This window comes from Sphingobium sp. TA15, from assembly GCF_037101235.1.
GTDB classification, from domain to species: domain Bacteria; phylum Pseudomonadota; class Alphaproteobacteria; order Sphingomonadales; family Sphingomonadaceae; genus Sphingobium; species Sphingobium indicum.
In genome coordinates, this window is sequence record NZ_AP025355.1 from 2300973 (window position 1) to 2355973 (window position 55001).

58 protein-coding genes and 6 pseudogenes (2 of these 64 cut by a window edge) are annotated in these 55001 nt (G+C 62.7%); 22 read left to right on the forward strand and 42 right to left on the reverse strand.

What is annotated here, in order from left to right; genetic code table 11:
• The 5 genes from Sj15T_RS11465 to Sj15T_RS11485 form a co-directional block, all read left to right on the forward strand.
• On the forward strand, positions 1–1294 hold the 3' portion of the coding sequence (locus Sj15T_RS11465) for a glycosyltransferase family 4 protein (RefSeq protein WP_013041147.1). Its footprint begins 8 nt before the window's first position; 1294 of the gene's 1302 nt are visible here — the last part of the coding sequence; its start codon lies beyond the left edge, outside the window; it ends in the stop codon at positions 1292–1294.
• Between the two features lie 4 nt (positions 1295–1298).
• Positions 1299–2444 carry a DegT/DnrJ/EryC1/StrS family aminotransferase gene (locus Sj15T_RS11470; RefSeq protein WP_013041148.1) on the forward strand — a complete coding sequence of 382 codons (1146 nt, stop codon included), beginning with the start codon at positions 1299–1301 and terminating at the stop codon, positions 2442–2444.
• 20 nt (positions 2445–2464) lie between these two features.
• Positions 2465–3499, forward strand: coding sequence for a GDP-mannose 4,6-dehydratase (gene gmd / locus Sj15T_RS11475; RefSeq protein ID WP_274053832.1), 1035 nt, complete (start codon positions 2465–2467; stop codon positions 3497–3499).
• A gap of 92 nt (positions 3500–3591) precedes the next feature.
• On the forward strand, positions 3592–4491 hold the full coding sequence (locus tag Sj15T_RS11480; protein WP_013041150.1) for a GDP-mannose 4,6-dehydratase: 900 nt from the start codon (positions 3592–3594) through the stop codon (positions 4489–4491).
• A 245-nt stretch (positions 4492–4736) separates the two neighbouring features.
• Positions 4737–5555 carry a sulfotransferase family 2 domain-containing protein gene (locus tag Sj15T_RS11485; RefSeq protein ID WP_081440669.1) on the forward strand — a complete coding sequence of 273 codons (819 nt, stop codon included), beginning with the start codon at positions 4737–4739 and terminating at the stop codon, positions 5553–5555.
• A 183-nt stretch (positions 5556–5738) separates the two neighbouring features.
• On the opposite strand, the pseudogene Sj15T_RS11490 reads toward Sj15T_RS11485, so the two are convergent.
• Positions 5739–5903 (reverse strand): annotated as a pseudogene (locus tag Sj15T_RS11490) (IS3 family transposase); the annotation flags it as partial.
• Between the two features lie 74 nt (positions 5904–5977).
• Between Sj15T_RS11490 and Sj15T_RS11495 the strand changes: the two are divergent.
• From Sj15T_RS11495 to Sj15T_RS11510, 4 genes and pseudogenes are all read left to right on the forward strand, one after another.
• Positions 5978–6109 (forward strand): annotated as a pseudogene (locus tag Sj15T_RS11495) (IS5/IS1182 family transposase); the annotation flags it as partial.
• A gap of 139 nt (positions 6110–6248) precedes the next feature.
• Entirely contained in the window at positions 6249–7511 is a 1263-nt protein-coding gene (gene istA, locus Sj15T_RS11500; RefSeq protein ID WP_013041153.1) for an IS21 family transposase, read from the forward strand.
• On the forward strand, positions 7508–8368 hold the full coding sequence (istB, locus tag Sj15T_RS11505; RefSeq protein ID WP_013041154.1) for an IS21-like element helper ATPase IstB: 861 nt from the start codon (positions 7508–7510) through the stop codon (positions 8366–8368). The genes istA and istB overlap by 4 nt, the downstream gene beginning before the upstream one ends.
• Positions 8369–8446: 78 nt before the next feature.
• Positions 8447–9412: pseudogene (locus Sj15T_RS11510) on the forward strand (IS5 family transposase); the annotation flags it as partial.
• Positions 9413–9591: 179 nt separating this feature from the next.
• Here Sj15T_RS11510 and Sj15T_RS11515 read toward each other — a convergent pair.
• The 6 genes and pseudogenes from Sj15T_RS11515 to Sj15T_RS11540 form a co-directional block, all read right to left on the reverse strand.
• On the reverse strand, positions 9592–11325 hold the full coding sequence (locus Sj15T_RS11515; protein ID WP_013041156.1) for a glycosyltransferase family 1 protein: 1734 nt from the start codon (positions 11323–11325) through the stop codon (positions 9592–9594).
• Positions 11322–12443 carry a glycosyltransferase gene (locus tag Sj15T_RS11520; protein WP_148225571.1) on the reverse strand — a complete coding sequence of 374 codons (1122 nt, stop codon included), beginning with the start codon at positions 12441–12443 and terminating at the stop codon, positions 11322–11324. The genes Sj15T_RS11515 and Sj15T_RS11520 overlap by 4 nt, the downstream gene beginning before the upstream one ends.
• A gap of 120 nt (positions 12444–12563) precedes the next feature.
• Positions 12564–12980 (reverse strand): DUF4214 domain-containing protein, encoded by a 417-nt coding sequence (locus Sj15T_RS11525; protein WP_081440671.1) that lies wholly within the window; start codon positions 12978–12980, stop codon positions 12564–12566.
• Positions 12981–13407: 427 nt separating this feature from the next.
• Positions 13408–13794, reverse strand: a pseudogene (locus Sj15T_RS11530) (transposase); the annotation flags it as partial.
• A 57-nt stretch (positions 13795–13851) separates the two neighbouring features.
• Positions 13852–14094: pseudogene (locus tag Sj15T_RS11535) on the reverse strand (transposase); the annotation flags it as partial.
• Between the two features lie 187 nt (positions 14095–14281).
• Positions 14282–14419, reverse strand: a pseudogene (locus tag Sj15T_RS11540) (IS5/IS1182 family transposase); the annotation flags it as partial.
• A gap of 75 nt (positions 14420–14494) precedes the next feature.
• On the opposite strand from Sj15T_RS11540, the gene Sj15T_RS11545 reads away from it, so the two are divergent.
• A complete protein-coding gene (locus Sj15T_RS11545) occupies positions 14495–14668 on the forward strand; it encodes a hypothetical protein (protein WP_013041162.1) in 174 nt (57 codons plus the stop codon).
• Positions 14669–14800: 132 nt separating this feature from the next.
• On the opposite strand, the gene Sj15T_RS11550 is transcribed toward Sj15T_RS11545, so the two are convergent.
• The 3 genes from Sj15T_RS11550 to Sj15T_RS11560 all read right to left on the reverse strand — a co-directional run bounded on the left by Sj15T_RS11550 (position 14801) and on the right by Sj15T_RS11560 (position 17919).
• The gene (locus Sj15T_RS11550; RefSeq protein WP_013041163.1) at positions 14801–14944 is read right to left on the reverse strand and encodes a hypothetical protein; all 144 of its coding nucleotides are present in this window, start codon (positions 14942–14944) and stop codon (positions 14801–14803) included.
• 300 nt (positions 14945–15244) lie between these two features.
• Positions 15245–15535, reverse strand: a complete 291-nt coding sequence (locus Sj15T_RS11555; RefSeq protein ID WP_148225572.1) for a hypothetical protein — start codon at positions 15533–15535, stop codon at positions 15245–15247.
• A 53-nt stretch (positions 15536–15588) separates the two neighbouring features.
• Entirely contained in the window at positions 15589–17919 is a 2331-nt protein-coding gene (locus Sj15T_RS11560) for a GH92 family glycosyl hydrolase (protein ID WP_041386079.1), read from the reverse strand.
• Positions 17920–18140: 221 nt separating this feature from the next.
• Here Sj15T_RS11560 and Sj15T_RS11565 point away from each other — a divergent pair, with 221 nt between their 5' ends.
• Complete coding sequence (locus tag Sj15T_RS11565) at positions 18141–19064, forward strand: ROK family protein (RefSeq protein ID WP_253720662.1); 924 nt, start codon at positions 18141–18143, stop codon at positions 19062–19064.
• Here the strand turns inward: Sj15T_RS11565 and Sj15T_RS11570 are convergent.
• Positions 19057–19275 (reverse strand): hypothetical protein, encoded by a 219-nt coding sequence (locus Sj15T_RS11570; RefSeq protein WP_013041167.1) that lies wholly within the window; start codon positions 19273–19275, stop codon positions 19057–19059. The two genes, Sj15T_RS11565 and Sj15T_RS11570, sit on opposite strands and share 8 nt — an antisense overlap.
• On the reverse strand, positions 19268–19486 hold the full coding sequence (locus Sj15T_RS11575) for a hypothetical protein (RefSeq protein ID WP_013041168.1): 219 nt from the start codon (positions 19484–19486) through the stop codon (positions 19268–19270). Before Sj15T_RS11575 ends, Sj15T_RS11570 begins: the two co-directional genes overlap by 8 nt.
• A gap of 21 nt (positions 19487–19507) precedes the next feature.
• On the opposite strand from Sj15T_RS11575, the gene Sj15T_RS11580 reads away from it, so the two are divergent.
• Complete coding sequence (locus Sj15T_RS11580; RefSeq protein WP_013041169.1) at positions 19508–20326, forward strand: class I mannose-6-phosphate isomerase; 819 nt, start codon at positions 19508–19510, stop codon at positions 20324–20326.
• A 43-nt stretch (positions 20327–20369) separates the two neighbouring features.
• Entirely contained in the window at positions 20370–20972 is a 603-nt protein-coding gene (locus Sj15T_RS11585; RefSeq protein ID WP_007682707.1) for a 5'-methylthioadenosine/S-adenosylhomocysteine nucleosidase, read from the forward strand.
• Between the two features lie 251 nt (positions 20973–21223).
• Here the strand turns inward: Sj15T_RS11585 and Sj15T_RS11590 are convergent, their stop codons facing one another.
• The 4 genes from Sj15T_RS11590 to petA form a co-directional block, all read right to left on the reverse strand.
• The gene (locus Sj15T_RS11590; protein ID WP_025160622.1) at positions 21224–21760 is read right to left on the reverse strand and encodes an adenine phosphoribosyltransferase; all 537 of its coding nucleotides are present in this window, start codon (positions 21758–21760) and stop codon (positions 21224–21226) included.
• Positions 21761–21828: 68 nt separating this feature from the next.
• A complete protein-coding gene (locus Sj15T_RS11595) occupies positions 21829–22677 on the reverse strand; it encodes a cytochrome c1 (protein WP_013041170.1) in 849 nt (282 codons plus the stop codon).
• A gap of 14 nt (positions 22678–22691) precedes the next feature.
• Positions 22692–24011 (reverse strand): cytochrome b/b6, encoded by a 1320-nt coding sequence (locus tag Sj15T_RS11600; protein WP_013041171.1) that lies wholly within the window; start codon positions 24009–24011, stop codon positions 22692–22694.
• Positions 24012–24022: 11 nt separating this feature from the next.
• Positions 24023–24604 (reverse strand): ubiquinol-cytochrome c reductase iron-sulfur subunit, encoded by a 582-nt coding sequence (gene petA / locus Sj15T_RS11605; RefSeq protein ID WP_013041172.1) that lies wholly within the window; start codon positions 24602–24604, stop codon positions 24023–24025.
• A gap of 193 nt (positions 24605–24797) precedes the next feature.
• Here petA and Sj15T_RS11610 point away from each other — a divergent pair, with 193 nt between their 5' ends.
• From Sj15T_RS11610 to Sj15T_RS11620, 3 genes are read left to right on the forward strand one after another with little or no spacing between them, the layout of a single operon-like run.
• Positions 24798–25268, forward strand: a complete 471-nt coding sequence (locus Sj15T_RS11610; RefSeq protein ID WP_013041173.1) for a tRNA (cytidine(34)-2'-O)-methyltransferase — start codon at positions 24798–24800, stop codon at positions 25266–25268.
• The gene (hemF, locus tag Sj15T_RS11615; protein WP_013041174.1) at positions 25265–26116 is read left to right on the forward strand and encodes an oxygen-dependent coproporphyrinogen oxidase; all 852 of its coding nucleotides are present in this window, start codon (positions 25265–25267) and stop codon (positions 26114–26116) included. Before Sj15T_RS11610 ends, hemF begins: the two co-directional genes overlap by 4 nt.
• 2 nt (positions 26117–26118) lie before the next feature.
• Positions 26119–26718, forward strand: coding sequence for a GNAT family N-acetyltransferase (locus Sj15T_RS11620; RefSeq protein WP_041386082.1), 600 nt, complete (start codon positions 26119–26121; stop codon positions 26716–26718).
• Here the strand turns inward: Sj15T_RS11620 and Sj15T_RS11625 are convergent.
• Positions 26700–27488, reverse strand: coding sequence for a hypothetical protein (locus Sj15T_RS11625; RefSeq protein ID WP_013041176.1), 789 nt, complete (start codon positions 27486–27488; stop codon positions 26700–26702). The two genes, Sj15T_RS11620 and Sj15T_RS11625, sit on opposite strands and share 19 nt — an antisense overlap.
• A gap of 84 nt (positions 27489–27572) precedes the next feature.
• Here Sj15T_RS11625 and lipB point away from each other — a divergent pair, with 84 nt between their 5' ends.
• From lipB to Sj15T_RS11640, 3 genes are all read left to right on the forward strand, one after another.
• Positions 27573–28295, forward strand: coding sequence for a lipoyl(octanoyl) transferase LipB (gene lipB, locus Sj15T_RS11630; protein WP_013041177.1), 723 nt, complete (start codon positions 27573–27575; stop codon positions 28293–28295).
• A gap of 61 nt (positions 28296–28356) precedes the next feature.
• Positions 28357–28644: a hypothetical protein gene (locus Sj15T_RS11635; RefSeq protein ID WP_013041178.1), complete on the forward strand. Its 288-nt coding sequence runs from the start codon at positions 28357–28359 to the stop codon at positions 28642–28644.
• Between the two features lie 75 nt (positions 28645–28719).
• Positions 28720–29424 (forward strand): hypothetical protein, encoded by a 705-nt coding sequence (locus Sj15T_RS11640; protein ID WP_013041179.1) that lies wholly within the window; start codon positions 28720–28722, stop codon positions 29422–29424.
• Between the two features lie 188 nt (positions 29425–29612).
• Here Sj15T_RS11640 and queE read toward each other — a convergent pair whose 3' ends face one another.
• From queE to Sj15T_RS11765, 25 genes are all read right to left on the reverse strand, one after another.
• Positions 29613–30260 carry a 7-carboxy-7-deazaguanine synthase gene (gene queE, locus Sj15T_RS11645; RefSeq protein WP_013041180.1) on the reverse strand — a complete coding sequence of 216 codons (648 nt, stop codon included), beginning with the start codon at positions 30258–30260 and terminating at the stop codon, positions 29613–29615.
• A 4-nt stretch (positions 30261–30264) separates the two neighbouring features.
• Entirely contained in the window at positions 30265–30957 is a 693-nt protein-coding gene (gene queC / locus Sj15T_RS11650; RefSeq protein ID WP_013041181.1) for a 7-cyano-7-deazaguanine synthase QueC, read from the reverse strand.
• A gap of 46 nt (positions 30958–31003) precedes the next feature.
• Complete coding sequence (locus Sj15T_RS11655; protein WP_013041182.1) at positions 31004–31396, reverse strand: hypothetical protein; 393 nt, start codon at positions 31394–31396, stop codon at positions 31004–31006.
• A gap of 95 nt (positions 31397–31491) precedes the next feature.
• Positions 31492–32400, reverse strand: a complete 909-nt coding sequence (locus tag Sj15T_RS11660; protein WP_013041183.1) for an Hsp33 family molecular chaperone HslO — start codon at positions 32398–32400, stop codon at positions 31492–31494.
• Positions 32401–32671: 271 nt separating this feature from the next.
• Positions 32672–33601: an ornithine carbamoyltransferase gene (gene argF, locus Sj15T_RS11665; protein ID WP_013041184.1), complete on the reverse strand. Its 930-nt coding sequence runs from the start codon at positions 33599–33601 to the stop codon at positions 32672–32674.
• Positions 33602–33774: 173 nt separating this feature from the next.
• Positions 33775–34965, reverse strand: coding sequence for an aspartate aminotransferase family protein (locus Sj15T_RS11670; RefSeq protein ID WP_013041185.1), 1191 nt, complete (start codon positions 34963–34965; stop codon positions 33775–33777).
• Between the two features lie 144 nt (positions 34966–35109).
• Complete coding sequence (locus tag Sj15T_RS11675; RefSeq protein ID WP_013041186.1) at positions 35110–35508, reverse strand: flagellar protein FliS; 399 nt, start codon at positions 35506–35508, stop codon at positions 35110–35112.
• A gap of 14 nt (positions 35509–35522) precedes the next feature.
• Positions 35523–36971, reverse strand: coding sequence for a flagellar filament capping protein FliD (gene fliD, locus Sj15T_RS11680; protein ID WP_013041187.1), 1449 nt, complete (start codon positions 36969–36971; stop codon positions 35523–35525).
• Positions 36972–37252: 281 nt separating this feature from the next.
• A complete protein-coding gene (locus Sj15T_RS11685) occupies positions 37253–37708 on the reverse strand; it encodes a hypothetical protein (RefSeq protein ID WP_020820140.1) in 456 nt (151 codons plus the stop codon).
• Positions 37709–37762: 54 nt separating this feature from the next.
• On the reverse strand, positions 37763–38941 hold the full coding sequence (locus tag Sj15T_RS11690; RefSeq protein WP_013041189.1) for a flagellar type III secretion system protein FlhB: 1179 nt from the start codon (positions 38939–38941) through the stop codon (positions 37763–37765).
• A gap of 3 nt (positions 38942–38944) precedes the next feature.
• A complete protein-coding gene (gene fliR, locus Sj15T_RS11695) occupies positions 38945–39727 on the reverse strand; it encodes a flagellar biosynthetic protein FliR (RefSeq protein ID WP_007682646.1) in 783 nt (260 codons plus the stop codon).
• Complete coding sequence (gene fliQ / locus Sj15T_RS11700; RefSeq protein ID WP_007682643.1) at positions 39724–39996, reverse strand: flagellar biosynthesis protein FliQ; 273 nt, start codon at positions 39994–39996, stop codon at positions 39724–39726. Before fliQ ends, fliR begins: the two co-directional genes overlap by 4 nt.
• 121 nt (positions 39997–40117) lie before the next feature.
• Positions 40118–40897 (reverse strand): flagellar type III secretion system pore protein FliP, encoded by a 780-nt coding sequence (fliP, locus tag Sj15T_RS11705; protein ID WP_041386093.1) that lies wholly within the window; start codon positions 40895–40897, stop codon positions 40118–40120.
• Between the two features lie 61 nt (positions 40898–40958).
• Positions 40959–41225, reverse strand: coding sequence for a flagellar biosynthetic protein FliO (locus tag Sj15T_RS11710; RefSeq protein ID WP_007682639.1), 267 nt, complete (start codon positions 41223–41225; stop codon positions 40959–40961).
• Between the two features lie 83 nt (positions 41226–41308).
• Complete coding sequence (gene fliN, locus Sj15T_RS11715; RefSeq protein WP_007682637.1) at positions 41309–41647, reverse strand: flagellar motor switch protein FliN; 339 nt, start codon at positions 41645–41647, stop codon at positions 41309–41311.
• Positions 41644–42528, reverse strand: a complete 885-nt coding sequence (locus Sj15T_RS11720) for a FliM/FliN family flagellar motor switch protein (RefSeq protein WP_013041191.1) — start codon at positions 42526–42528, stop codon at positions 41644–41646. The genes fliN and Sj15T_RS11720 overlap by 4 nt, the downstream gene beginning before the upstream one ends.
• Before the next feature lie 51 nt (positions 42529–42579).
• Entirely contained in the window at positions 42580–43230 is a 651-nt protein-coding gene (locus tag Sj15T_RS11725; RefSeq protein ID WP_007682633.1) for a flagellar basal body-associated FliL family protein, read from the reverse strand.
• Positions 43231–43258: 28 nt separating this feature from the next.
• A complete protein-coding gene (locus Sj15T_RS11730; protein ID WP_253720716.1) occupies positions 43259–45055 on the reverse strand; it encodes a flagellar hook-length control protein FliK in 1797 nt (598 codons plus the stop codon).
• Between the two features lie 7 nt (positions 45056–45062).
• The gene (locus Sj15T_RS11735; protein WP_007682629.1) at positions 45063–45488 is read right to left on the reverse strand and encodes a hypothetical protein; all 426 of its coding nucleotides are present in this window, start codon (positions 45486–45488) and stop codon (positions 45063–45065) included.
• A complete protein-coding gene (locus Sj15T_RS11740; protein ID WP_013041193.1) occupies positions 45485–46813 on the reverse strand; it encodes a FliI/YscN family ATPase in 1329 nt (442 codons plus the stop codon). Before Sj15T_RS11740 ends, Sj15T_RS11735 begins: the two co-directional genes overlap by 4 nt.
• Positions 46813–47445: a flagellar biosynthesis protein gene (locus tag Sj15T_RS11745; RefSeq protein WP_013041194.1), complete on the reverse strand. Its 633-nt coding sequence runs from the start codon at positions 47443–47445 to the stop codon at positions 46813–46815. The genes Sj15T_RS11740 and Sj15T_RS11745 overlap by 1 nt, the downstream gene beginning before the upstream one ends.
• A complete protein-coding gene (gene fliG, locus Sj15T_RS11750; protein WP_013041195.1) occupies positions 47432–48445 on the reverse strand; it encodes a flagellar motor switch protein FliG in 1014 nt (337 codons plus the stop codon). The genes Sj15T_RS11745 and fliG overlap by 14 nt, the downstream gene beginning before the upstream one ends.
• On the reverse strand, positions 48438–50189 hold the full coding sequence (gene fliF / locus Sj15T_RS11755; protein ID WP_013041196.1) for a flagellar basal-body MS-ring/collar protein FliF: 1752 nt from the start codon (positions 50187–50189) through the stop codon (positions 48438–48440). Before fliF ends, fliG begins: the two co-directional genes overlap by 8 nt.
• 1 nt (position 50190) lies before the next feature.
• Positions 50191–50550: a flagellar hook-basal body complex protein FliE gene (gene fliE, locus Sj15T_RS11760; RefSeq protein ID WP_007682619.1), complete on the reverse strand. Its 360-nt coding sequence runs from the start codon at positions 50548–50550 to the stop codon at positions 50191–50193.
• A gap of 15 nt (positions 50551–50565) precedes the next feature.
• Entirely contained in the window at positions 50566–51819 is a 1254-nt protein-coding gene (locus tag Sj15T_RS11765; protein ID WP_013041197.1) for a sigma-54 dependent transcriptional regulator, read from the reverse strand.
• A gap of 337 nt (positions 51820–52156) precedes the next feature.
• Here Sj15T_RS11765 and Sj15T_RS11770 point away from each other — a divergent pair, with 337 nt between their 5' ends.
• The 3 genes from Sj15T_RS11770 to mdoH form a co-directional block, all read left to right on the forward strand.
• Positions 52157–52990, forward strand: coding sequence for a flagellin (locus Sj15T_RS11770; protein WP_013041198.1), 834 nt, complete (start codon positions 52157–52159; stop codon positions 52988–52990).
• A gap of 378 nt (positions 52991–53368) precedes the next feature.
• Positions 53369–54853 (forward strand): glucan biosynthesis protein, encoded by a 1485-nt coding sequence (locus tag Sj15T_RS11775; protein WP_041386609.1) that lies wholly within the window; start codon positions 53369–53371, stop codon positions 54851–54853.
• A gap of 66 nt (positions 54854–54919) precedes the next feature.
• Positions 54920–55001, forward strand: the start of a protein-coding gene (mdoH, locus tag Sj15T_RS11780; protein ID WP_013041200.1) for a glucans biosynthesis glucosyltransferase MdoH. 1811 nt of this gene lie beyond the right edge of the window; 82 of the gene's 1893 nt are visible here — the first part of the coding sequence; it begins with the start codon at positions 54920–54922; its stop codon lies off the right edge, out of view.

Below are 55001 nucleotides of genomic sequence, written 5' to 3' on the forward strand. Positions count from 1 at the left end.
TCTCTGGGTTACCCCCTTTAACACACGCTCAGCCATCGGCACTTACAGCCGGGAGGTCTGTGAGGAGCTTGTCAGCAGAGGCCATGATGTTCGTATCATGCGCGTGGAAAGCGGGGCCGAAGCGCGTTGGCCCGCCATTTCTACCTCTATTCAGATTTTGGGACCGGACGACGCGATACCTGCAGATATAGACCTTGTCATAATCAATTACGGCAATCATGCTCCTTATCATGCGGGGACGCTCCGGATTGCAGCGGAGCGGCCCGCCATCGCGGTGTTCCACGACGCGGAGATGCGCCATTTTGAAGGGGGGATGCAGGATCGGCATCAGGCACTGATGCCAACCGTGATGGGTGAAGATGGGCTACAAAATGCGGCTCCGTCGGAACTCGATATTGTCGACCCGGGTGCGCGCCCCATACTGGCCGCGCTAGCTGCCATGGCATCAGGAGCAATCGTTCATGGCCCACATTACCAGCCAACGGTGGCGGCCGCCTGCCCAGGCCCCGTGGAAGTTTTGCCGCTCTGTTTTCCTGATATCGGAACGACGCAAACGAAGCATGAGTGTACATCGACCCGACGCGTGGTCATTTTCGGGATCATCAGCCCGTATAAGCAACCAGATCGCCTGTTGCGGGCTGTGAGCGATCTTCAAGCGGAATTCGGCGCTATTGAGGTCCATTTAGCCGGCTCCATCGAGGCGCACTACCGTTCAGAACTGACTAATATTGCTGCGGATCTTGGTGTGGCTGAGCCTATCTTTCACGGCTATCTTTCCGACCAGGATCTCAGCGCAGTACTTACGCGGGCAGATGCGATCTGTTGCCTTCGTCATCCAGTGACAGAAGGGGGATCGGCGTCGCTCATCACCGCTATGTACCAAGGCAGGCCACTAATCGTATCGAACGTAGCGAGCTATTCGATGGCCCCCGACGAGCTAATTCATAAGATCTCCTATGGGGAGGAAGTGAGTGATCTTGCAAGCGCTCTACGTAGGATTTTCCTTGACCCAGCGCACTCCGACAAAATGGCGCTACAGGCACGGGACTGGGCCAGGATCACATACTCATCTGCCACCTATGTCGACCGTCTTGAGATTTTAATCGCCCGTGTCATGGACATATTGCCGGTTGTCCAAGCCCTGCGTCAGCTGACAAGCCATGCCATTAGTCCTGACGGGCGTGCCATGCCGTCTGCATTATTCGCCATGGCGCAAGCAACAGAAGAGCTATTCAAGCCAAGGCAATATCAATATCACGATCTTGCGGATTACAGGGGCCAGCAAGGGAGCTAAAACGTTGGGAGATAAGAATATCGCATTGAAGGTAAAGCGGGAGGCGCCCAAAAATGACAACGAGCTGAATTTCATTCCTGTGTATATGCCCGACATATCCGGCAATGAAAAAGCGTATGTTGTCGATTGCCTCGATACCAATTGGATTTCTTCCATCGGTATCTACACCGAGAAATTTGAAAAGAGCTGCGCCGATTTCATCGGCACGCCTCACGCAATTGGCGTGTCCAACGGAACCGTGGCCTTGCACCTCGCTCTGCATTGCCTTGATATCGGACCCAACGATGAGGTCATCGTGCCGACCTTCACATATATTGCTTCTGTTAACGCAATCGCCCAAACCGGCGCAACGCCGGTTTTCGTCGACTGCCGACTAGAGGACTGGCTGCTGGACCCCAAGGATGTCGAGGCCAAAATCACGCCACGCACCAAGGCGATCATGCCTGTGCACCTTTATGGCATCATCTGCGACATGGAGGCTATCAAGGAAATTGCCGACAAGCATAATCTGGCGATCGTAGAAGATTGCGCGGAGGCGATGGGGTCTTCGCTAAACGGCCAACACGCAGGCACGTTCGGCGATATCGGCACATTCAGCTTCTTCGGCAACAAAACTATCACCACAGGCGAAGGCGGGCTGGTTATCGCCGCCGATGGCGTTCTGGCCGCGCGCATGCGAAAGGTGAAAGGACAGGGCCAGTCGCTCGACAAGCGTTATTGGCATGACGAACTCGGTTTCAACTATCGCCTGACAAACATATGCGCGGCAATTGGCGTTGCCCAGATCGAGCGTATCGATGCTATTCTTGATCGGAAACGGGCTATCGCTCGCCTCTACCGTGAATTGCTGCAAGACACCGATGTGGCCTTCCAGGCTCAGCGGGACGGCCTTGTCAGTTCCGACTGGCTGATCAGCCTACTGCTGCCCGCCCATGTGAACCGGGACGCAGTAATGCAGGGAATGCGGGACAAGGGCGTCGATAGTCGCCCGGTTTTCTATTGTGCGCACCAGATGCCGATGTACAAATTAGATACCAGCTTTCCGGTTTCGGAAGACATCGCGCGCCGCGGAATCAGCCTGCCAAGCTACCCCGCCCTGACGGACGGGGATGTGAAACGGGTCGTGTCGGTCCTTAAAGAGCAAATGTAATTTCGTTAAATGGGGAATTTATGAAGACGGCTATAGTCACGGGCATATCTGGGCAAGATGGAGCTTATCTTGCTGAACTGCTGCTGATTAAAGGATATAAGGTATATGGGACGTATCGCCGTACAAGTTCTGTAAATTTCTGGAGAATTGAAGAACTTGGTATCGCCAACGATCCTAATTTAACGCTTGTTGAATATGATCTGACTGATCTTTCATCCAGCATCCGTCTGTTACAAACGACGGGTGCGACAGAAGTATATAACCTAGCAGCTCAGAGTTTTGTGGGCGTTTCTTTCGATCAGCCCGTAACTACAGCGGAGATTACCGGCATCGGTCCACTCAACCTGCTGGAGGCGATCCGCATTGTTAACCCCAAGATCCGCTTTTACCAAGCCAGCACTTCGGAAATGTTTGGCAAGGTCCAAGCTGTCCCACAAGTAGAAGATACACCCTTCTATCCGCGTAGTCCCTATGGCGTTGCCAAGCTATATGCGCACTGGATCACTGTAAACTATCGTGAAAGCTACGATATTTTTGGATGCAGCGGCATTTTGTTCAACCATGAAAGCCCGCTGCGTGGCCGTGAGTTCGTGACCAGAAAAATCACGGACGGTGTCGCCAAAGTTAGGCTCGGTAAACTTGATTGCCTGGAACTGGGCAATCTGGACCCAAAACGCGATTGGGGCTTCGCCAAAGAATATGTTGAGGGGATGTGGCGAATGCTGCAGGCTGAAGAACCTGATACTTATGTTTTGGCGACCAATCGCACGGAGACCGTTCGCGATTTTGTGCGGATGGCGTTCAAAGCGGCGGATATTGAGGTTGAGTTTTCGGGCAGGGACGAAAAGGAGATCGCTGTTGACACTGCCACTGGCAAAACGGTTATGCGGGTTAACCCTCGCTTCTACCGTCCGGCCGAGGTCGATTTGCTAATCGGCAATCCAGAAAAAGCGACCTCCAAGCTGAACTGGAAGCCTAAGACCACCTTGGAAGAGTTGTGTAAGATGATGGTCGATGCCGACCTTATAAGGAACAGAGCGAATGCCTCTTTCTAAGCTAAGCCATGGAAAGATCATGTCGATGGCGTGATGGCTTGGCAGCATTTGCTGCCAAGCCATCACATCGGTGCAGATAGGGCGAGATGGCTATGAGCAAAATTTTGATTACGGGAGTGGACGGTTTCACCGGTCGGCATCTAGCGGCCGTACTGGCAAGCCAAGGGCATGAAGTTATTGGCATTTCCCATAGCCCTACAAACACCCCTGTCGAAGGATTGGCGGCATCCTACGTATGTGACCTCATTGATGCACAGCGACTGAAGGAAATCATCGCGGACCTTAGGCCCAACAAGGTTGCGCATCTCGCAGCTATCGCTTTCGTTTCTCACGGAGATGTTGAAAATATCTACCGGACAAATATCGTAGGTAGTCGCAATCTTCTGGAGGCCGTCAGCGCGATTGGAGGTGTCGATGCTATACTTCTAGCAAGCAGCGCAAATATTTACGGGAATCGCATTAGCGGTGCGATTAGTGAGAATGTAGCGCCCGATCCAGTTAATGACTATGCCGTCAGCAAACTTTCGATGGAATTTGTTGCTCATTTATATCGAGAACGACTCCCGATGATCATCGCCCGCCCATTTAATTATACCGGAGTTGGGCAGTCTATCGACTTCGTCATTCCTAAGATTATTGATCACGTACGGCGCAAGGCAAAGAAAATTGAGCTTGGTAATCTGGATGTCGCACGGGACTTCTCTGACGTTCGAGATGTGGTCATATCTTATTCAAATCTATTACTAGAGCCTAATGCAATAGGAGAAATATTTAACATATGCTCAGGTGATGCGCATTCACTTCGCGATGTTATTGATCTTATAAAAGATATTTCAGGACACGACTTTTGCGTGACGGTCAATCAGGCTTTTGTCCGCAAGAATGAAGTTAAAATGCTTTGGGGAGATCGTAGAAAGATTGAGATGCTCCTAGGTCAATTCCCTGTGCATCCATTGCGAGACACTCTTGCATGGATGCTTGGCAAGCATTGATGTTCGCTTTGCCTGACTGATCGGTTAAAACAATTGGCGGCTATCGTTGGCTTCCTGAAGCGCTCATTGCGCCGCGACCCACGTGGCAAGAGATCGGTACCCCTCATTTTATTCCAATCTCCTTACGCTTCTTCGCGCCGCATTAGGCCAGAACAGAGGTTTTCGAGGTATGCGGTTATCAAATAATACATTTATCATGTAGCGGGAACCTATATAAAACTGGCACTTACAGAAATTTGGATACAATGACGATCAAAAAATTCGAGCAGGGTAGGTTTGTCCTTAAGAGAGCAGATCTACCACTGGTATTTATTCATATAAATAAGACAGCTGGAACAAGCTTCGGCAACAGTTTGTTTAGCCTGTTCAAAGATGAAAATATCTCACGCCCGTACAGGGGGGATTTTTCGACAATGAATCTGCACGATCCAAATAATCGTCTTTTTCACGGTCACATGCTTTCATCTCGATGGCTCGCGAATGGCATTCCCGGGCATATGATCTGCATGTTACGCAATCCACTGGACCGCGTGATATCTCAATACAAATCATTTAGAGAAATTAAAAACGCAGCGGACGCAGCGTTATGGGTAGACAACAAAAATGGCAAAGAAGCGTTGAAAATCGCCAGGACCTCGTCTTTTGATGAGTTTTTATTGTCAGATAACCAGCAAATTATGGGACACATAGATAATTTGCAAGTACAGTTTCTAAGCAAAGACGGAGGACGAGGTTATTCATCAACAAAGTCCGCGATAGAAATTTTAGAGAATAATTTCTTCTTCTTTGGAATTACTGAATATTATCAAAATTCGCTTCGTTTGCTGTCTTGGCAACTGGGACGGAGGATCGAACACGGGAAGCACCTCAATGCGAGCCCAGTGGATATAATCGAAGCCAAATCTGATGCGGCAAAAGCAGCCCTTAACTCATATATTTTCTGGGATAATTTTTTGTATGAGGCAGCGTGCGAAATATTCAGGGATCGGATGAAAGAATTCGAGTTCCTTAATCCGGAACCACCTTATGATACATTTGGACTTGACCCGGTCCCGGATTTGTAGCCGACTATGGTCAGGATCTATTAAATTGGTTGTATGCTGGGTTGAGTGGTGATTCAAGGTAGCAGGGAGGTGCTGCCATGGATGATTTATTATTGCTGACGGAGGGGCAAATGCGGCGGATCGAACCGTATTTTCCGTTGTCACATGGCGTTGACGTGACCCCCTGGTTTCCACCAGCCGCGATTAGAGCCCGGCAGCTTTGTTGCGCATGAGCGCGGGTTGAGCAATGGCCTGCGCAGCGGAGCCCGTAGGGCGTAGCGAAGCAGGCCATTGCTTATGCAGTTCAGCGGCGAACGCCGCTGGGGTCTCGTATCCAAGGGCTGAGTGCGGGCGCTCCTGGTTGTAGTCGGATGCCTCGAAAAACCGGTAGCGTTTGACGGCTTGCGGTGATTCACTGCCGGTGCGCGACAGCGGAGGCAGGGATGGCAGAGCAGCCGGGTTTCTTTGATCTTTCGGACCGATATGAGGCGTTGAGCGCGGCGGGCGATCCGCTGGAACGGCTGTCGGGGGTGGTGGACTTTGAACTATTCCGGGGTCCGCTGGTGTCATCGGTCCTGCAATTCTCCGCAAAAGTGGGCTTTGAAAATTCCCTAGTTGGTGGCCCCTTCATCTCATTCTGCCGGGGCTAGCCCCGGCAGAATGAGATGAGCCGACATCGTCCTCATCTCCTTTGCAGACGCGGAGACGGGGCCGATGATCCGACTTGGAGAATTGATGATGATCCTCGAGCTACATCGGCAGGGCGTATCCATATCAGCCATCGCCCGACGCACTGGCCGCGATCCCAAGACCATCCGCAAATATATCGAACGGGGCGTCGAAGCTCCGGTCTATGGCCCACGCGCATTGGGACGGCCGAACAAGCTGGCGCCCTATCTGGAATTTCTGCGCGAGCGGGTGGCGGCCTTTCCCGATCTGACAGCGGCGCGCCTGACGCGGGAAATCCGTGAGCTGGGTTATATGGGCGCCTATACTGCCGTGAAGCGGTTCCTGGCCGCGATCCGGCCGGAAAACGGCCCCAAGCCCTTCGAGGTGCGGTTCGAGACGCCGCCAGGCGTGCAGGCGCAGATCGACTTCGCCCGGTTCGTCGTTGATTTTACCGATGAGCCTGGCGTCAGCCGGATCGTCTGGCTGTTCAGCCTGGTGCTGGGGCATTCGCGCTTCCTGTTTGCACGCTATGTCATGCACCAGGATCTCCAAACCCTGTTGCGCTGCCATATGCAGGCTTTTGAAACGATCGGCGGTGTTCCGATCGAGATCCTCTACGATCGCATGAAAACCGCCGTGACGGGGGAGGATGATCAGGGCCATATCATCTACAATCGATCATTGCTGGCCCTGGCGCGGCATTACCGCTTCGTACCCCGCGCCTGCCGCCCCTATCGGGCCAAGACCAAGGGAAAGGTCGAGCGGCCGTTCAGCTATATCCGCAAGGACTTCTTCCTGGGCCGAAGCTTCCGCAATCTGGAAGATCTCAATGTCCAGCTGATAGACTGGCTCGATACCGTCGCCAACGTCCGTGTCCATGGCACGACGCAGCGGATCATTCTCGAAGCCTTTGCCGCCGAGCAGCCTGAGCTGCAACTGCTCCCAGCAGAGCGCTTCGATGCCGTGCTGAAGCTGGAGCGCCGCGTCAGCCACGACGGCATGGTCTCCGTCGGCGGCAACTATTACAGCGTTCCCGATCGCACCCGCCGCGTCGTCGAAATCCAGCAGTTGCCCGACAAGATCCGGATCATCGACCTGGGCCAGGTCATTGCCGAGCATCCTGTCCTGGAGGGGCGCCGACAGTACAGGATCGATCCTGTGCATCGAACCGGAGGCAGCGGGGCCAAGCGTCGTCACCACGCAAAGGATGCAATCACCATTGGCCGTATCGGCGAGCATGTCGCTGTGCGCTCCCTGGCGATCTATCAGGCGATCGGCAGCCAACTGGCCCGAGGAGAACGGCCATGAGCCATGGGGGTGCTGCGTCTCGCGTTGATAATATCCGCCGCAGTCTGGTCCATCTTAAAATGCCGCGCGCCCTGGAAATGCTCGACGCCACCCTGCGCGGGATCGAGCAGGGCAAGATCGATGGCGTTGAGGCGATCGACATATTGCTGAACGAAGAACTGTCGCTGCGGGAGAACCGCAGGATCAAGGCGGCCCTGCGCATGGCCAGGCTGCCGATCATCAAGACGCTGGACGGATATGACTTCTCCTTCCAGCCATCGCTCGACCGCAACCGGATCCTGGCGCTGGCCGGCCTCGACTTCATCAACCGGGCCGAGGTCGTGCATCTGCTGGGGCCGCCGGGCACCGGGAAAAGCCACATCGCGACCGCCCTCGCAGTCGAAGCCGTGAAGGCAGGCAAAAGCGTCTACTTCATCCCGCTTGCCGATCTGATCGCTGCGCTGGCCAAGGCTGAACGCGAAGGAACGTTGCGCGAAAGGATCCGCTTCCTGTGCCGCTCCTCCCTGCTCGTCGTCGATGAGATCGGATATCTCCCTGTCACGCCGGGCGGCGGCAACCTGTTCTTCCAGCTCGTCAACGCCCGATACGAAAAGGGCGCCATGATCCTCACATCCAACCGCGGCTTTGCGGAATGGGGGGATGTCTTTGGCGATCCTGTGGTGGCGACGGCCTTGTTGGACCGCCTCCTTCACCATGCCGTTGTCATCCAGATCGAGGGCTCGAGCTATCGTATGCGACAGCACGCCGACCTGCTGCCTGAGCATGCGCGCGCAACTCCATCCATCAACCCACCGCCCTTGCCGAAACGGCGCGGCCGACCACCAGCAAAGGAAAAGCCAGATCTCCATCACGGCTGATCACCGGCACAGACCGTCCCGCCAAACTAGGGAATTTTAGATGCCCACTTTTGCGGAATCTTCGGTGCCCGTTGACAGCTGGTGGCGGCGCTGCGACGCGGCCCCCGGAACAAGGGCGGACGCCCGCCGTTCGATCCGGTGCTGATGTTCAAAATCCTCGTCCTGCAAGCCTTGTATTCGCTGTCCGACGAGGCGACGGAATTCCAGATCAAGGACCGGCTGTCGTTCCAGCGGTTCCTGGGTGTTGGGCTGGAAGGCACCGTGCCCGATGCCACCACGGTCTGGCTGTTCCGCGAGAGGCTTGTAAAAGCCAAGGCGATCGATCGGTTGTTCGCGCGGTTCGATGCCGCGCTCAAGGATCGGGGATATCTGGCCATGGGTGGGCAGATCATCGACGCCACCGTCGTGCCCGCGCCCAAGCAGCGCAATACCCAGGAGGAGAAGACGGCGATCAAGGAAGGCCGTATCCCCAAGGGCTGGAAGCCCGCCAAGGCCCGGCAGAAAGACCGCGATGCGCGCTGGTCGATCAAATATACCAAGGCCAAGGTCAGGGAAGGCGCCGATCCCAAGTCGGCAAAACCAGTCGATCTGGCTATCCCGATGTTCGGCTATAAGAATCATATTGGCATTGACCGGACCCATGGACTGATCCGCACCTGGGATGCGAGCGCCGCCAATGCCCATGACGGGGCGCGACTGCCCGAATTGATCAGCAAGGAGAACACCGCCTCGGGCGTTTGGGCCGATACCGCCTATCGATCGAAGAAGAACGAGGCGTTCCTCGCCAGGGGCATGTTCACCAGCAATATCCACCAGAAGCGCCTGCCCAGGCGGCCGCTGCCCAAACGGATAGCCAGGGCCAATGCAAAACGGTCAAAGGTCCGCGCTGCCGTCGAACACGTCTTTGCCGGGCAAAAGCACCGCATGGGCCTCGTCGTCCGCACCATCGGCATTGCTCGCGCCAGGATCAAGATCGGCATGGCCAACCTGGTCTATAATTTCCAGCGCCTCGCATGGCTCGAAGGCCGAACTGCGCCTGCATGACATGGAATTGGCGGCCAGAACGCAGCCGATACGATGATCACCTCGCCAATACCGCCGAAACGGCGCCCTTCATCACAGCCACCTGTCCCTTCCTACGCCAGCAAACCAAAATCATCCGGTTTTTCGAGGTGTCCAACTGCCCCCAAGGCAGCCAATCAGGCCACTCTGCGCCACCGTCCTCAGGTCGGCCCAAAAGCTCTACGTTTTTCGAGGTGTCCAGATTGGGTTTCAAAGTTAACATTGCTTATAATTATTTTATCAACCGATACCAATAATCCATCAGTTGATTCAAAAACTATTTCAAGATCTTTAATATTTTCGCTATTCTCTATGTTAATATTAATATGACCTTCAAATTCGTCCCCTCTGTGAAAAATAATCTTCTTCGCATTTAGTTCTACCAGGCCATGATTATGCACCACACTGATGTTCAACTCTCCAGCGGCCGTACCTATTTTTTGCATGTCAATCGCGATGCTGTAGGATCCTTTTGCCAAGGGCCAATAAGGACCGAACAAGAAGACGCCCTTGTCCCCGCGAGACCGCATTGCTTCCCCGCAGTGGATACCGCTCATTGTACGCATGTCATATCCTGGAAGGAGAATTAATGGCTTGCTCTCCACAGGACCCAGCGCATCAACCGCATCTTTCACGGCCTTTGCTGTGTCAAACCAAGTTCTCGATTTATAGCCTTTTACGATGGCATCCTCGAGCGCCTTAAGCTCATCTGGGTTTTCAATAAGGCGTAATATTTCATCCGCCCAAGCTTGGGCATTCCAAGGATCGACATAAACGACAAGATCGCCGCCAACTTCGGGTATCGATCCTTGCGCCGATGCAACTACAGCCTTGCCGCAAGCGAGCGCCTCACCGACGGGCAGACCCCATCCTTCATAAAGCGAAGGATAGGCCATAAAGGTAGCATTATGATACAAATAGCTCAGTTCAGCATCATCTACATGGTTCAACTGCACGATCAGGCCATCTGTCAGCGGATCGAGTTCAATATCCTTTAGCAGATCACCAACGCCCCAGCCTGGCATCCCAACGAACACCAATTTAGGCAGCTTATCGGCATGCCCAGCCTTTGCGAGCAGATGATAGGCTCGGTAAAGAACCTCATGGTTCTTTCTACGTTCGATAGTCGACACGAAGAGAATGTAAGGTTTGTCGGCTAACCGACGAATCTGTGTCGATATTTCTCCTTCTGCATCCGGCACCTTATCTCCTAATGGTATCACTACACTAGGTATCTCCGGGGCACCTATGCGGCGGACTAATTCACGATAATCTTTCCGACTCTGATTAGAAATGCAGAGCATGGTAGACGAAGACCATGAGAGCTTTCCAAAGTACTCTTTAAAACCAGCGGCAACATGACCGACGCAATATTGAGGATAAAGAACAGGTATTAAGTCATAACAACAGGCAACAATCCTAATTCCCATACGTTTTTTTAATTCATAGAACTTATCTATATATGAATGATCCCAATCTAAGCCGACCGAAATGAGAACATCGCCATATTCGATGCCGATTGATCCAATATCAGAAAGCCGAGGATATTGGTTAATCGAAGGCTCCCGAGTCTGCGCAACAGGATCATTTGGAGTAGTCGATGCACGATTCCCGCCAAATGCAGGATCTAGAGCATACGTTTTTGGAAAATCTCGTGACCCATCTGGCCATATGACACCTTGTGGTACACTTGAGGCTCCGAAACGCCCCTCAAAGGGCACGAATTCACCATTTTGGAAGACGCATTTGCGAAAACGCTTGCCATAGAGCAACTCTAACTCACGACAAATTTCCTGCTCCACGCGTACAATTCCAACCGCAGCGCGCGTCCAGTTTGCGCTGGTCGTGACATTCATCCAGATGTTAGGCACACGTCCACTACTCATGCCTGTCATGCCGCCTCCAATTCACCAATATTGCGCACTAGGTCGGCAAGCACTTCTTCCCAAAGGACACCCCGCCGCGCTTCCCGCTCATCTCTCGTCAGCGTTATTTTAGGGCGCAGGAAGCCATCCCGTATCGCAGCACAAAAAGATGCTGGATCATCGGCAACAGTTATTCCTTTTGCGTGAGAGAATTCTTCAAATCCTCGCATTGCCTTTGTCGTGGCAACAATATGGCACCCGGCCCAAATCGCTTCTGCCGACTTCAGGTTAGTGCCCCCTCCATGTGTGATTGGAAGTACAATCTGGTGCGCAGTTGCCAACAAGCCACGCAGAACCGATTCACTTACCTCACCGGCATTGACATAAATTTTGTGCATCCCCCCCACTTGGGAGTATTTAGGATCGTGCAGAATATGATGTCCTGCTCCGCCGGCGACGACCATACGACTATCCGGAGGGAAGCACCCTACCCCGTAACCAAACATTTCAAAAAAACCATCCATGTTCGGCGGATGTGCACTGGCACAATATAAAGCGAATTTACGCCCCTCTGTGAACCTGTTGGCCTGTTCGATATCCGTCATGCCCGCAACGCGATCAATCACTCCATTTGGCGCAAGGATGGGGTGACGATCAGTATAAGAAGCCGTCCAAGCCAGGTCGCCATCTGACACACAGAAGGTCTGGACTACCCCCTTTATTGCTTCTATCTCGCAATCGCGCACCTTCTCGCGACAATCGCGAGCGATCTTCTCACCGAAATGATAGGCCGCCATTCCATATTTGAGTTGATGCTCAATATTCTGGGAGCCATAAACAAGCCGCGCCTGCCCCTTACATACTCTGTTGTTGTATCGTTGCGCGAATGCAAACATCCAAGGCTGCTCACAGAAAAGCACATCAGGCTTGACCGGAATGATCTTGGCCAATGCATCAAAATATACATCATTCGTAGAAAAGAGCCGTCCGATAGCCCAGTCTTCCATCAAACTGAGGTGCGGGGCAACAGTAGACAGCGCCTGATTTCCTGGAAACTTCACAAAATAGCGCGATGCAGGATAGACTGGACTGCTTGAAACACCGGCAGAATAGACCTCATGACCCGCCCTCTCAAGCAGATCGACCACGTTCCGGAGACGATGCTGCCCACCATGACGTGGCTCATCAATAGGATATGTACTCAAACATACTATCTTCACGAAGATCTCCAGAATTCGCCCATCAATACCAAGTGCAGTTGGTAGACTTTATTTTCTTTGACTGCCCTGCGAGATTCGGTAAATATGATTTTCAAGAGCACGCATATCTTGCCGAAAAGATTTTATACGACAGCAAAAAGAAAATATTTCTATTATTGTTCCAAATACTGGAATATTTTTCAATATTCTTGAAATATTATATGCATTCATACCTTCAAGCATTACGCCAGTCTGACGAGACTCAGTAGAGCGAGCGATATCGCGCAAAACTTGATATCTACTCCCCCCTTTTCGAATGATCGATAGGTACTTCTGCAATCCCACCGGATCTGGCTCCCTAAGAAGCAATTTAAGATATACTTCCTCGACAAATTCCTGATCGTGAAATTCAAAAAAATATGATGAATGAATTTTTAATGTATGATGGTTTTCTTTATATCTAACTTGCTCCACAATTCTCGTCATACGTCCATTCCTGCGCTCGATCTGAATTTTACTGTTTAAACAGGATCGAGAACGATATTTGACCCATATCTTCGATGGAAACGGTGAAAAAATAAATCGTTCTGACCTCAAATGACAAAACGTGTCGCCACCTAATGCCTCTAAATGGGCTACCTCTGGCACAATCGGACCCCTTCATCAACTGGGCACCTCGAAGAACCGGCTGATCCGAAGCACGATGTCAATCGGCGTCGAAACGGGGCTCTGACTTGAAGTGGGCCCCTGGGGTCGGACAGGTGGGACCAGAGTGAATGAGGTGGTGCCGGAAATCTGGACAGGATGTTAAGCTCATCCCGACCTGAGGAATGGACGGGAATGAAGACTACGAGAAAGCGTTACAGCGCGGAGTTCAAAGCGAAGGTGGCGATGGCGCCTTCGGAGATGGTTACAGCTCGCGCAGATGGCCGGTGATCTCTCGCGTGCTCGTGCCGCGCGCGTACATCGAGATGATCTTGTCGTCGAAGCCGGGGAAGCGACGCTGGTATTTGGCGATCAACTGCGGATCGAAACTACTGGCCCGATCGCGTGGCACCTCGATCTCGATCCGACCGCTGTCGGTCGTCACCGTCTTGCGACCATAGCCATTGCGGTTGTTGCCAACCTGGTCGTCACGCCCGAGATGATGATCCATCTCCGCATTGAGCGCCCGTTCGGCAAAAGCCTTCTTCAGGGAATCGAGCAAGCCGCCTTGGCTGAGCGCCGCCGCCGCGTCAGTGCCGGCCAGCAGTCGGTCGAGGATGTCGTTCGGTATCGAGGGTTCTTTCCGTCGTGACATACTGGGTCTCCTTGTTGCCCATTATGCCTCGCCGCACACGGAAATCCTGACAGTCCCTTCGATCTCGATCCGTCCCCCGTCGGTCGTCACCGTCTTGCGGCCATAGCCGTTCCGGCTGTTAGCCCCCTGATCCTCCTGGCCAAGATGGTGATCCATCTCTGCGTTGAGGACCCGTTCGGCAAATGCCTTCTTCAGGGAATCGAGCAAGCCGCCCTGGCCGAGCGCCGCCGCCGCGTCAGTGCCGGCCAGCAACTGGTCGAGAATGTCGTTCAGTACCGAGGGTTCTTTCCGTCGTGACATACTGGGTCTCCTTGTTGCCCATTATGCCTCGCCGCACACGAAATTCCTGACAGTCCCCGACGGTGGCGCCGATAATCTGCCCATCCATGACCAGAGAGCCTCGATCCTTGACCGATCCGCCGTATACGTTGAGGCAGACCGATCAACAGCCATGTGAAACCTCTTGCAGTGGGGCGGGCCATACGTTGAACATCAGCACCGGATCGAACGGAGGTGGCCCGCCCTTATTACGAGGGCGGCGGCGTAGCGCGGCCACCAGCGGTCCCCGGAATAGCTCAAAGTCCACCACCGCCGACAGCTTCAACGGATCGCCCACCGCGCTCAGAGCCTCGTATCGGTCCGAAAGATCAAAGAAACTTGGCTACGCTGCCATCGCCGCCCCCTCCAGGACACAACGATAATGAATCAGGCCAACGCATCAAATGCCAGGTTTTTCGAGCTGTCCACCTTGTCGGTATCGCCAACTTTCTGGTCGAGGATCGTCGCTACCCGCTCGCGGGACAACGGCAAAGGCTGTCTCGAGCGTCTCGTTTCCGACGATGTCGCGGTCGATGTCGCGATCGAACCGGCCTAACTAGGTCCGCAGTTTCCGCCAACTTGACGCCGTGCTTCCTTACCAACCGATCGAGCCATTCAATGCCGGGCATCAACAGGTGGCTGTCGGCGGGATGGTCAATCGCCTTGGTCTGCACGGTCGTGTCCACCGTCACCCGTTCGCAGGCCTGAGCGTTTCGGTCAGCAGCCGCAGCTCCAGCTTGGCAGGGCCAATCCGCCTCCACCAGTGCGTCATCGATGATCGGTCGAGCGGCAGCTTGTCGCGGAAGTACTGCTCACCGCAGAAGAACTGCATGTACGCATTCTCCACCCAGCGGGCTCAGATAGCCTCGTCCGACAGGCCTCATCGAAGCGCGACCAGTCGATCAACCCCGCCAATTTCACCAGCGCGTGCGTCATGTCGATCATGTTGTCGAGCTGGCTGCGGAACAGCTCATCGCTGCGTGTGGCGGGCTTCTTGGGAGGCATCGGCGAACCTCATCCTGTCGTCCAGCCCAATGAATCACGACCCGATTTCCAAGGGAAGAGTCCACGCGCACGGGCGCGCAAAATTACGAGATTTTCGTCGGATTTCCCCAGAACCTTACGATTTCGATTACTTGGAGTTCATGAAAAACCACGTATCCCTGGGGCCTTCAGCGTTTTTCACGGACGACGAGCTGGTAACCGGCAGGAGGTGGGCACGCTCGCCGTGCTTCAGATTGCAACCAGAGTGGAAACAGTCGCCGACATCAACTATCTTGGCAACCGAGGCGGTCGTTCCCGGCAGGCCGGTCACGAAGAAAGTTGATCTGATGACGGATTTGGGCAAATCTTGGGCAAGCACTTCCTGCGACTGCCATACCGTATTGATTTCACAATCAGAAACCCCCTCCTCCCACCGCATTGACATCGCAGGGGTCGCACGTTCAACCTCCTGTTGTTGAAACTCTACGCCTGTCACCGGCCGATGGGTACAGTGGAAAGCGAATAAGGCCGGGTTCCCGCTCCCGCCCCCCATTTCCGGTTCGGCTTTGCCTGCATGGTGAAGCGTAACGTCCCGCCCTTGCGAATCTCCCCGTCCGCGATCCAGCTCCGCCGCAGCGGCCGTCCGTTTAGTTCGACCGCACCTACATAAACATTGGCGTCGGACAGATTTTCCGCCTCCACCGTGAAACGCTTGCCGTTGGGAAGCGTCAGTACCGCGCGTCGGACGAAGGGGCGACCGATGACATATTGGTTCGACCCCGGCGTGACGGGATAGAAGCCCAGCGCCGTGAACAGCAGCCAGGCCGACATCTGCCCCAGATCGTCATTGCCCGACAGCCCGTCGGGTGTCGGCTTGTACTGGCTCTCGACGATCTGCTTGAGCCGCGCCTGCGTCCGCCAGGGCGCGCCCGCATAAGCGTAGAGATAGGCGACATGATGGCTGGGTTCATTGCCGTGGATATATTGGCCGATCAGCCCGGCAATATCCTCGGCATGGCTGTAGTCGAGCTTCGACATGTCATATTCGAACATGGCGTCGAGCTTAGCGATCGCCCTGGCATCGCCGCCCAGCAGGCGGAACAGCCCCGCCTGATCCTGCGGTACGAACCAGCTATATTGCCACGCATTCCCCTCCGTATAATCCGAACCATAGTTGATCGCGGTCGGATCGAACGGGGTGCGAAAGCTGCCGTCGGCCTTGCGCGCCCGCAGCCAGCCGGTGCTGGCGTCGAAGCTGTTGCGCCAGTTGCCCGAACGGGCCAGGAAGCGCTGGGCCACGTCGCCGCGCCCCATGGCCTGCGCCATGCGGGCTATGGTCCAGTCGTCAAATGCATATTCGACGGTCTTCGATGCCGCCTCCGGCTCCCGGTCGATGGGCACATAGCCCAGCTTCATATAGTCGCCCAGCCCGCCATAGGGCGCATGGTCCGCGCTGGCGACCATGGCGGTCAGCGCCTTGTCCGCGTCGAAGCCCCTTATGCCCTTGAGATAGGCGTCCGCGATCACCGGCACAGCATGATAGCCGATCATCGTCCATGTCTCCCGCCCGGCGAACTGCCAGACCGGCAATATGCCGTGCGGGCTGTGGTCCCGGCTGGCGATCAGCGAGTTGACGACGTCGGAGGTCGTCCTTTCCGGCTGGACCAGCGTCAGCAAGGGATGTTCGGCCCGGAACGTATCCCATAGCGAGAAGGTGGAGCGGAAGGTAAAGTCCTTCGCCACATGAACCTGATCGTCCGGCCCGCGATAGCGCCCGTCGATGTCGCTCCAAATGCTGGGCGCCAGCAGCGTATGGTAGAGCGCGGTGTAGAGATTTCTGAGCATCGGCTCCGGCGCATCCATCTTCAGCCGCCCGAGCGCCTGCCGCCATGCGTCCTCGGTTCTCCTCCTGACGGTGTCGAAACCCGCGCCTTCGGCATCGAGATTGGCGATGGCCCCGCTTTCGTCCACCCCTGAAAGCGCGACCTGGACCTCCAACGGGCCATGGAGCCTGCCGAAGTCGAGCCTTGCCTCCAGCGCCTTGCCCAGCTTCTCGGCCAGCGCGTCGCTGCCCCGCCCCGGCGCCTGGAAGCCTTTATAGGGAACCGCCTGATCCCGGTCGATGAAGGCATGGTCCTTCAGCGGCGCGGAAAAGCGCATGGCGAAGAACAGCTTGCGGCCGGCCGCCCATCCCCGCGTCTCGCGAAATCCGGTCAGCGTGCCGTCGGGGTGCAGGTGCAGCCCGGACCAGAGGATCTTGCCCGGATAATCGTAAAGAGAGGAGCGCAGGTCGATCAGCAGATGCGCCTCCTGCCCCGCCGGAAAGGCATAGCGGTGAATGCCCACCCGCTCGCCCGCGGTCAGTTCGGCGCGGATGCCGCTGTCGGCCAGCGTCACGGCGTAATAGCCGGGCTTCGCCGTCTCGCTGTCGTGCGAGAAGCGCTGGCGATAGCCGGAGCCCGGCCGTTCGGGATCGCCCGGATCGAGCCGGACCGCTCCGGCCTGCGGCATCACCAATATGTCGCCCAGGTCGGAATGGCCCGCGCCGGAGAAATGGGTATGGCTGAACCCCTGGATCGTCGAATCATGATAGCTGTAGCCCGCCGCATGGGCATAGCATTCGCGGATCTGGCAGGTCGCATCGGTGTCGGGCGAAAGCTGGACCATCCCGAAGGGCGCGGAGGCTCCGGGAAAAGTGTGGCCTTCGGGGCCGGTGCCGATCAGGGGATCGACGAAGGCCAGCGGATCGGCAGGCATCTGTGCGGCGAGCGGCCAGGCGGAAGCCGCCAGCAGCAGCGCGCAGAGGAACGACGTCCCCCTCATCGGACGGCAACCATGGAAGGATTGAAGCATGGTTTTTGCCCGATCATGATCCATTATCTCCCTATCATCGGCTTGCGCCGTTTCGCGCCCTGCCCTGTTCTTCCCGCCCTGACAGCGGCCGGCAATGGAAAAGCCGCCATCCCCTTGCACAAATGTCGAATAAGGCCGCAAATGACGGTGGGCGCGGAACTTGCGGGGTGCGGCCTTGTGATGGGACGGCGATGACGGATGCTGAACCGATGCTGGCGGGAATCGAACTGGGCGGGACCAAGGTGCAGGTTCTCCGCGCACGCGGCACGACGGTTTGCGACCGGGAGACGATAGCGACCACGACGCCGCGGGAAACGCTTTCCAGGGTCGTGGCGGTGCTGGAACGCTGGCATGCGCAGGCTCCGATCGCGGCGATCGGGATCGGCAGCTTCGGCCCGATTCGGCTCGATCGCCGCGCGCCCGATTTCGGCGTCATGCTGCCGACGCCCAAGCCTGGCTGGGCGGGCGCGGACATATTCGGCACGCTGACCGCGCCCTTCGATTGTCCCGCGATGATCGACACCGACGTCAACGGGGCCGCCCTGGCGGAGCTGCGCTGGGGCGCGGGCGCGCGGGGGGAGGCGCCATCCGACAGCCTGTGCTATATCACCATCGGAACCGGCGTGGGCGGAGGGTTCGCGTTCAACGGCCATACCGTGCACGGCGCCATGCATCCGGAAATCGGCCATATCCGCGTCCCGCGCGCTCCGGGCGATGGCTTTGCGGGCTGTTGCCCCTTTCATGGCGACTGCATAGAGGGCCTGGTGTCCGGACCGGCGCTCGCCCGGCGCTTCGGCATGCCGGGCCATGAGATCGATCCCGCCGACCCGCGATGGGACGATGTCGCCAGCGACATCGCCCATCTGGTCGCCACCATCCTGCTCGGCACCTCGGCCCGGCAGGTGCTGATCGGCGGCGGCGTGGGCATGGGTCGGGCCGACCTGCTGGAGCAGGTCCGCCGGAAGGTCGTCGCGCTGCTGGGCGGCTATCTGCCCCATGTCGACCAGGCCGGCGTCGGCCGGATCGTTACCACGCCGCTGCTGGGCGATCAGGCCGGCCCTCTTGGCGCGCTCGCCCTGGCCATGGATGCGCTGGCGGGCGAGAGCGTCAGTTGACGCCCCTCCGCCGGAGCAGCAGCGGCAGCACCATCATCGGCGCGACCATGGCGATCACGCCGGCGACCAGCAGGTCGTCGACCCACCGATAGGCCGTGGCGAAGAACATCAGGAACGCCGCCGTCGCCAAAGCGGGCAGGATCAGGGCAGCCATCCGGCCCTCCAGCCGCGGCCACATCCGCCGGCGGAGCGTGCCGATCACGTCATTCATGGGGCACCGGCCGTTTCATGTTCCGATCCTCGTCGAACAGATTGGTTGCATATAGCAACTGAAGAACGAACTTCCAGACGGGAAGATCGATACGGACCGTTTCCGATTCCGGCGGGAAGGACGATGCCGTGGCGATGTCGCGCCCCCCTTTCGCCGACCGCCTGCCCGATATTCCTCTCCTTTCCGGATCGAGGCTCTTGCCTGCCGGCAACGACCGTTCATAAGGAACCGCATGACCACGACCCGCCTGCTTGCCCATAGCGTCGAAAAGCCCTGGGGCCGCGTCGACATTCCGTCGGCCGTCGCGCCGTCCGATGGCCGTCGCATCGGGGAAATCTGGTTCTCGCCGCCGGAAGGAGGCGCAGGCCGGCCCTTGCCGCTGCTGGTCAAATATATCTTCACCAGCGAAAAGTTGTCGGTGCAGGTCCATCCCGATGATGCGCAGGCGCGGGAGCGCGGACTGGCGGGCGGGAAGTCGGAATGCTGGTACATATTGGATGCGGAACCCGATGCGCGGCTGGGCATCGGCCTGACCCGCGACCTAACGGCGGACGCCCTGCGCGCCGCAGCCCTCGACGGCAGCATCGAAGCGCTGATGGACTGGAAGCCGGTGCGCGCGGGCAGCTTCTATTATATTCCCGCCGGCACGGTTCATGCCATAGGCGGCGGCGTGACGCTGGTGGAAGTGCAGCAGAACAATGACGTGACCTATCGCCTCTACGATTATGGCCGGCCCCGCGAACTGCATTTGGAGGAGGCGATGGCGGTCAGCATGGCGGCCCCCTACGCCCTGCCCGACAGGGCGGTCCCGATCACGGCTGAGGAAAGGCTGGTTGCGGGCGGCGACGCGCCCTTCATCCTGGACCTGGTGCAGGGCAAGGCGGAAAGCCGGCAATGGATAGAGGAGAAGATGGCCTGGTTCATCCCGCTGGCCGGCGCCGGCGCGATCGACGGCGAACCGTGGCGCCGGGGCGAATGCTGGCTGATCGAAGGGACGACCGCGCTGACCATCGATGACGGGATGAGCGCGCTGCTCGCCCGCCTGCCTTGACCTGACATCGGCCGATCTGGGGGATTTCATGCCACGGGGAGAAATGATCGCGGACAAGCGGGTTCTGTTCGTGATGGCGGTAGAGGCCGAATATGGCCCTCATCTCAGGGCCCGTTTCGATCCGCTGATGATCGGCGTGGGTCCGGTGGAAGCGGCGCTCAACACCGGCCTCGCGCTCCAGCGGCTGGATCAGGACGGCGCGCTGCCCGACCTGGTCGTTTCGCTGGGGTCGGCGGGATCGCGCACCTGCACCCTGGGGGAGGTCTATCAGGTCGCCAGCGTCTCCTGGCGGGACATGGACGCTTCCCGCCTGGGCTTTCCGAAGGGCGTGACCCCCTTTTCCGACCACCCGGCCGAAATAGCGCTGCATGTGCCGCTGGAACTTCGCGCCGCCCGGCTGTCGACCGGGGCGAACATCGTCGGCGGGGAGGATTATGCCGCGATCGACGCGGACATGGTCGACATGGAGAGCTTCGCGGTCGTCCGCGCCTGCCAACGCTTCGGCGTTCCCGTGATGGGCCTGCGCGGCATTTCGGACGGGCCGGGCGAACTGGCGGACATGCTGGGGTGGACCCAGTTGCTGGCGCTGCTGGACGAGCGTCTGGCGCAGGCGGTGGATATGCTGGAGGGAGCGCTCGGGCGCTGAGGAGATGCGGTCGTCCGGGGGTGCAATGGGTAGGAAGCAGACGTTCCCCCTCCCGCCTGCGGGAGGGGGGCTAGGGGGTGGGCCGGCGCGACATCCGCGTTGTTTTGCAACGGCTAAGCCGGAAGCTCCCCCGGATCAAGTCCGGGGTCGCGCCCACCCCTAACCCCTCCCGCCTGCGGGAGGGGAATGTCCTGGATTGGCCCCGTTGAGACCTCACTCCCCTTTATCTAAGGCGGCTGACCCGAACCTGGTCAATGCCCCTCAAAGGCGATGATCGCTGCCGATGCGACGCCGTCCGCTTCCAACGCGGCCATGCCGCCCAGATCGGGAAGATCGATGGCAAAGAGCGCCATCAGCACCGTCGCGCCCTGCTCCCGGATCAGTTGCGCCGCCGCCAGCGCGGTTCCGCCGGTCGCGATGAGGTCGTCGACCAGCACCACCCGCGCCCCATCGGGAATCTGCCCTTCATGCAGTTCCAGCCGGTCGGTGCCATATTCCAGCACATAGTCGATGCCCACCGTCTTGCCGGGCAGCTTCCCCTTCTTGCGCACCGGCACGAAGCCCACCCCCAGCGCATGGGCCAGCGCCGCCCCCAGGATGAAGCCCCGCGCCTCGATCCCGGCGATGAAGGCCGGGTCGAGCGGCCGCGCCGCCGCCGCCATCCGTTCGACCAGTTCGGCGAGTCCGGCGGCGTCGGCCAGCAATGTCGTGATGTCCCGGAACTGGATGCCGGGCTTGGGGAAATCGGGGATCGTGCGGACCAGGGCCGCCAGGCTGTCAGCGCTCATCTTCGCCCTCATAAGAAAAGGGGGCCCGGTTTCCCGCGCCCCCTTCGATGTTCCGTTTCAGGCCCCGATCAGGCGGCCTTTTTCTTGTCCGCCCAGATATTCTGGTAGGCCATGTAAGCCAGGCCCGTCGCGATCAGCAGGAAGAAGATCGTCGCCAGGCCCGCGCGGCGGCGGTTTTCCAGCTTGGGTTCGGCGGTCCAGGTCAGGAAGGCCGCGACGTCATGCGACATCTGGTCCACCGTCGCCTTGGTGCCGTCGCCATAGGTCACCTGCCCATCGGCCGTCAGCGGCGGCGCCATGGCGAGGTTCAGGTTGGGGAAATAGGGGTTGTAGTGCAGGCCCTCCGGCGTCTTGGCGTCCGGAAATTCCTTCAGCAGCTCGGCCGGCTGCGCCTGGAAGCCCGTCAGCAGCGAATAGACATAGGCGCTGCCATGATGGCGGGCCTTGGTCATCAGCGACAGATCCGGCGGGATGGCATTGTTGTTCGCCGCCGCGGCCGCGACATTGTTCGCGAAGGGCTTGGGGAAATAATCCGCCGGGATCGGATCACGGGTCGACATTTCGCCCGTCTTCGGATCGACGTCGGGGGTCTTGATCGCCCACTGCTTGGCGATCGCCTTGATCTCCGCCTCGTTATAACCAATGCCCTTGAGGTCGCGGAAGGCGACGAACTTCAGGCTGTGGCAGGCCGAGCAGACTTCCTTGAACACCTGGAAACCGCGCTGGAGCTGCGCCTGGTCGTACTTGCCGAAAGGCCCGTCGAACGAGAAGGACACATGCTTGGGGTTGAGGTGGAACTCATGCTCCACCGTCTTCGCCGGCGGCTCGGTGACGAAGGCCACCGCGCCCACCAGAAAGGAAACCAGCAGCCAGCCCGCGAAGAAGAGGCCGACAAGAAATGCGCCGATGCGTATCATTAGTCTTATCCCCCTTAACCGGCGTGCGACGGCTGCGGATCGCTGCCCATGCCCGGAAGCGCCTCCCGCTCCCCTTCGATGACGTCGCGGCCAAGCACCGCCTCCGTGATCGAATTGGGCAGCGGCAGCGGCTTTTCAAAGCGCGAGATCAGCGGCAGGATGATCAGGAAATGGGCGAAATAATAAGCCGCCGCGACCTGGGAGATCATCACATAGGGCTCCTCCGCCGGCGCGCCGCCGCAATAGCCCAGGATCAGCACGTCGATAATGAGGATCCAGAAGAACTTTCTGAAGGTCGGCCGGTAATTACCCGACCGCACCGGAGAGGTGTCGAGCCAGGGCAGGAAGAAAAGCAGCAGGATCGACGCGAACATCGCCAGCACGCCCAGCAGCTTCGCCGGGACGAAGAAGAAGTCCACGGTAAAGGCGCGCAGGATCGCGTAGAAGGGCCAGAAATACCATTCAGGCACGATATGCGCAGGCGTCGAGAGCGGGTTAGCCTCGATATAATTGTCCGGATGGCCCAGATAGTTGGGCGCGTAGAACAGCAGGATCGCGAACAGGATCAGGAACACGCCCGCCCCGAAACCGTCCTTCGCCGTATAATAGGGGTGGAAGGGCACGGTGTCCTGCGGACCCTTCACTTCCACGCCGGTCGGGTTCGAGGAACCCGGAATATGCAGCGCCCAGATGTGCAGGATCACGACGGCCGCGATCACGAAGGGCAGCAGGAAGTGCAGCGAGAAGAAGCGGTTGAGCGAGGCGTTGCCGGGGGCGAAACCGCCCAGCAGCCATGTCTGGATCGGCTCGCCCACGACGGGGATCGCGCCGAACAGGCCGGTGATCACCTTCGCGCCCCAATAGCTCATCTGCCCCCAGGGAAGCACATAGCCCATGAACGCGGTCGCCATCATCAGCAGGAAGATGACGAGGCCGAGCAGCCACACCATCTCGCGCGGCGCCTTGTAGGAACCAAAGAACAGGCCGCGGAAGATGTGCAGATAGACGACGATGAAGAAGAAGCTGGCGCCGTTGGCATGGGCATAGCGCATCAGCCAGCCCGCGTTCACGTCGCGCATCGTCTGTTCGACGGTGCCGAAGGCGACCAGCGTGTTGGCGCCGTAATGCATCGCCATGATCACGCCGGTGACGATCTGGATCACCAGCGCCAGCCCGGCCAGGACGCCGAAGTTCCAGAAATAGTTGAGGTTGCGCGGCACCGGATAACCGGCGCCCACGGCATTGTAGACGAGGCGTGGCAAAGGCAGCTTCTCGTCGATCCACTGCATCGCGGGATGCTTGGGAGTATAATGTTCAGCCCATGGAAAGCTCATGACAGTCCCCCTCAACCCACGAGAATGGCGGTGTCGGAAGTGAAGCTGAACTTCGGCACTTCCAGGTTCTTGGGCGCGGGGCCCTTACGGATGCGGGCGGCAGTGTCGTAGGAAGACCCGTGGCAGGGGCAGAAATAGCCGCCATATTCGCCCTTGTTCTCGCCCTCGCCCGCGCCCAGCGGCACGCAGCCCAGATGGGTGCAGACGCCCATGGTGACCAGCCACTGCTTCTTGCCGTCGACGGTGCGTTCCTCCAGCGTCTGCGGATCGCGCAGGCTGGCCGGATCGACCTTGTCGGCTTCGGCGATTTCCTTGTCGGTCAGGTGCCGGACGAACAGCGGCTGCGACCGGAAGGTGGTCTTGATCGCCTGGCCCGGCTGGATGGCGGACAGGTCGACCTCCGTCGAAGCCAGCGCCAGCACGTCGGCGCTGGGGTTCATCTGGTCGACCAGCGGTATGACCACCGCGACCGCCCCCACCCCGGCAAAGCTCACCGCGGCGATGTTGATGAAATCGCGACGACGCACGCCGTCGCCGCCGCCTCCACCGGAGACGGCCGCCCCCTCACTCTCCACATGTTCAACGATCGCCATGCACTTCAACCCTTGCAAGAACGTCCCTGACCCCGCCGCATTGCCCATTTATGGCTATGGTATCGGGAGAGCCGCGGCGCCCAAGCAGAAGGGCGCGCCTTTCCCCCGGGCGCGATTTGCAGGCCTGATAACCGTAGGATGCGCCATTTGCCAAGCCTTTTAGACAGGCTAGGAGAATTAACCGCGCTGTTCTATGGCGCGGGGCATGCGTATCGCCCTTTATCAACCCGAAATCGCCGGCAATGTGGGCGCGATCCTGCGCCTTGCCGCCTGCTTTTCCGTGCCCGTGGACATCATCATGCCGACGGGATTCGCCTTTTCCGACGCGAAGCTGAAACGGGCGGCGATGGATTATGGGGCATCGGCCGACGTGACCCGCCACGCCAATTTCGAGGCGTTCGACGTCCGCCGCAGGGCCGAAGGCCGGCGGCTGATGCTGATGAGCAGCCACGCCTCGCAGCGCCTGCCCGATGTCGAATTCCGCGCCGACGACATTCTGCTGATGGGGTCGGAAAGCGCGGGCGTGCCCAATGCCGTCCGCGATCTGGCGGACGTGCGCGTGCGCATTCCGATGGCGCCGGGATTTCGATCCTTGAACATCGCCGTTTCCACGGGCATCGCGGTAGCAGAGGCCCTTCGCCAGACTGGAAGTTTCCCGCAATGACCCTGACCCTGGACCCGCAACAGCAGGCCGCCCGCACCTGGTTCGAATCGCTGAGGAACCGCATCTGCGCCGAATTCGAGGCGATCGAGCGGGAGGCCGGCTCCGACGCCCGCTTCGACTATATCGCCTGGGATCGGGAGGCGCCGGGCCTGGCGCCCGGCGAAGGCGGCGGCGGCGTGCGCGGCGTGATGAAGGGCAAGGTGTTCGAGAAGGTGGGCGTCAACGTCTCGACCGTGGGCGGCGCCTTCTCGCCCGAATTCGCCAAGACCATCCATGGCGCGAGCGAAGACCCCAGCTTCTTCGCCACCGGCATCAGCCTGGTGGCGCATATGGCCAACCCCCATGTGCCCGCCGTGCACATGAACACGCGCTATCTGGTGACGTCGAAACGCTGGTTCGGCGGCGGCGCGGACCTGAACCCGCCCCTGCCCCGCGACGAGGACACGGCGCATTTCCATGCCGCGCTGAAAGCGGCCTGCGACGCCCATGACGCGGACTATTATCCCCGGTTCAAGGCATGGGCGGACGACTATTTCTTCATTCCCCATCGCGGCGTGCATCGCGGCGTCGGCGGGATTTTCTACGACCATCTGGAGGGCGATTTCGACGCCGGCTTCGCCTTCACGCGGGACGTGGGCGAGGCGTTCCTTCGGGCCTTCCCGCCCATCGTCCGGCGGCGCATGGGGGAAAGCTGGTCGGAGGACGACTATCGCCGCATGCTGGAATGGCGGGGCCGCTATGCCGAATTCAACCTGGTGCATGATCGCGGCACGCTGTTCGGGCTGAAGACCGGGGGCAATGTCGACGCGATCCTGATGAGCCTGCCGCCGATGGCGAGTTGGAGCTGAACATGGGCCTGACGCCGGTTCCGGACGACCGGATCGCGACCATCGTCACCCATCTGGAAATGCGGGAGCGGCCAAAACCCGCGCCCATCCCGCCCTCCCCGCTGCGGCTGGCGCCGTGGAAGGCGCCCGCGCCCGACGCCTATCGCGCCCTGTTCCGGCGCGTCGGGGAACCGTGGCTGTGGTTTTCCCGCCTGGCGATGGACGACGCCGCGCTGACGGCGATCATCCACGATCCCGCGGTAGAGGTCTATGCCGTGACCGACCCGCGCGGCGTGGAGGTGGGGCTGCTGGAACTGGATTTCCGGTCGCTGCCCGATTGCGAACTGGCCTTTTTCGGGCTGATCCCCGACCTCACCGGCAAGGGGCTGGGCCGATGGCTGATGGCGCAGGCGAAGGCGCTGGCCTGGCGCAAGGGGGTCACGCGCTTCTGGGTGCATAGCTGCACGCTGGACAGCCCCGCCGCCCTGGGATTTTATCGCAAGTCAGGCTTCGTGCCCTACCGGCGGGAGGTGGAAATCTTCGCCGATCCGCGGCTGGCGGGGCTTTTGCCGCCCGACGCCGCGCCGCATGTGCCGATGCTGGGTCAGTCGCCCTCCGCCTGACGGTAGAGCCGCGCCAGCATCACCAGCATATAGACCTGCACCACCGTCGACACGGCAGCGGCAGCCACCCCGCCGATCAGCCGGCCGCCGGCCTGCCCGCCGATCAACGTCCCGACCAGGCCGAACACCGCCTGCGCCGCGCCGCCGACGATCGCCGACAGCAGCGTCAGCGCCAGGATGAAGCCGAACAGCCGCCAGAAATGCCCCCTGGTCAGCGCCCAGCCGTGGCGCAGCGAAGCCATGACGCCTTCCGTCCCGTCGATCACCACGGGATTGAGCAACAGCAGCCGCACGCTTGCGAAAATCGTCGCGGCCACCACGCCCGCGCCCAGCAGCAGCGCCAGCGTCGCGCCCAGCGGCTTGGCGATGAGCGACAGGATCGTCACCGCCAGGGTGGCGGCGATCACCGCCCCCGCCAGGAGGCCGGCCACCACCAACGCAACGCCCAGCAACACCGGCAGCCGCGCGAAACTCAGCCGCAGGGCCTCTCCCACGCTGATGCCGGGCCGCAGGGCGAGCGCGAACAGGGTCAGAGATCCGAACCAGATGATGACCACCGCCAGCATCATCGCCAGCCAGAAGCTGCCCGGCACCTGCGGCATGGTGGTTTCCGACAGGTTCCATTTGGCAAGTTCGGGCGGCGTCATCTCCTGAAGGATCAGGCCCGGCAGCGCCACGAACAGCAGGGCGACGGGAAACAGCAGGCTGCCTTCACGCGCGACGAAGGCGACCGCCTCCTCCCACGCCTTGCCGATGGACATCGTCGCCATATCTTACGCCTTGTTCTCTTCCCGATGCTCTTAAAATAGCGGAGGAGACTTGATCGTTCGCTCTGCCCAAGTCAAGGAAGCGCCATGTCCCCGCAATCCCCAGCCGACCAAGCCCCCGCCGTCCGGACCGTGGAATGGCGCGTGGAAAGCGCGCCCGTCGATTACCCCCAGGCATTGGCGGAGATGGAGGCGCGGACGGCCGCGATCTTCGAGGGGCGGGCCGCCGAACGGGTCTGGCTGCTCGAACATCCGCCGCTCTACACGGCCGGCACCAGCGCCGATCCGGCCGAACTGCTCGACCCGCGCTTTCCGGTGCACGATGCAGGGCGGGGCGGCCGCTATACCTATCACGGGCCGGGCCAGCGCATCGGCTATCTCAACATCGACCTGCGCGAACGGGGCAAGGACGTGCGCAATTTCGTCCACCATCTGGAAGGATGGATGATCGACGCGCTGGGCGATTTCGGCATCGCGGCGCGGCGGGCGGAGGGGCGGATCGGCATCTGGGCCGACGATGCCCAGGGGCGGGAGGCGAAGATCGGCGCGCTGGGCATCCGGGTGCGGCGCTGGATCACGCTTCATGGCTTTTCGATCAATGTAGATCCCGACCTGTCCCATTTCGGAGGCATCGTGCCGTGCGGCCTGGCCGAATATCCGGTGACCAGCATGGCCGCGCTGGGCGTGGAAATTCCGATGGCGGAGCTGGACCTGGCGCTCGCCCGGCATTTTCCGGCCTTTCTCAATCGCCTGCGCCGCTGCCCCGCCGCCGATGGAGCAGGGGTTGAGCAATGCGGAACGGGCCGCTAGGGTCGCGGCTTTCGCCAGGTGGGGGGCTGCCGGGCATGCTGCAACGCTTTAGGAGACCCGGATGCGTCCTGACGTCAAGACGACAATGGCAATATTGGTTTCGGCCGGCTGCATGGCGCTGGCGGGATGCGGCAGCCAGAAGGAAAGCGGAACCACTGTCCCGATGAACAATCTGGAAGTGGTGGACGGCACGGCGACCGACGCCATGACCGACCTGGACGGCGTGCAGAGCGAGGGCGTGGCCATGGCCCTGCCCGCCAACCGCAGCGACAATGCGGCCGCTCCGGCGGCGAGGAATGAAAGCGAGGGCAAGCCCGCGACCGATACCGAAGTGCTGTCGGATCAATAGGCTGGCATCCGCGTTCAGGCATGATACAGACGGGCGAAGCATAGTTCGCAACGCCCGTTTCGAAGAGGGATCAGGATGACATCGCGTTTCATGGGCCGTTCCATCGGACGCCGCGCCTCATTGGGATTGGCCGCGATGGGGGCGGCGCTGACGGCGCAACCGGCCGCCGCGCAATTCTTCTGGTCGCCGCCCGATTTCTCGACCCCGCCCCTGACCGACGCCGAAGCCGCGACCGCGCTGGGCCTGCCGAGCGCCACCGCGGCGGAGGTGAAGGCCGGGCTGGTGTGGAACCTGCGCGCGGCGCTGAACGTCGCGGCGCTGCAATGCCAGTTCGAGCCTACCCTGCTGTCGATCAGCAACTACAACGCGATGATCGCCCATCATGACGCCGAACTGGATGCGGCGCAGGCGACGCTGCTCGGCTATTTCCAGCGCACGGTCGGCAAGGGCAAGCCCGGCCAGATGGCGTCGGACCAATATGGCACGCGCATCTATTCGGGCTATTCGACGGTGCAGGCGCAGCGCGGCTTCTGCCAGGCGGCGGCGCTGGTGGGGCGGCAGGCGATCTTCGCCCAGCGGGGCACGCTGAACGACGTGGCGCGGAGCGGGCTGGGATCGATCAAGAAGTCGCTGGTCCTGGCGGGCGAGCAATTCTACGGCGATCCGGGTCGCAGCTATTCGCTGACCCTACCCTCCTTCGATCCCAAATGCTGGAAGAAGGGCAAGATGGTGCCCGCCTGCCAGCTTGCGTGGAACCAGAAGATCGGGGTGCAGCCCTGAGGCCATTGATGGCGGGGTTGGCCGCTTCCCGTCATTAGTTTCCGTCACCCCGGACTTGATCCGGGGTCCCGCTGTCTTGGGACAGGCGCGCCCTTGGAAAGAAAGCGGGACCCCGGGTCAAGCCCGGGGCGACGAAGAGAGAGAGGGCGACAAGGGAAGAGTGGCGGGAAGCCACCTAAACCACCCCTCTACCGCAACCCCAGATATTTGTGCGACTGGAGGCTGAGCCGCCAGCGCGGCCGTTCCATCACCAGTTCCACCGCCGCCCGCGCATTGTCCGCGGCCTTGGGATCGTCCAGCGGCTGCACCAGCCAGTGGTCGAAGGCCCAGCCCTCCATATCCTCGACATCGGCCAGGCTGTGCCCCTGCCCCGGCTGCGGCCAGACCAGCTTCAGCTCATTGCCGCTGCGCTGGACCACCTCGCTTCCCGCCTTGGGGCTGATGCAGACCCAGTCCAGCCCCGGATGCGCGGGCAGGGTGCCGTTGCTCTCGATCGCGATGGCAAAGCCGCGCGCATGGAGCGCGTCGACCAACGCGTCGTCGACCTGGAGCATCGGTTCCCCGCCGGTCAGCACGATATAGCGCCCGTCCCGCCCCTCGCCCCAAAGGGCCAGCGCGGCGTCGGCCAGGCCGTCCGCATCCGCGAACCTGCCGCCGCCATCGCCGTCGGTGCCGACGAAATCGGTGTCGCAGAAGCGGCAGACGGCGCTCGCCCTGTCCTGTTCCCGCCCGGTCCACAGGTTGCAACCGGCAAAGCGCAGGAAGACCGCCCGGCGCCCGGCATGGACGCCCTCCCCCTGAAGGGTCAGGAACATCTCCTTGACGGCGTAGCTCATGGCGTCAGGGCTTCACCGCGTAGACGGTGGGGTCGGGCAGGCCCGCTTCCACGAAACCCTTGGACCGCAGTCGGCAACTGTCGCACAGGCCGCAATGCCTGCCGTCCGGCGTCGGATCGTAGCAGGACCAACTCAATCCCGTGTCCAGCCCCAGCCGATAGGCTTCGCGCACGATGTCCGCCTTGCTCATATGCTGGAGCGGCGCGTTGATGCGGATCGGATGGCCCTCCACCCCCGCCTTGGTGGCCAGCGCCGCCATCTTCTGGAAGGCGTCGATGAACTCCGGCCGGCAATCGGGATAGCCGGAATAATCCAGCGCGTTGACGCCGATGAACACGTCGTTCGCGCCCGCCACCTCGGCCAGGCCCAGGGTCAGCGACAGGAAGATCGTGTTGCGCGCCGGCACATAGGTTATCGGGATGCCCGCGCCGACGCCCCCCTTGGGAACGGCGATGTCGGCGGTCAGCGCGGAACCGCCAAAGGCCGTCAGGTCCAGCGGCAGCACGATATGCGAAATGGCGTTCAGCGCCGCTGCGACCCGCCCCGCCGCCTGCAATTCCAGCCGGTGGCGCTGGTTATAGTCGATCGACAGGGCGAACAGGCGATAGCCGGCCTCGCGCGCCAGCCCGCCCGCCACCATGGAGTCGAGCCCGCCGGACAGCAGGACGACGGCGAATTTTCCGTTATGGGCAACCATAGCGCCGCGCTACGCCTCCCGACGCGTCAGCGCAAGCCGCGCGCATTCAATGACAGGCGCCGATCCAACGCCCCTCCAGCGCAAAGGCGAAGGGCGCGCCGTCGGCGATCCCCTGCGACTGGATCTGCACCAGCCGGGACGTTTCGACGCGCAGGTCGGTCCGGCCATTGCCCGCCGCGCCGCATTCATAGGTGACGACCAGCCTGTTGGCGGCGTCGCTGACGGTAAAGTTCTTGCAGGCATGGCCGGCATGACGGCTTTGCAGAAGCTGGCTGAGGCTGGACACGCAGAGCCTGCGCGCGCCGCCGCCCTCGCCCCGGCCGCGCAATTCCCATTCGCCTGTCTCCAGTCCCTTGGCCAGGCGTGGCGCGGGCGCCGCCGCCTGCACGGCGGGAACCGCCGCCATCATCGCCATCGCCGCGCCAAGGGCGCGCAGCATTGCCGTCATTCCGATCCCCCTGTCGATCGTTGCTGATCCGCATCAGCCTTGCCCGTCAATTGCGGCAATTTGATAGCAATGGGGGAAATGCCCGCTCATTCCTCCGCGAAGCTGGCGAGCGCGACCGGGAAGAGGCGCGAACAGAAGGCGCAATCCACGCCGATGATGCCCTGATCATCCGCCATGTCCGCCCGCTCCGCCGCCGGGAAGCGGCCGATGACGCTGCGGATGTGATCCAGGTCGCAACGGCACCCCTTGCTGATCGCGGCGGGATCGGTGACGCGCACCTCCTCCTCTTCGTGGAACAGGCGCCAGACGATGTCGGACAGCGGCAAATCGCTGTCGGTCAGTTCCGCATCCTTCAGCGTATGGGCCAGCGCCTGGACATGTTCCCATTCCGGATGGTCGTGGCGGACATGCAGCCGTTCCCGCCCGACTTCGCCCTCGGGCAGGTGCTGGAGCAGCAGGCCGGCGGCCAGGCACCCTTCCCCCTGATCGTGGCGGGTCGCGATCTGGATGATGCTGGGGATCTGTTCGGACTGGAAGAAATAATGCTCCGCCGCGTCGGCCAGCGTTTCGCCGTCGAGCGGGACGATGCCCTGATAGCGCTCGCCGGAAACCGCCTGGTCGAAGGTGATCGCCAGATAACCCTTGCCGAACAGGCCGAACAGCGTCGGATCGGGGCCAAGCTCGACCAGCCGGTCGGCGTCGAACTTGGCATAGCCGCGCACCTCGCCGCCCTTGTAATCGGCGACCAGCAGGCTGACGACGCCATTTTCCGTCTGCGCCTGGAGCGTGAGCTGCCCGCCCACATCCTTGAGCGTCGAGCCGAGCAGCGCCGCCAGCACCAGCGCGGAGGCGAGCAGCCGTTCGATCTGCGGCGGATAGGCATGGGCGGCGAGGACGTCGTCGAGCACCGGCCCCAGCCGCACGATCCGCCCCCGCGCATGGCGGGAGGGGATGGTGAAGCCCAAGGCTTGGTCGAGGGTGGGGGAAGGGGTCAAATCAGGCTCCGTGCGGCCCGCTGGGCGGGCCGGTCATGCAAAGGCGGTTAGATAGGCGGCGATGGACGCGCTTGCAAATCGGGTGGATTGGAGAGCGGACCCACCCTATTCCTCCCCATCGGTAGATGGGGAGGGGGACCGCGCGAAGCGTGGTGGAGGGGAAGAGGCACGACCTCCGAATTTCCCCTCCACCATCGGCTACGCCGACGTCGAAGAGAGTCACGTGCCTCTCTTCGACCCTCCCCACGCTGCGCGCAGGGAGGATTTAGCGTCAGCCAAGCCGCCCCAATGCCCAAAGCAACACCGACTTCTGCGCATGGATGCGGTTTTCCGCTTCGTCCCAGATCACCGATTGCGGCCCGTCGATCACCGCTTCCACCACTTCCTCGCCGCGATGGGCGGGCAGGCAGTGGAGGAATTTCGCCGTCGGCTTGGCCAGCGCCATCAATTCGGGCGTCACCTGATAGGGCATCATCGCCGCCAGCTTCTCCTCGGCATGGGCCTGGCCCATGGAGATCCAGGTGTCGGTGACGACGATGTCCGCGCCCGCGACCGCCGCCAGCGGGTCGCGGGTGCGGGTGATGGTCGCGCCACGCGCCTGCGCTTCGGCCTCGAAGGACGGGTCGGGGTCATAACCCTCCGGCACGGCGATGCGCACGCCGAACTTCATCAGGCCCGCCGCCTCGACGATGGAATGGAGGACATTGTTGCCGTCGCCCAGCCAGGCCCATTGGCTGCCCGGCAACGCCACGCCATGTTCCACCACGGTCAGCAGGTCGGCGACGATCTGGCAGGGATGCGACAGGTCGGTCAGGCCGTTGATCACGGGAACGGTCGCGTGATGCGCCATTTCCTCGATCTTGGCATGATCGTCGGTGCGGATCATGATGGCGTCGGCCATGCGGCTCAGCACGCGGGCCGTGTCGGCGATGGTCTCGCCCCGGCCAAGCTGGCTGGTCGCGCCGTCCAGGATCAGCGACGTGCCGCCCAACTGGCGGATCGCCATGTCGAACGAAACGCGCGTCCGGGTCGAATTCTTCTCGAAGATCATCGCCAGCGTGTGCCCGGCCAGCGGCGCGTCGGCATCGGCCCTGCCCTTGGGCCAGCCCTTGCGCGCCGCCTTCCGGTCGATGGCGTCGGAAATCATGGCGGCGATCGCATCGCCGCCCGCATCACTCAGATTCAGGAAATGATTGGTCATTGGAAGGTTCGCCCCCAAATTACCGTTCGCCCTGAGTAGCCACTGAGCTTGTCGAAGTGGCGTATCGAAGGACTGATGCTTCGATACGGGTCCCTTCGACTGCCTGCCAAGGCAGGCGCTCAGGACAGGCTTCGACTTCGCTCAGCCCCTACTCAGCACGAACGGGGATATAATCAGGCCGCAGCCTCCGCAAAGCTCCGCGCACCGGCGGAAAGCCGCTCGACGCATTCGGCGACATGGCTTTCCTCGATCACTAGCGGCGGCAGGATGCGCACGACATTCTGCCCCGCCGACACGGTCAGCAGGCCGTGATTGTCGCGCAGATGGGCCACGAAGGCGCGGGCGTCATAATCGCTCTTCATCTTGACGCCCAGCATCAGGCCCAGGCCGCGCACATCCTCGAACATGTCGTGATTGGGGATGAGCTGCTCCAGCGCCGAGCGCAGGCGCGCCCCGATGCTCTTCACATGGTCCAGGAAACCCTCGCCCAGCACCTCGTCCAGCACGGTCAGCCCGACGGCCATGGCCAGCGGATTGCCGCCATAGGTCGACCCATGGGTGCCGAACACCATGCCCTTGGCCGCTTCCTCGGTCGCGAGGCAGGCGCCCAGCGGGAAGCCCGCGCCGATCCCCTTGGCCACCGCCATGATGTCGGGCGTCAGGCCATATTGCTCATGGGCGAAGAAGGTGCCGGTGCGGGCATAGCCGCACTGCACCTCGTCCAGGATCAGCAGCAGGCCGTGATCGTCGCACAGCTTCCGCAGGCCGGAAAGGAACTCCTGCGTCGCGGGAGTGACGCCGCCTTCGCCCTGCACCGTCTCCACCAGGAAACCGGCGGTGTTGTCATCGACGGCGGCCGTCGCGGCCTCCAGGTCGTTGAACGGCACCACGGTGAAGCCGGGCAGCAGCGGTTCGAAACCGTCGCGCATCTTGGGCTGGCTGGTGGCGGAGATCGTCCCCAGCGTCCGCCCGTGAAAGGCGTTGTCGAAGCTGATGATCTTGTGCCGGTGCGCCTGCCCATTGGCATAGTGATAGCGGCGCGCCGTCTTGATCGCGCATTCCACCGCCTCCGCGCCCGAATTGGTGAAGAAGACCGTGTCGGCGAAGGTCGTGTCGACCAGACGCTGCGCGAATTTCTCGCCCAGCGGCATGCCGTACAGGTTCGACGTGTGCATCAGCGTCGCGGCCTGATCGGCTATCGCCTTGACCAGCTTCGGATGGCCGTGGCCCAGCAGGTTGACCGCGATGCCGCTGGCGAAATCCAGATAGCGCTCGCCGCGCTCCCCGATCAGGTAGCAGCCCTCGCCTCGGACCGGGCGTACATCGCACCGGGGGTAAACGGGCATGAGCGGCGTGATCGACATGGTCCTTCCCTTTCTGGGCTGATGCAAACAAAGTCCGAAACGCAAAAAGGCGGCCCCCGCCGGGCCGCCCTTTGCGAGCGGTGCCTATACAGGGGCGCCTTTGAAGGCGCAACCCCATGCGACATGCGTCATCCCGGCATGTTTTCAGCCGATCTGGTTCCACGCCTCCGCGATCTCGCCGATCATCAGGCGGGCCTGATCGACCGGGGCGGCGTCATGCTCCTTGGCGCTGGCCAGAAGCAGGCGGCGGGCTTCGCGATAGATTTGCGCCAGGCCGGTGGCGATGTCGCCGCCCTTGTCGAAGTCCAGGCTCGATTCGAGCGCGAACAGGATCGACATGGCGCGGGCCTGCTTGTCCGACACTTTCAGCCGGTCGCCATTGCGTTCGGCCAGCGCCGTCGCGTCCAGCGCCAGCAGCAGTTCGTCGAACAGCAGCTTGACCAGCGCATGGGGCGTCGCGCCCTCGATCCGGCTGCCCGAATGGACCGCCGCATAGCGCCGCGCCGCTGCCGTGCCGCCGAACCCGCCGTGATTGTAGAACATGATATTCCGACCCCTTAATTGTCGTTCTTGGTCCAGAGAGCGACCTGCTGCTGGAGATAGCTTTGCGTCGCCTTCAACGCCGACAGGCGCGTCTCCATGGCCGAATAGACCTTGGTGAGCTGCTCCTGATAATTGGTCATCTGCATGTCGAGCTTGTCGAGCTGATCGGCCAGTTCCTTGGCCAGTTTCTCATATTTGCCCTGCGTGGCGGCGAGCGGCCCGCCATCCTTCTTGATATTGTCGCGCACGCTGTCCATCAGCCCGGCAAGGCCGATATTGGTCGCGGTCCTGACCGACGGGTTCAGCAATTGCGTGATCGCCTTCGGATCCGCCGCGATCGCCTTGTCCAGCGCCTTGGTGTCGAGCGACAGCGTGCCGTCGCGATTGGTGCTGACGCCCAGGTCGTTCAGCGTCCTGTAGGCGCCCGTGCCGCCAAGCTCAGCCGACACCATCTGCGAAAGCTGCCGCTTCATGTCGCGGATCGACGATTCGCCGTTCAGCACGCCCGCGTTGGACTGGTCCGTGCCGGTCGAGGTAGCCGTGTTCAGCGCCTTCATCAGCGTGTTGTAGGCGTCGACGAACTCGACCAGCAGGTCGCGCATCGAGGTGGTCGGCTCCGTCGTGGCCAGCGTGACATTGGTCCCCGGCGCCGCCTTGTTGAGGTCGATCCGCAGATAGGGGATCGCGCCGTCGATGGTGTTGCCGGCATAATGCTGCTCCACGCCGTCGAGCAGGATGACCGCGTCCTTGGGCTCTGTGGCGGAGCTCATCCTGCTGCCCGCAGGCGGGGTCGTCGCGGAGAAGGCGAACTGGGAAAGGTCCGCGCCCGTCGTCCCGTCGGTCGTGGAGGAAACCGTGGTAAGCGAAAAGTCGTTCGCCGCGCCGGTCGGCCCCTTCAGCATCAGGCGCGTCCCCTGCGAATCGGTGACGACGGTCGCGGTCACGCCCGCCCCCGAACCGTTGATGGCGGCGGCCAGGCCCGTAAAGCTGTCATTGGCCGCGGTGATCGTGATGGAAACGGGGTTGCCGTTACCGACCTTCAGCGACAATTCCCCGATGCCGACGGTGGCCGCAGCCCCCTGCGCAGCGTCCTGATTGGCGTTGACGGCGGAAACCAGGGTGCGGCTGGCGGCAAGCTGGCGCACCTCGATCTGCGCGGGCAGGCCGGTCGGCGTGCCGCCGGGCAGCGCGCTCACCGAAGCGATGCTGGGGTCGTTGGACGCCGGCGTGCCGGAATAGCCGGTGCCCGCCAGCAGGCTGTTCAGCGCATCGGCAAAGGTGTCGAGCGAGCTGGAGGCCGATGCCAGCGCGGAAATCCGCGCGCTGTTGAGCGTCTGGCGGTTGGTGATGGCCGCCTGGCGCGGTTCCTTGGTGGCGCTGACCAGGCTGGAGACGAGCGACGCGGTGTCGATGCCCGATCCCGCGCCTAGCGCCGTCAAGATGCTGCTGCTCACCGAAGTCATTGACCGTCCTTTCAAGAGAGAGAACGGCCCTAGCGCGAAGACCTTTAGGAATGATTTTCATGGGGGGGAGGCGGGGAACCAGCGCTATCCTCACCCGCGACGCATTCGGAAATGCCGGGAATGGCCAATTGCGGCCATCAACCTCCGTCACCCCGGACTTGATCCGGGGTGACGAAAGGAGGAACCACCCAAACCGCCCAGTCCGACGAGCCCCGGTTTCGTCCACGCCACCCGAAATGGCGCTTGCGAACAGGAGCGGAAAGCTCCTCGACGAACCCTGCTCAAACGCCCGGAGAAAGAATCTGGTCGACCGCGCCGCGGCGGATATTGGCCTGCGCCGCATGGGCATAGGCGGCCTGCTCGGCGATGCGCTTGGCGATGCGGATCGTGCTTTCCACCGCTTCCTTGGAGGCCGGGGGCAGGGGAACCAGAACCTGCGGCGTCGGCAGCATCGACTGGATTTCGTCGGCCGCCCCATCGACGGTCGCCGCGCCGCCCAAGCTGCGCAATTCGCCCAATATGTCGGCTATGCGGGCCTGCACCTTCGCATATTCGGCGCTGGTGGCGATGCTTTCCTCCGCGCCTGCCTGATCCTGCGCCATCGAATGCCGGGGGGATTGGTCGCCCTGCTGCGCGGTGCCGGAAGAGGAAACCGGCTGAATCGCGGACACGGCGGACGGCGCGCGGGTCGCGCTGCGCTCCACCGACAGTTCAGTCCGCGAAATATAGTTGTTCATGACGCACATCCTAATGCGTCCCCGCGAAGATTATACGGATATTGAGTCCTAAACTTAAGTTAAGGACGAGGTATTTTCATGAAAGCGTTGATTATCAAGCCGTTTTTTGCCTTCCGCGTCGAAGCGCAGATCGTCCGGCACGGTGATGAACGGACGATCCATTTCGCTCGCCAGGCGATTTTCCACCCGGAAGACGAAGGCGAGCACGGTTGCGACCGCCATGTACAGCCCTTCATTGACGATCTGCCCTGCGCGCGAGGTGAAGTAGATGGCGCGGGCCAGTTCCGGATATTGCAGCACCGTCACGCCATTCTGGTCGGCCAGTTCGCGGATCGCCGCGGCGATGGCGTCGCAGCCCCGCGCCACCACGACCGGCGCGGCGTCCTGCCCCGGCTTGTAGCGCAGGGCGACGGCGAAATGGGTCGGGTTGGTGATGATCACGCTGGCCTCCGCCACCGCCTTGCGCGTCGAACCGCTCAGCACCTCATATTGCTTGCGGCGGATATGGCCCTTCAGTTCAGGGGAGCCTTCGCTCTCCTTATGCTCGTCCTTGATTTCCTGCTTGCTCATCGACAGGCGCTTGGATCGCTGCATGAGCTGCGCGGGCACGTCGATGCCCGCGATCAGGAACAGGCCGCCCGCCATCACCAGGCAGGTCATGATGAACATATTGCCCAGGTCCGCCATGGCGGGGGCCAGGCCCGATTTGCCCAGGCCGACAATCTCCGTCAGCCGGTCTGAGATCATCCAGACGCCGATGGCGCCCAGCAGCGACACTTTGGCGACGGATTTCACCAGTTCGATCAGGCCCTGCATGCCGAACATGCGCTTGAGGCCCGCTGCGGGATTGAGCTTCGACGCCTTGGGCGCGAAGGCGCCAGGACGAAAGCCCAGCGACCCCAGCATCGCCGGTCCGGCGATGGCGGCCAGCAGGGTCGCCAGCATGATCCCCGCCACCGGCAGGGCGATGCCGGACAGCAAGGCGAAACCCCGGTCGGCCGGCGCGAAATTGACGATATCCTCCCGCCGGAAGCGCAGCGCCTCTATCAGCATGTCGGACAGGGATTCGACCATCGAAGGCCCGGTGACGGCGATCCAGCCGATGCCCGCCATCACCACCAGCGCGGTGGCGAGGTCGCGGGACTGGAGGATGTCGCCCTTTTCCGCGGCGTCCTTCAGTTTCTTGGCTGTCGGCTTTTCGGTCTTTTCGCCGCCGCCATTGCTCTCCGCCATGGTTCAGCGCCCTTCCGCAATGGCCTGGGCCTGGTCCAGCCCGGCCTTGAGCGCGGCGGTGATCCCCTCCCCCATGATCGGCGCGGTGACGGCCAGCAGGATCAGCCCTGCCATCAGCGCCACCGGCATGCCGACGGAGAAGAGGTTGAGCGCAGGCGCGGTGCGCGCCAGCATGCCCATGACGATCTGCACCAGCACCAGCGCGAAGCCGACCGGCAGCGCGATGGTGACGCCCGCGCCGAGCAGCGCGCCGCCAAATTCAATGAGGTGCCAGACCGCGTCGTTGCTGAGCATCGCGCCGCCCGGCGGCAGCGCCTGATAGCTCTGCACCACGAAGCTCACCAGCATCAGATGCCCGTCCATGGCGAGCAGCAGGAAGGTGGAAAGGATGGAAAGAAACTGCCCCACCGCCTGCGTCGCCTGGCCGGAGGAGGGATCGACCATCGCCGCGAAATTGAGGCCCATGGTGTTGCCGATGGCTTCGCCCGCGACCAAAGCGGCGGCATAGCCGATCTGCACCGCAAAGCCGATGGCGAGGCCGGCCAGCACTTCGCCCGCCACCAGCATGACGCCCTGGAAACTGGCGACACCGTCGGCGGGAAGCACGATATGCACGCTGTTGAGCGCCGCCATGCCCAGCGCCAGCGACAGGATCAGCCGCAGTTGCAGCGGCACGGCGGGCGCGCCGAAGACAGGCGCGGCGATGAACGCCGCGCCGGGCCGGATCATGGCGATCAGCCAGATCCATAGCTGGACTTCGACATTTGCGAAGCCCGGCGCGATCATTGCAGCAGGTCCGGAATGCGCTCGAAAATCTCGCGCGTGAAATCGGCGATCAGCACCATGATGGACCCGCCGAACAGCACCAGCATGGCGCCGACGACGATGATCTTGGGGATGAAGGCCAGCGTCTGTTCGTTGATGGAGGTCGCCGCCTGAACCATGCCGATCACGACGCCCGCGACCAGCGCCGGAATCAGGATCGGCGCCGCCGCCAGCGCCGTGATCCACAGCGCCTGCTGCGCAAGGCCCATGAAGAAATCGGCGTTTTCCATGAATCAGATCACCTCCGACCCGTTCGCCCTGAGCCTGTCGAAGCCTTCTGCATGGCCTCGCTTCGCTCGGCCTGAGGCTTCGACGGGCTCAGCCCGAACGGTGGAGAGGGAGGCGGCACGATCACGTCGCGAACGACCCCGCCAGCGACCCCATGGTCAACGCCCAGCCATCCACCAGCACGAACAGCAACAGCTTGAACGGCATGGAAATGATCGTGGGGGACAGCATCATCATGCCCAGCGCCATCAGCGTCGACGCGACCACCAGGTCGATGATCAGGAACGGCAGGAAGATCATGAAGCCGATCTGGAACGCGGTCTTCAATTCCGACGTCACGAAGGCGGGCAGCAGGATCGAGAAGGGAATGTCCGCAGGCGTGCGGAAGGCGGGCGCCTCGGCCAGATTCTGGAACAGCTTGAGGTCGGTCTCGCGGGTCTGCTTGGTCATGAAGCCGTGCAGCACCTTGCCCGAACGGCCCACCGCTTCCTCGATGGAAATCTGGCCCTTGCCATAGGGGTCGAAGGCCTGGCCGTTGATCTGGTCGATGGCGGGCCGCATCACGAACAGCGAGAGGAACAGCGACAGGCCGACCAGCACCTGGTTGGGCGGCGTCTGCTGCAACCCCAGCGCCTGGCGCAGCAGCGACAGCACGATGATGATGCGGGTGAAGCTGGTCATCATGAGGATCAGCGACGGCAGCACCGTCAGCAGGCTCATGAGGATCAGGATTTGCAGCGACAATGACAGCGAACGGCCGTCGCCGCTGATCTGCCCCATGGCGCGGCTCAATGCGCCGCCATTGTCGACAGGCGCCGGAGCGGCAGGCAGGGCCTGAGCGAAGGCGGGCATGGCGACGAATAGCGCCACGAGCAGCAGCGCCGCCAACAGCAATTTCGTCATTCCCGCGAAGGCGGGAATCCATCTCCCGACCTCACGTCCGGACGCCACCGCGGGAAAAACGTCAGCGCCCGGCACGATAGCTGTCACCTTCCGCGATCTTCTCGATCCGTCCCCGCGTCACGGAAAGCAGGATCTTCTTCCCCTCGAACTCCACCACGGCGAGCTTGCCGAACGTTCCCATCGGCAGCGCTTCCAGCAGTTTGAGCGACCGATCATTCTGCCCGGCCATCATGCCGGGCTGATATTTGCGCCACAGCCACAGCGCGCCGAAGGCCATGCCGCCGACCAGCGGCAATAAAATCAGCAGCTTGACGAAATACCAGGTCATGAGCGCTTTCCGCGAAGATGGTTAATGCGTCATCCGTTCCGAAAGATTGGCGCGCAAGGCAAGCGGTAAATCGACCGCCAGCTTCAGCCGCGCCGCTCGACGCCCGCCAGCCGGCTTTCGGCGGCCGCGATTTCGACGATGCGGATGCCGTAGCGGCCGTTCACCGTCACCACCTCTCCCTTCGCGATCAGCGCGCCGTTGACCATGATATCGAGCAGGTCGTCGGCCTGGCGGTCCAGTTCCACGACGCTGCCTTCGCTGAGGTCCATGACCTCCGCCAGCCGGAGCGAGGTCGACCCGACCTCCACCGACATGCGGACCGGAATGTCCGCCAGCAACCGGAACTGGCGGTTGTTCACCATGCGGGAAATGCTGTCCTCGCCCACGCCGTCGATGCGTGGGGCTTCGCTCATGTCGCTCATTGTCCGGTTTCCTGTGCTAGCTTTTCGATCTGGAATGCGGCGCGGCCGTCCTGTTCGCCGATGGAGCCATGCGCGACGATGCGGTCGCCCACGATCAGCGGCAGGCTGCGGTTGATGGTGACGGGAATGATGTCGCCGGCCTTGAGCTGCATCAGCTCCGCCAGGGACAGGTCGGGACGCGCCAGCACGGTGCGGGCGGGCAGGCGGATTTCGCGCATGCGCTGGGCGATGCGGGCCTGCCACACCGGGTCGGCGCGTTCGTCGTCCACGGGGATGCGGTTGCCCATCAACGGCTCGACGGCGCGCAGCGAGGACAGCGGGAACAGCAGGTCGATGGGCCATTCGGCATCGCGGCTGATGCTGATCAGGAAGCGTTGCAGCACCATCTGCTCGCCCGGCTGGGCCGCGGCGGCAAAGCCGATGCCGGTTTCCCGGACGATCAGGCCCGCCTCCAGGGCCAGCATGTCGCTCCAGCATTCGACCAGCCGGGCAATGAAGGCCTCGGAAATCCGGGCGATCAGGCGATCTTCGGTAGGGGTGAACTCTCCGCGCGGCGGCAAGGCCCGGTTGCCGATCCCGCCATAGAAACAATCGACCAGCGTCGAGATCATCTCCGCGTCGAGCCGCAGCAGCACCTGCCCCTTGAGCGGCGCCAGGCGATAGACGCCGATGCTGGCGGATCCGGGCACCTCATGCGCCCAGGCGCCGAATTCCAGCGCGCGCGCATCCTGCGCGACGACATGCGGGCGCGCCCCGGCGATCGGCTCGATCAGGGCGCGCAGACGCCGGCCGAGCTTTTCGCCCAGCCGGTCCAGCCCCGACAGCATCAACGGCGCCTGAGATTCCCCCCGCCCGAAGGCGTAGGCTTGAACGTCGGTCATTTCAGTCCCCTGCCGGTCCAGGCGGGGGACTTCCCGCGCGTTCAGGCATCCCTATTGAATAACGAAATTGGTAAAATAAACGTTATCGACGCCGCCATAGCCCGTCTTTTGCTTCAGAATGTCGTTAATGACGGTCTTGATCTTGGCCTGGAGCGCCCTTTTGCCCTCCGGCATCGAAAGCGCCTCCACAGGCTGTTCGGCCAGCATCATCAGAACCTGGCTGCGAATCGCCATCTCATGGGCCTTGATCGCCTCAACCACGCGGATGTCGTAATAGGTCGACACCGCAATGGAAATCTGCGCGAAGGCGTCCGTGTCCGACATGTTGGAGGTGAAGGGCGTCTGGAGTTGGAAATAGGTCGCCTGATAGGCGGCCGGATTGGCCGGGCTGGGCAGGTCGATGCCCTTGGCCGGGACATGGGCGCCCTTCGGGGCATGACCGCCGCCGCCCTCATGACCGCCGCCCTCGCCGCCGGCATAGCCATGGGCCTTCGCCACTTCCTCGGCGCTTTCGCCCGCCAGCACGAGCACGGGCTTGTTCGGATCTTCCTTCGGCCCTTCTTCCTTCGGGCTGAAGAAACCGGCGGCATAGAGACCGCCGGCCGCGCCCGCCCCGCCAATGACCATGGCGATGACGATGAGCAGGATCATCTTCATGCCCCCGCCCTTCTTCTTCTTCTTCGGCTTGGCGTCGTCACTCATCGGTCAAAATCCCCCGCAATCCAAGTCGTCAGGCATAGCGCGCGCGCGCGGCGGGATTGCCGGCATGGCGCAGCTCGTCATGGTTAAGAACGGCCGGATCGCCGGAATTTTTAGCGGCGAACGCGCTATTTTCCTGCGGACGCCAGCGCCCCTGGCCCTGGGCCTGTCCCTGGGATTGCGCCATGTTATGGCCGTTGTTCGCCCATGCGTTCGCGCCCTGGGAGCCCTGCTGCTGGGAGGATTGCTGTTGATTGGCGCTGTCCGCCTTCGCGGCCTCGGCCACATGCGGCATGCGCTCGATCTTCACCTCGGCGATGCGCACCGCCGAAAGGCCCGCGTCGATGCGCAGCCGGTCGCTGTCCTGGCGCAGCGCCATTTCGGCGGCTTCGCTGGCGACGGTCAGGCTGACCGCCGCGCCCTCGCTGCCCTGGCGGATGTCCACCTGCACGGCGCCAAGCTGGTCGGCGTTGATCTGGAACCGGCCCTGCGCGCCGTTCGCGGACAGCCCGGCAATCTCCCGGGCCAGCCCGTCGATCCACTGGCCGGAAACGCCCATGTCGACAATCTGCGCGCCCAGGCTGGCGGACAGGTCGACTGGCTGCGGCGCCACGACCGGCGGGATAGAGGGGGCGGAAGCAGGCTGGGCGAGCGGCATCTGCGACACGGCATCGACCGGGTTATGCTGGGCGCTATGCGTCGGAGCAGCCTCGACCGGCGTGGCGGCGCTGCCCGTTTTGACGCGGGCCGCGAGCGGTTCCCCGGCGCGGACCGGCGTGCCCGGCTGGCGAGCGGCGACCTGATCGCGGACCAGCTGGAGCAGGGCAAGCGCCTCGGACTTCATCGGGATGCGGTCGGAAGCCGGATCGGCAACAGGGCCTTTCGCGTGATCGGCCGATGCCGCAGGCGCTGCAACGGCAGGCTGAACGGGGCCTTTTGCCACATGAGTTTTTTCAACCGGCGGCTGAGCGGCAACCGGCTGTCCGGCAATCTGGGGCGGCAATGGCGCCGCCGCTGCCGGCAGATTTTTGCCGCTTTCCGGCTGGACGGACACTATTTCGGGGGCTGCGGCCGCCGATGTCGGCGGCGGCACCGGAACGCCTTGCGGCGCCGGCGTCTGGACAGCGGCGACGACCATTGCCGGAGCCTGTGCCGCCTCGGCCTGCTCCTTCGACTTGTCCTTGCCGCTCGGTTCGGCTTCCGCCGGCTCGTCGGCATGCTCCACTGCAGCGGCTTCGGGCAAGGCCTCCGCCTTCTCCGGCTTGGCTTCCTTGCCGGGGCGCGCGGCCTTGGCCGGGGGATCGGGCGTCAGGATCGGCAGTTCCGGCGCCTCGACCTCGCCCTCTTCCATCGCGACCAACACCGGAACAGGCAGTTCCGCCGCGACCTCCTCGACAGAGTCGGTATCCGCCGCAGGCACCGTCCCTTCGAGCGCGGGCTCGGCCGGCGCGTCGATCTTCCTGGCAAGTCCGGGCGGCAGGGGCAGCGAATCCTTGCGATGGCCCTGCACCGCCCTCAATGCGTTGGCGAGGCCGAAGGGCAAGGGGGAAGGCGTCTCGCCCTGCGCATCGGCAACATCGGCCTTGCCGCCCTTGGCCGGCGCGACCTCCACGCCTTCGGCTTCATCAGCGACCATGGGCGCAATTTCCTGCGACAGGCCTGCGATCCCGGCGCTTTCCTGCGCGTCCGGCATGGCGTCCATCGTGCCGTTCAGCAGCTTGGCGAAATCCGCCGCCCCTTCCGCGGGCACGGCCGACGCAGCCGCGCCGTCGGCGGGCATGGGCGTCGCCGCCGAGGAAAAGAGCAGCGCCTTGAGGCTCGTCAGCATGTTCACGTCAGACATCTCCTGTCCTCTGCATCCGGCGATAGCGCGGCAGGGCCGCCAACTTGTTCTCCCGCCATTCCTCCAGGTCCGCGCGGGCGCGATCCTTGAGCTTCACGGCGATTTCGCGATCCCGATTGGCCGCCAGGGAAAGGCCTTCCTTGGCCTCCACCTTGCGGCGCGCATCGTAGAGCGCACCATCCAACTGACGGCCCGCCTGTTCCAGACGGCCCGCCAGTTCCTGCATCGCTGCAAAATTCGCGCCAGTTGCGACGCCCTGGCCGGTAAAAAGATCGTTGCGCACATTGCGCAGCCTTTGGGCGTTGCGGGCGATACCCTCCGCCTCGTCGCGGGCGCGGGCGGTTTCGGCGACGGCCATGGCATGCTGGACATGGCGGACGCGCAGCACGCGCTGGCGGCGGGCGACCTCCCCCTTCACGCGCCGAACTCGGCGATCAGGGCGGCGGCGCTGGTGTCGAGGTCGATGAAGCTCTTTTGATCCTGCCGGATGAAGTCGAGGATTTCCTGCCGCCGCTGCACGGCTTCGTCGATCACCGGATCGTTGCCGGGGCGATAGGCGCCCATCAGGATGAGGTCGCGATTCTCCTCATAGGCGGCCCAGAGGCGGCGATAGGCGGCGGCCGCCATGCGATGCTCGTCCGGCACCACATCGGCCATGACGCGAGACAGCGACTTGCCGACATCGATGGCCGGGAAGATCGCCTGTTCCGACAAATGGCGCGACAGCACGAAATGCCCGTCCACGATGGCGCGGGCGGCGTCGACGATCGGATCGTCCGTATCGTCGCCATCGGCCAGCACGGTATAAAGCGCTGTGATCGATCCGCCGCTGCGCGCATCGACGCCGGCGCGCTCGACCAGACGCGGGATCAGGGCGAGGGCGGAGGGCGGATAGCCCTTCATCGCGGGCGGTTCGCCCAGGGCAAGGCCGATCTCGCGCTGCGCATGGGCGCAGCGGGTCAGGCTGTCGATCAGCAGCAGCACCTTCTTGCCCCGCGCCCGGAAATATTCGGCGATGGCGGTGGCGCGCGCGGCGGCGCGCAGGCGCAGCACCGGCGGATGGTCGGCAGGCACGGCGACGACGATGCTCTTGTGCATCGCGCCTTTCAGCTTGGTTTCCAGGAAATCGCTGACCTCGCGGCCGCGCTCCCCGATCAGGCCGGCGACGACGATGTCGGCCTCGGCGCCCTGGATCATCTGGCCCATCAGCACCGACTTGCCCACGCCCGACCCCGCGATGATGGCGATGCGCTGGCCGCGCCCGGCGGTCAGCAGCGCGTTGACGGCGCGCACGCCAAGGTCGAAAGGCTCGGTCACGCGGCCCCGGTCGAGCACATTGCCCTTGACCCCGTTCAATGGCCAGCTACCGCCCGCGATAATCGGCCCCTTGCGGTCCAGCGGCTGGCCCATGGCGTCGATCACGCGGCCGATCAGGCCCTCGCCCACCTGCACCATGGTCGCCTGGCTGTCCGGCTCCACCCGCGCGCCATTTTCCAGCGGCGCGTCGGCGTCGAGCGGCACCAGCAGCGTCCTGTCGCCGCGAAAGCCCACCACCTCGGCGCGGCAGATGGTGCCGTCCGAAGCGATCAGCCGCGCTCCCGCGCCGATGGGGCGGCGGAAGCCGGTGACTTCCAGCATCCCCGCATCATGGCTGACCAGACGGCCGACATGGCGGGGCGCGCGGTTCTGCACCTGCATATGGTCGAACAGCGTTTCCGCCTGGGCCAGCGCGGCGCGGATCATCAGGCCTTGCCCTCCATATCGTCCAGCAGGGCGCGCAGGCGGGACAGGCGCACATCCGGCCCGTCCTCGACCCAGCCGTCCGCCGTTTCCAGACGCACGCAGCCGCGCTGCATCGCCCCGTCGGGCACCAGCTTCACGCCGATGCTTTCGCCCTCCAGCAGTTCGATGTCGTCGGGATGCAGGTGCAGCGCGCCCTTTTCGTCATTTTCCTCGATGAAGGCGGCCACGCTGTCGCACCGCTGGAGCAGCCGTTCGATGTCGATCTCCACCTCGCCCACGATCTGCTCGACCAGCCGCACCACCGTGGCGGACAGCATGGTGGAGAGCATGCCGCTGGGCGCGGGCGCCAGCAGTTCCAGCGCTTCGGCCAGGCGGCGGCGCGCTTCGGCGTCGGTCGCATTGGCCTCCGCCGTCACGCGACTGCCTTCATCGAAACCCATGGCGAAGGCCTCCATGCGGGCCTGTTCCAGCAGGTCTTCCTCGGTTTCCGGCACGCTGTCGTGCATCGCCTGTCCGGACGGGGCATGCATCGGCGTGAACCGGCTGCGGAAGCCCCCGCTCGTCACCTGACCCATGCCGCCCAGGGGCACGCTGGCGACGTCGGCATTGGTCCAGAGCTTAGACAAAATCATTCCCCTTGCCGCCCAGCATGATGGTGCCCGCATCCGCCATGCGGCGGGCGGTGGCGATGATCAGCTTCTGCGCGTCGATGACCTCGGCCAGGCGGATCGGCCCGCGTTCCTCGATCTCGTCGGCGATGGCCTGGGCGGCGCGCGCCGACATGGAACCGAATATCTTGGCCTTCAGCATGTCGTTCGCCCCCTTCAGCGCGACCACCAGGATCGAACTGTCGACGGTGCGCATCAGCGTGCCCAGATTCTTGTCGTCCATGTCGATCAGATTGTCGAAGACGAACATCTCCTCCTCGATGGTCTGCGCGACCATCTTGTCCCGCTTGGCCAGCGCCTTGATGATGCGCTGCTCATTGTCCTTGCGGACATTGTTCATGATCGCCGCCGCCTCGACCGTGCCGCCGCGCTGGGATGCGCCGCCCTGCTTCTTGGCCATGTTGCCGCGCAGCAGGAGCTGCTCCAGATCGTCCAGCGCCTCGTTCGACACGGGGCCGAGCGTGGCGATGCGATAGACGATCTCCTCCTGATATTCGGGCGGCAGCAATTGCAGCACGTCGGCGGCGATCGGCGCCTCCAGATGGGCGAGCACGATGGCCATGATCTGCGGATGCTCCGCCTCGATCAGGGAGGCGATCTCCTTGGCGTCCATCCATTTCAGCATCTCAAGCTGGGTCGAACGGGTCGGCGGGGTGATGCGGGCGAGCATGTTCTCCGCCCGCTCCTCGCCCAGCGCCTTGGTCATCGCGCCGCGGATATGGCGGGTCGCGCCGTAGCCGATGGTGGTGCGCTTCTTCGCCTTGGTGACGAAATGGTCCAGCGCCTCGTTGACTTCCTCGACCTGCACGTCGGCCACGTCATACATGGCATAGCCAAGCTGGCGGACCTCGTCGGGTTCCAGGCGGGACAGGATCTGCGCGGCCTCGTCCTCATCGAACAGCATCAGCAGGACGGCGGCGGCGGCGCTGCCCTTCAGCGCCGGGGCGGTGGCGGCGTCAGGCATTTTCCTTCTTCCCTTCCTTTAGAAGGTCGCGGACGACCAGGGCGGCGCGGTCGGGATCCTGCTTCACGAAATTGCGGATCAGGTCGGCGCGCTGGGCGTAATCATAAGTGGAGGAGATCATGTCGAGCGTGATCGGCGTCGACCCGTCGGGGTTCGCCGTCGCCTGACGGCCGATCTCGGTGGAGATTTCCCGGCCGATCTTCTGGCCCTGGACGGCGATCTGTTCGGCGGCGGCGGCCTGGGCGGCGGCGCGGCGCTTCAGCAGCGGGCGGCCGATGCCGAAGATCAGCAGCAGCGCGACCAGCAAGGCGGAGACGTTGCGCACCAGCGGCGACACCCATTGGGCCTCATACCAGGGGGCCTCGACCACTTCCTCCTTGGCGAAGCTGCGCGATGACAGGGCCACCACGTCGCCCCGCGCCTGGTCGAAACCGACCGCGCCCTTCACCAGAGCCTCCAGGGCGGCGATTTCCTGCGCCGAACGCGGCTTGCCGTCAGGCCCGTTGTCCAGCGCGACGGCAACCGACAGGCGCTTCACCGTGCCGACGGCGTCCTTGGTGACGGAAACCTCGCGGCCCAGTTCGAAGCTGCGGTTGAACGTCTCCTCGGTCTTCATGAGCGGATTGCCAGGCGTGCCGGGCTGGGCGGCGGTCTGCGCGCTTTCCGTGCCCTGGGCAACGGCCTGTCCGTTGGGATTGGTCTGGGTGACGGTCGGGTTGACCGGCGCCTGGTTGCTGAGCGCGCCCGGAATGCCGCTTGCCTCGCCACCGGCGCCTTGCCCACGCGGGTCGGATGCCCATGTGCCCTGCTCGCTGCGAAGACGGGCTTCATCCTGCGGATAGGTTTCGCGGGTCGCCTGGCGCTCGGCAAAGTTCAGTTCGGCATGCACCTCGGTCGAAAATTTGCCCGCGCCCAAAATCGGCGTCAGCAGCGCGATCACCGACTGGCGATAGCGATCCTCCATCCGGGTCTGCACGGCCAATTGACGGTCGTCGGCGGCATTGCCGTCATTATTGCTGAGCAGGCGGCCATTCTGGTCGACCAGCGAAATATCCTCCGGATTGAGTTCCGGGATGGAGGAAGCGACCAGATGCACGATGGCGCTGACCTGCTGGTCGGTCAGCGACCGGCCGGAGGCGAGGCGCAGCATCACCGATGCGGAGGGCTTCGACCGCTCGCGCAGGAAGACGCTGGGCGGCTCGACGGCGAGGTGCACCTTGGCGCTCTCGACGCTGTCTATGGCCTCGATGGTGCGGGCCAGATCCATTTCGCGGGCGGAACGCAGCTTTTCGCCCTCCACGGCGCGGCTGGCGCCCATGGGCAGGCTGTCGATCATGCTGTTGCCGTCGGGCGCGCTCTTGGGCAGGCCCTGCGCGGCGAGCATCATCTTCGCCTTGAAATACTCGTCCTCGCCGACGGTCATGCCGCCGGAGTTATCGAAGTCGTAGCGGATGCCGTTCTGGTCCAGCACCTGCGCCACGGCCGACTTGTCGGCATCGGGCAAGGCGCGGAACAGGTCGCGCTGCGGCGGTTCGCGCAGCGCCAGCCAGGCCGCGCCGGCCGTGGCGACGACGCCCAGCAGGCCCAGCAGCGGCAGGCTCTTCGCCACAGCGGGCTGCTTCATGAAGCCGGTGAAGCGCGCCTTCAGCGCGTCGACGCCCTTCGCGCCACCGAAAGAGGCGGGGCTGGTGGCGGGGAGAGCGGCGGCGGCGCCGGCGGAGGGGGTGAGTGCGTTCTCGCTCATATTACACCGGCATGCTCATGATGTCCTTGTAAGCGGACAGCAATTTGTTGCGGACCTGAAGGGTGGCTTCGAAGCTGACCGACGCCTGCTGCTTGGCCAGCATGACCCCGGCGATGTCGGTGGTTTCCCCCCGTTCGAACGAGGCGGCTGCTTCGCCCGCCTGATTTTGCAGGCCGTTCACCTGCTCCAGCGCCGATTTCAGCGCGTCGGTGAAGCCGCCCGGCGCGGTCGCGCCATTGGTGCCGACGGCGGAACCCGCGCCGACATTGCCGGTCTGGGCGACATCGCGCAGCGCGGCGTTCTTCTGGAGGATGGCGTTGCGGATCGCCATCACGCTGTCGGTCGGAGAAATTCCGGTCATTGCGCCCTACCCCCTTTAAGCCGCGATTTCGCGCATCTCGGCGAGCCGATAGCGCAACGTGCGTTCGGAAATGCCCAGCTTGCGGGCGGCGGCGGCGCGGTGGCCGTCCGTCTCGCGCAGCGCGGCGCGGACAGCCTCCAGCTTGCTGTTATGCGCCACGTCGCGCAGGCGGATCGGATCGGCGGGCGCCAGCACCTGCTCCACGATGCGAAGCTGCGGCGCGCCGGTGATGTGCAGGTCGGCAGGCTCGATCCGGTCGCCATCGCGCAGGACCACGGCGCGCTGCAGCACATTGCCCAGTTCGCGGGCATTGCCGGGCCAGACATGGGCGGTCAGCTTTTCCAGCGCCGCGGCGGTCGGCCAGACGAAGGCGTCCTTCGCCGCATCCGACGAGCGCAGCAGCATGGCGGCGGCGATGGCGGTCACGTCGCCCGGACGCTCGGCCAGCGGGCGCAGTTCCAGCGGCATGACGTTGAGCCGCCAGTAGAGATCCTCGCGGAAGCGCCCGGCGGCGACTTCGGCGGCAAGGTTGCGGTTGCAGGCGGCAATGATGCGGACATTGACGGGAACGGGGTGAGTCGCGCCCACCGGCAGCACTTCGCCTTCCTGGAGAGCGCGCAGCAGCTTCGCCTGGAGCGCCAGCGGCAGTTCGGCGATTTCGTCCAGGAACAGGGTGCCGCCGTCCGCTGCCAGGAACAGCCCTTCCGACGCCTGGGCCGCGCCGGTGAAGCTGCCCTTCTTGTGGCCGAAGAGCATGGCTTCCATCATGGTTTCGGGCAGGGCGGCGCAGTTGACGGCGATGAAGTCGCGGGTCACGCGGCCCGATTGGGCATGGAGGAAGCGCGCCATGCCTTCCTTGCCGGTGCCGGTGTCGCCCTGGATCAGCACGGTGGCGTCGCTGCGGGCGACGCGCCCGGCCAGCGTCATCAGGCGGGTGCTGGCATTGTCGCCCACCGCCGGAACCGCCGCCGGGCGGGCCAGTTCCGCGATCAGCGCGAAGGCGAAGCCCATATCCTCCAGGCCGAACGCCACGCGGGCGGGCAGGCCGTTCGCGGCGGGCACCAGGGATGGCGCGCCGTCGACCAGGTTGATCAATATGTCGCGATGGGTCGCGTGACCGATTTCGGTGGCCAGCAGGACGCGCCTGTCATCCCGCTCGCGCGGGCTTTGCGCGTCCACGATCCGGACGGTGAAGAACGCATTTTCCAGCCAGTGCCGCAGGCCCGGAACGAGCGCGCAGACTCCTCGGCTCACGTCCAGAGATGACATGAACTTGTCCCCATGTTTTGGCCGGCTTGTGCCCCCGCACGCCCCTGACCCCTTCGATGGTTAAGGACTGCCCCAATGTGGTTATCATATGGTTAATGCGGCAAAGTCATTGCCGCATAACGGCAATTTTTTTCCGGACTGCCGGAACTTTTCGCCGGCATATATATGCGGCGGTGCCCGCCAAAGGCCGCGAACGCCCGGTTTCCGGGCCTTTTCAATAAAATAGCAGAAAAAATCGCAATGGCCCTAAAAGCTTTTTTCCCGGCGCCGTTATCCCCTTTCGAGGCCGCAAGCAGCCTGATGGCAGCGACCTGATAGTGAACGGAAAGGGATTATCATGACTGTTATCGGAACCAACTCCTCGGCGCTGCGCGCCACCAATGCTTCGGCCATGGCCAACAAGGCCCTGGGCACCGCGATGGAACGCCTCTCGACCGGCAAGCGCATCAACAGCGCGAAGGACGACGCCGCCGGCCTCGCCATCGCGTCGACCATGACCTCGCAGATTCGCGGCATGACCCAGGGCATCCGCAACGCCAATGACGGCATCTCGCTCGCCCAGACGGCGGAAGGCGCGCTCGGCGAAGTCGGCAACATGCTGCAGCGCATGCGTGAACTGACCGTTCAGGGCCTGAACGGCACCAACGACGTGAAGTCGCAGGGCAACATCAAGAATGAAATCGACCAGCTCGCCAAGCAGATCGACTCGGTCCTGAGCAAGACCGAATTCAACGGCAAGATGCTGTTCTCCGCCGCAGCCCCGGCCACGATCGACATCCAGGCCGGCGCCGGCGGCACCGACACCGTCTCCATCGCCCTGGGTCAGCTCGACCTGTCCGCTGTCGCCACCGCGACCGGCGGCACGCTGAGCGGCACCGTGGCCGCTCCTGCATTCGCAGCGGCTGACCTCGCCGTCTATGACACGGCGCTGGAAACGGTGGCGACGAAGCGCGCAGACCTGGGCGCCGCGCAGAACCGCCTCGAATCGACGGTCAACAACCTGACGGCCAACGTCACCAACCTGACCGACGCCCGCAGCCGCATCGAGGACGCCGATTTCTCGGCCGAAACGACCGCGCTCGCCAAGCAGCAGATCCTGAGCCAGGCTTCGACCGCGATGCTGGCGCAGGCCAACCAGAGCCAGCAGGGCGTGCTGAAGCTGATCAGCTAAGGCTGACACCGGATTGACCGGCTGGGGTCTTGGTCACCCCGGCCGGTCATGTCGCCCCCGGCGCAATTTACAGTCCCCACCGCGCCGGGGGCAGAAACTTCGATGAAACGACCAGCTTAACGAAGCCTCCGTCCCCCCGGGCGGAGGCTTCATCGCATTTGCCGATCGGCCAGTTTCCCGTTAGGCTGTATCGACATTCAGATGATGGCGAGCCGAAAATGGTGATTTTTCGTGACCCGGCGCGCAGCGTACTAAAGTACGTGAGCACCGGAAGCGCGGGAAATCGCCATTTGCAGGCCGTCAGCGCTGAATGCCGATACAGCCTAGTGCGGGATCGAAACACTTGCATCGGCGGTTGTCACACCCATGATAAGCGCCATGACCAAGATAGATCGCCGCGCCATGATCGCCGCCTCCGGCGCGGCCCTGCTGCTTCCCCGTTCGGCACTGGCGCAGAGACGGGGCGAGGCCTTCTCCTGGATCATGGTGATCGGCCGGGCGCAGCGGCTGACCCGCGCGCCCTTTGCCGTGACGCCCTTTTTCCCCGGCGCGGACAAGATCGGCTATGACGCCTTCAACCAGGCGCGCTTCCGCGACGAGCGCACCATCTGGAACGACAAGGGCGACGACACCGGCATCCGCCTGTTCCCGCTGAGCAGCACGGTGCAGCAGCCGGTCGAGATCGCGCTGGTCGAAAATGGCCGGTCCACGCCGCTGCGCTACGATCCCGCCATGTTCGACGCCCCGCCCGGCAATGCGGTGCGCAATCTTGGCCCCGGTGCAGGCTTTGCCGGCTTTCGCATCATGAATCAGGCGCGGGACGGCGACTGGCTGTCCTTCCTGGGCGCGACCTATTTCCGCGCCCCCGCCGAAAAGCAGTTCGGCCTGTCCGCCCGCGCCGTCGCGATCAACACCAGCATCGCGGGCAAGGAGGAATTTCCCCGCTTCACCCATTTCTGGCTGGAGCGGACCGGGCGCAGCAGCGTCACCGTCTATGCGCTGATGGACAGCGCGTCGCTGACCGGCGCCTTCCGCTTCGTCAACAGCCTGACGCCGCAAGGGGTGCGGCAGGATGTCGACGCCGTGCTGTTCGCCCGCAGGGCCATTACCGAACTGGGGCTGATGCCGATGACCAGCATGTTCTGGTACGATCAGGCCGACCGCGCCAAACGGACCGACTGGCGGCCGGAAATCCACGATTCCGACATGCTCTCCATCGCCAGCGCCGACGGCACCGCCCATTGCCGCCCGCTGGTGAACCCCTCCGCCCCCCGCGTGGACGTCTTTGCCGAGCGCAATCCCAGGGGCTTCGGCCTGCTCCAGCGCGACCGGAATTTCGACCATTATCAGGATGACGGCGTCTTCTACGAACGGCGGCCCTCGCTCTGGGCCACCAGCCGCAAGCCGATGGGCGCTGGGCAGGTGCGGCTCTACGCCTTTCCGACCGACAGCGAATATACCGATAATGTCGCGGCCTATTGGACGCCCGCCGCGCCGGTCCGCGCAGGCAGCCGGATAGAGGCGAGCTACCGGCTGGACTGGTCGGCGGCGCGCACCCCCGCCTCCACCGGCCTCGCCACGATCGAGAATATCTGGACCGGGCAATCGGGCGAGGCCGGGGTGGAACGGTTCCTGGCCGACTTCGCCGGGGTTCCGGCAGGCGCGAATCCCGACATATGGGTCGATCTGGCGGGCGGAACGCTGGTCAAGAAGGCGGGCTATCCGGTGCTGCACCAGAAGGACATGTTCCGGATGGTCCTGGATATCCGTCGGCAGCCGGGCAGGCCGACCGATATCCGCGCCCAACTTCGCGCTGGCAATCGCCCGTTCAGCGAATATGTGCATTACCCGCTGGGCGCCTGAGGTCGGGCAAAGGGAACCAGCCGGTTACAGGTCGGTTCTGGTAACGAAACCAAAAACGGGTCAAGCATGAAAGCGACAGGCGGCGTGCATAGCGACAAGGCGAACGGGTCGTCCCCAGGCCGGGCGTTCGAGCATCTGCCGCCGGAAA

What these genes read in the sequence shown, in the direction of transcription:
- Sj15T_RS11655 (WP_013041182.1), bottom strand. Translation starts at nt 31,396, where the DNA reads ATGCTGCGCGCCCTTGGCGCGGCGATGGCGATGATGGCGGCGGTTCCC.
- argF (WP_013041184.1), bottom strand. Translation starts at nt 33,601, where the DNA reads ATGACCAATCATTTCCTGAATCTGAGTGATGCGGGCGGCGATGCGATC.
- petA (WP_013041172.1), bottom strand. Translation starts at nt 24,604, where the DNA reads ATGGCGATCGTTGAACATGTGGAGAGTGAGGGGGCGGCCGTCTCCGGT.
- Sj15T_RS11515 (WP_013041156.1), bottom strand. Translation starts at nt 11,325, where the DNA reads ATGACAGGCATGAGTAGTGGACGTGTGCCTAACATCTGGATGAATGTC.
- Sj15T_RS11675 (WP_013041186.1), bottom strand. Translation starts at nt 35,508, where the DNA reads ATGTTCTACAATCACGGCGGGTTCGGCGGCACGGCAGCGGCGCGGCGC.
- fliF (WP_013041196.1), bottom strand. Translation starts at nt 50,189, where the DNA reads ATGAGCGAGAACGCACTCACCCCCTCCGCCGGCGCCGCCGCCGCTCTC.
- Sj15T_RS11710 (WP_007682639.1), bottom strand. Translation starts at nt 41,225, where the DNA reads ATGACCTGGTATTTCGTCAAGCTGCTGATTTTATTGCCGCTGGTCGGC.
- queE (WP_013041180.1), bottom strand. Translation starts at nt 30,260, where the DNA reads ATGAGCTACGCCGTCAAGGAGATGTTCCTGACCCTTCAGGGGGAGGGC.
- istB (WP_013041154.1), top strand. Translation starts at nt 7,508, where the DNA reads ATGAGCCATGGGGGTGCTGCGTCTCGCGTTGATAATATCCGCCGCAGT.
- hemF (WP_013041174.1), top strand. Translation starts at nt 25,265, where the DNA reads ATGACCCTGACCCTGGACCCGCAACAGCAGGCCGCCCGCACCTGGTTC.
- Sj15T_RS11550 (WP_013041163.1), bottom strand. Translation starts at nt 14,944, where the DNA reads ATGCAGTTCTTCTGCGGTGAGCAGTACTTCCGCGACAAGCTGCCGCTC.
- Sj15T_RS11545 (WP_013041162.1), top strand. Translation starts at nt 14,495, where the DNA reads ATGAATCAGGCCAACGCATCAAATGCCAGGTTTTTCGAGCTGTCCACC.
- Sj15T_RS11610 (WP_013041173.1), top strand. Translation starts at nt 24,798, where the DNA reads ATGGCGCGGGGCATGCGTATCGCCCTTTATCAACCCGAAATCGCCGGC.
- Sj15T_RS11770 (WP_013041198.1), top strand. Translation starts at nt 52,157, where the DNA reads ATGACTGTTATCGGAACCAACTCCTCGGCGCTGCGCGCCACCAATGCT.
- fliG (WP_013041195.1), bottom strand. Translation starts at nt 48,445, where the DNA reads ATGCCTGACGCCGCCACCGCCCCGGCGCTGAAGGGCAGCGCCGCCGCC.
- Sj15T_RS11580 (WP_013041169.1), top strand. Translation starts at nt 19,508, where the DNA reads ATGACCACGACCCGCCTGCTTGCCCATAGCGTCGAAAAGCCCTGGGGC.
- Sj15T_RS11525 (WP_081440671.1), bottom strand. Translation starts at nt 12,980, where the DNA reads ATGACGAGAATTGTGGAGCAAGTTAGATATAAAGAAAACCATCATACA.
- Sj15T_RS11690 (WP_013041189.1), bottom strand. Translation starts at nt 38,941, where the DNA reads ATGGCGGAGAGCAATGGCGGCGGCGAAAAGACCGAAAAGCCGACAGCC.
- gmd (WP_274053832.1), top strand. Translation starts at nt 2,465, where the DNA reads ATGAAGACGGCTATAGTCACGGGCATATCTGGGCAAGATGGAGCTTAT.
- fliD (WP_013041187.1), bottom strand. Translation starts at nt 36,971, where the DNA reads ATGACTTCGGTGAGCAGCAGCATCTTGACGGCGCTAGGCGCGGGATCG.
- Sj15T_RS11725 (WP_007682633.1), bottom strand. Translation starts at nt 43,230, where the DNA reads ATGAGTGACGACGCCAAGCCGAAGAAGAAGAAGAAGGGCGGGGGCATG.
- Sj15T_RS11775 (WP_041386609.1), top strand. Translation starts at nt 53,369, where the DNA reads ATGACCAAGATAGATCGCCGCGCCATGATCGCCGCCTCCGGCGCGGCC.
- Sj15T_RS11670 (WP_013041185.1), bottom strand. Translation starts at nt 34,965, where the DNA reads ATGTCGATCACGCCGCTCATGCCCGTTTACCCCCGGTGCGATGTACGC.
- fliQ (WP_007682643.1), bottom strand. Translation starts at nt 39,996, where the DNA reads ATGGAAAACGCCGATTTCTTCATGGGCCTTGCGCAGCAGGCGCTGTGG.
- istA (WP_013041153.1), top strand. Translation starts at nt 6,249, where the DNA reads ATGATCCGACTTGGAGAATTGATGATGATCCTCGAGCTACATCGGCAG.
- Sj15T_RS11485 (WP_081440669.1), top strand. Translation starts at nt 4,737, where the DNA reads ATGACGATCAAAAAATTCGAGCAGGGTAGGTTTGTCCTTAAGAGAGCA.
- fliN (WP_007682637.1), bottom strand. Translation starts at nt 41,647, where the DNA reads ATGAGCGACATGAGCGAAGCCCCACGCATCGACGGCGTGGGCGAGGAC.
- Sj15T_RS11585 (WP_007682707.1), top strand. Translation starts at nt 20,370, where the DNA reads ATGATCGCGGACAAGCGGGTTCTGTTCGTGATGGCGGTAGAGGCCGAA.
- fliP (WP_041386093.1), bottom strand. Translation starts at nt 40,897, where the DNA reads ATGACGAAATTGCTGTTGGCGGCGCTGCTGCTCGTGGCGCTATTCGTC.
- Sj15T_RS11600 (WP_013041171.1), bottom strand. Translation starts at nt 24,011, where the DNA reads ATGAGCTTTCCATGGGCTGAACATTATACTCCCAAGCATCCCGCGATG.
- Sj15T_RS11740 (WP_013041193.1), bottom strand. Translation starts at nt 46,813, where the DNA reads ATGATCCGCGCCGCGCTGGCCCAGGCGGAAACGCTGTTCGACCATATG.
- Sj15T_RS11745 (WP_013041194.1), bottom strand. Translation starts at nt 47,445, where the DNA reads ATGATTTTGTCTAAGCTCTGGACCAATGCCGACGTCGCCAGCGTGCCC.
- Sj15T_RS11765 (WP_013041197.1), bottom strand. Translation starts at nt 51,819, where the DNA reads ATGTCATCTCTGGACGTGAGCCGAGGAGTCTGCGCGCTCGTTCCGGGC.
- Sj15T_RS11565 (WP_253720662.1), top strand. Translation starts at nt 18,141, where the DNA reads ATGACGGATGCTGAACCGATGCTGGCGGGAATCGAACTGGGCGGGACC.
- Sj15T_RS11620 (WP_041386082.1), top strand. Translation starts at nt 26,119, where the DNA reads ATGGGCCTGACGCCGGTTCCGGACGACCGGATCGCGACCATCGTCACC.
- Sj15T_RS11635 (WP_013041178.1), top strand. Translation starts at nt 28,357, where the DNA reads ATGCGTCCTGACGTCAAGACGACAATGGCAATATTGGTTTCGGCCGGC.
- Sj15T_RS11590 (WP_025160622.1), bottom strand. Translation starts at nt 21,760, where the DNA reads ATGAGCGCTGACAGCCTGGCGGCCCTGGTCCGCACGATCCCCGATTTC.
- Sj15T_RS11640 (WP_013041179.1), top strand. Translation starts at nt 28,720, where the DNA reads ATGACATCGCGTTTCATGGGCCGTTCCATCGGACGCCGCGCCTCATTG.
- Sj15T_RS11595 (WP_013041170.1), bottom strand. Translation starts at nt 22,677, where the DNA reads ATGATACGCATCGGCGCATTTCTTGTCGGCCTCTTCTTCGCGGGCTGG.
- lipB (WP_013041177.1), top strand. Translation starts at nt 27,573, where the DNA reads ATGTCCCCGCAATCCCCAGCCGACCAAGCCCCCGCCGTCCGGACCGTG.
- queC (WP_013041181.1), bottom strand. Translation starts at nt 30,957, where the DNA reads ATGGTTGCCCATAACGGAAAATTCGCCGTCGTCCTGCTGTCCGGCGGG.
- Sj15T_RS11480 (WP_013041150.1), top strand. Translation starts at nt 3,592, where the DNA reads ATGAGCAAAATTTTGATTACGGGAGTGGACGGTTTCACCGGTCGGCAT.
- Sj15T_RS11730 (WP_253720716.1), bottom strand. Translation starts at nt 45,055, where the DNA reads ATGCTGACGAGCCTCAAGGCGCTGCTCTTTTCCTCGGCGGCGACGCCC.
- Sj15T_RS11685 (WP_020820140.1), bottom strand. Translation starts at nt 37,708, where the DNA reads ATGAACAACTATATTTCGCGGACTGAACTGTCGGTGGAGCGCAGCGCG.
- Sj15T_RS11560 (WP_041386079.1), bottom strand. Translation starts at nt 17,919, where the DNA reads ATGAGGGGGACGTCGTTCCTCTGCGCGCTGCTGCTGGCGGCTTCCGCC.
- fliR (WP_007682646.1), bottom strand. Translation starts at nt 39,727, where the DNA reads ATGATCGCGCCGGGCTTCGCAAATGTCGAAGTCCAGCTATGGATCTGG.
- Sj15T_RS11625 (WP_013041176.1), bottom strand. Translation starts at nt 27,488, where the DNA reads ATGGCGACGATGTCCATCGGCAAGGCGTGGGAGGAGGCGGTCGCCTTC.
- fliE (WP_007682619.1), bottom strand. Translation starts at nt 50,550, where the DNA reads ATGACCGGAATTTCTCCGACCGACAGCGTGATGGCGATCCGCAACGCC.
- Sj15T_RS11720 (WP_013041191.1), bottom strand. Translation starts at nt 42,528, where the DNA reads ATGACCGACGTTCAAGCCTACGCCTTCGGGCGGGGGGAATCTCAGGCG.
- Sj15T_RS11570 (WP_013041167.1), bottom strand. Translation starts at nt 19,275, where the DNA reads ATGAATGACGTGATCGGCACGCTCCGCCGGCGGATGTGGCCGCGGCTG.
- Sj15T_RS11555 (WP_148225572.1), bottom strand. Translation starts at nt 15,535, where the DNA reads ATGCGGTGGGAGGAGGGGGTTTCTGATTGTGAAATCAATACGGTATGG.